Annotated in this window: 48 protein-coding genes and 1 riboswitch; of the genes, 45 read left to right on the plus strand and 3 right to left on the minus strand. The window is 45.6% G+C overall.

The features are described from left to right. The 5 genes from Tfer_RS16830 to Tfer_RS12640 form a co-directional block, all read left to right on the plus strand. On the plus strand, nt 1-273 hold a 273-nt coding region (locus tag Tfer_RS16830), incomplete at its 5' end, for a hypothetical protein (RefSeq protein ID WP_207642453.1). A gap of 161 nt (nt 274-434) precedes the next feature. Next, a complete protein-coding gene (locus Tfer_RS12625; RefSeq protein ID WP_052218701.1) occupies nt 435-620 on the plus strand; it encodes a hypothetical protein in 186 nt (61 codons plus the stop codon). A gap of 340 nt (nt 621-960) precedes the next feature. Next, nucleotides 961-1770: a DUF4352 domain-containing protein gene (locus tag Tfer_RS12630; RefSeq protein WP_052218702.1), complete on the plus strand. Its 810-nt coding sequence runs from the start codon at nt 961-963 to the stop codon at nt 1768-1770. Between the two features lie 131 nt (nt 1771-1901). Then, complete coding sequence (locus tag Tfer_RS12635; RefSeq protein ID WP_242843595.1) at nt 1902-2285, plus strand: 2-thiouracil desulfurase family protein; 384 nt, start codon at nt 1902-1904, stop codon at nt 2283-2285. 36 nt (nt 2286-2321) lie between these two features. Beyond that, nucleotides 2322-2780: a DUF4829 domain-containing protein gene (locus Tfer_RS12640; RefSeq protein ID WP_052218703.1), complete on the plus strand. Its 459-nt coding sequence runs from the start codon at nt 2322-2324 to the stop codon at nt 2778-2780. A 33-nt stretch (nt 2781-2813) separates the two neighbouring features. Here Tfer_RS12640 and typA read toward each other — a convergent pair whose 3' ends face one another. Then, nucleotides 2814-4655 carry a translational GTPase TypA gene (gene typA, locus Tfer_RS12645; RefSeq protein WP_052218704.1) on the minus strand — a complete coding sequence of 614 codons (1842 nt, stop codon included), beginning with the start codon at nt 4653-4655 and terminating at the stop codon, nt 2814-2816. Between the two features lie 281 nt (nt 4656-4936). Here typA and Tfer_RS12650 point away from each other — a divergent pair, with 281 nt between their 5' ends. The 6 genes from Tfer_RS12650 (at nt 4937) to Tfer_RS12680 (ending at nt 12227) form a co-directional block, all read left to right on the plus strand. Further along, the gene (locus tag Tfer_RS12650) at nt 4937-6100 is read left to right on the plus strand and encodes a cache domain-containing protein (RefSeq protein ID WP_242843596.1); all 1164 of its coding nucleotides are present in this window, start codon (nt 4937-4939) and stop codon (nt 6098-6100) included. Between the two features lie 565 nt (nt 6101-6665). Continuing rightward, complete coding sequence (gene fdnG / locus Tfer_RS12660) at nt 6666-9698, plus strand: formate dehydrogenase-N subunit alpha (RefSeq protein ID WP_152909053.1); 3033 nt, start codon at nt 6666-6668, stop codon at nt 9696-9698. Further along, nucleotides 9698-10516 (plus strand): 4Fe-4S dicluster domain-containing protein, encoded by an 819-nt coding sequence (locus Tfer_RS12665; protein ID WP_052218707.1) that lies wholly within the window; start codon nt 9698-9700, stop codon nt 10514-10516. Before fdnG ends, Tfer_RS12665 begins: the two co-directional genes overlap by 1 nt. Then, a complete protein-coding gene (locus Tfer_RS12670; RefSeq protein ID WP_013120679.1) occupies nt 10503-11171 on the plus strand; it encodes a formate dehydrogenase subunit gamma in 669 nt (222 codons plus the stop codon). Before Tfer_RS12665 ends, Tfer_RS12670 begins: the two co-directional genes overlap by 14 nt. A gap of 18 nt (nt 11172-11189) precedes the next feature. After that, nucleotides 11190-12020, plus strand: a complete 831-nt coding sequence (locus Tfer_RS12675; protein ID WP_052218708.1) for a formate dehydrogenase accessory protein FdhE — start codon at nt 11190-11192, stop codon at nt 12018-12020. 18 nt (nt 12021-12038) lie between these two features. Further along, entirely contained in the window at nt 12039-12227 is a 189-nt protein-coding gene (locus Tfer_RS12680) for a TatA/E family twin arginine-targeting protein translocase (protein WP_052218709.1), read from the plus strand. Nucleotides 12228-12272: 45 nt separating this feature from the next. On the opposite strand, the gene Tfer_RS12685 is transcribed toward Tfer_RS12680, so the two are convergent. After that, on the minus strand, nt 12273-14066 hold the full coding sequence (locus Tfer_RS12685; protein ID WP_052218710.1) for an Rqc2 family fibronectin-binding protein: 1794 nt from the start codon (nt 14064-14066) through the stop codon (nt 12273-12275). 217 nt (nt 14067-14283) lie between these two features. Here Tfer_RS12685 and dapF point away from each other — a divergent pair, with 217 nt between their 5' ends. From dapF to Tfer_RS12750, 12 genes are all read left to right on the plus strand, one after another. Further along, complete coding sequence (dapF, locus tag Tfer_RS12690; protein ID WP_052218711.1) at nt 14284-15117, plus strand: diaminopimelate epimerase; 834 nt, start codon at nt 14284-14286, stop codon at nt 15115-15117. Between the two features lie 92 nt (nt 15118-15209). Beyond that, the gene (locus tag Tfer_RS12695; protein ID WP_052218712.1) at nt 15210-16382 is read left to right on the plus strand and encodes an LL-diaminopimelate aminotransferase; all 1173 of its coding nucleotides are present in this window, start codon (nt 15210-15212) and stop codon (nt 16380-16382) included. Nucleotides 16383-16578: 196 nt separating this feature from the next. Next, a riboswitch (cyclic di-AMP (ydaO/yuaA leader) is annotated at nt 16579-16717 on the plus strand. 99 nt (nt 16718-16816) lie between these two features. Further along, nucleotides 16817-18163, plus strand: a complete 1347-nt coding sequence (gene eam / locus Tfer_RS12705; protein WP_152909054.1) for a glutamate 2,3-aminomutase — start codon at nt 16817-16819, stop codon at nt 18161-18163. A gap of 235 nt (nt 18164-18398) precedes the next feature. Beyond that, nucleotides 18399-19289 (plus strand): YicC/YloC family endoribonuclease, encoded by an 891-nt coding sequence (locus Tfer_RS12710; protein WP_345786544.1) that lies wholly within the window; start codon nt 18399-18401, stop codon nt 19287-19289. Nucleotides 19290-19420: 131 nt separating this feature from the next. Next, a complete protein-coding gene (gene remA / locus Tfer_RS12715; protein WP_052218715.1) occupies nt 19421-19693 on the plus strand; it encodes an extracellular matrix/biofilm regulator RemA in 273 nt (90 codons plus the stop codon). A gap of 26 nt (nt 19694-19719) precedes the next feature. Continuing rightward, entirely contained in the window at nt 19720-20361 is a 642-nt protein-coding gene (gene gmk / locus Tfer_RS12720) for a guanylate kinase (protein ID WP_052218716.1), read from the plus strand. 12 nt (nt 20362-20373) lie between these two features. Further along, the gene (gene rpoZ / locus Tfer_RS12725) at nt 20374-20580 is read left to right on the plus strand and encodes a DNA-directed RNA polymerase subunit omega (RefSeq protein WP_013120669.1); all 207 of its coding nucleotides are present in this window, start codon (nt 20374-20376) and stop codon (nt 20578-20580) included. A 19-nt stretch (nt 20581-20599) separates the two neighbouring features. Further along, nucleotides 20600-21790: a bifunctional phosphopantothenoylcysteine decarboxylase/phosphopantothenate--cysteine ligase CoaBC gene (gene coaBC / locus Tfer_RS12730; RefSeq protein ID WP_052218717.1), complete on the plus strand. Its 1191-nt coding sequence runs from the start codon at nt 20600-20602 to the stop codon at nt 21788-21790. Between the two features lie 36 nt (nt 21791-21826). Continuing rightward, nucleotides 21827-23014, plus strand: coding sequence for a methionine adenosyltransferase (gene metK / locus Tfer_RS12735; protein ID WP_052218718.1), 1188 nt, complete (start codon nt 21827-21829; stop codon nt 23012-23014). 102 nt (nt 23015-23116) lie between these two features. Continuing rightward, nucleotides 23117-24418, plus strand: a complete 1302-nt coding sequence (locus Tfer_RS12740) for an ArnT family glycosyltransferase (protein ID WP_052218720.1) — start codon at nt 23117-23119, stop codon at nt 24416-24418. A gap of 256 nt (nt 24419-24674) precedes the next feature. Further along, a complete protein-coding gene (locus tag Tfer_RS12745) occupies nt 24675-25631 on the plus strand; it encodes a LuxR C-terminal-related transcriptional regulator (protein WP_052218721.1) in 957 nt (318 codons plus the stop codon). 406 nt (nt 25632-26037) lie between these two features. Then, a complete protein-coding gene (locus tag Tfer_RS12750; RefSeq protein ID WP_052218722.1) occupies nt 26038-26820 on the plus strand; it encodes a hypothetical protein in 783 nt (260 codons plus the stop codon). Nucleotides 26821-26890: 70 nt separating this feature from the next. On the opposite strand, the gene Tfer_RS12755 is transcribed toward Tfer_RS12750, so the two are convergent. Continuing rightward, entirely contained in the window at nt 26891-27187 is a 297-nt protein-coding gene (locus tag Tfer_RS12755) for a hypothetical protein (RefSeq protein WP_152909055.1), read from the minus strand. A 375-nt stretch (nt 27188-27562) separates the two neighbouring features. Here Tfer_RS12755 and Tfer_RS12760 point away from each other — a divergent pair, with 375 nt between their 5' ends. The 22 genes from Tfer_RS12760 to rpe all read left to right on the plus strand — a co-directional run bounded on the left by Tfer_RS12760 (nt 27563) and on the right by rpe (nt 49918). Further along, the gene (locus Tfer_RS12760) at nt 27563-27976 is read left to right on the plus strand and encodes a hypothetical protein (protein WP_052218724.1); all 414 of its coding nucleotides are present in this window, start codon (nt 27563-27565) and stop codon (nt 27974-27976) included. Between the two features lie 150 nt (nt 27977-28126). Then, nucleotides 28127-28615 carry a SurA N-terminal domain-containing protein gene (locus Tfer_RS12765; protein ID WP_052218725.1) on the plus strand — a complete coding sequence of 163 codons (489 nt, stop codon included), beginning with the start codon at nt 28127-28129 and terminating at the stop codon, nt 28613-28615. Between the two features lie 126 nt (nt 28616-28741). Then, nucleotides 28742-30940 (plus strand): S-layer homology domain-containing protein, encoded by a 2199-nt coding sequence (locus tag Tfer_RS12770; RefSeq protein ID WP_052218726.1) that lies wholly within the window; start codon nt 28742-28744, stop codon nt 30938-30940. A gap of 87 nt (nt 30941-31027) precedes the next feature. Further along, nucleotides 31028-31240: a hypothetical protein gene (locus Tfer_RS12775; protein ID WP_052218727.1), complete on the plus strand. Its 213-nt coding sequence runs from the start codon at nt 31028-31030 to the stop codon at nt 31238-31240. A 114-nt stretch (nt 31241-31354) separates the two neighbouring features. Beyond that, nucleotides 31355-31960, plus strand: a complete 606-nt coding sequence (locus tag Tfer_RS12780; RefSeq protein ID WP_052218728.1) for a TetR/AcrR family transcriptional regulator — start codon at nt 31355-31357, stop codon at nt 31958-31960. Between the two features lie 97 nt (nt 31961-32057). Beyond that, nucleotides 32058-32417: a hypothetical protein gene (locus Tfer_RS16975; RefSeq protein WP_052218729.1), complete on the plus strand. Its 360-nt coding sequence runs from the start codon at nt 32058-32060 to the stop codon at nt 32415-32417. A gap of 171 nt (nt 32418-32588) precedes the next feature. Next, nucleotides 32589-32768, plus strand: a complete 180-nt coding sequence (locus tag Tfer_RS16980; RefSeq protein ID WP_242843597.1) for an efflux RND transporter permease subunit — start codon at nt 32589-32591, stop codon at nt 32766-32768. A gap of 219 nt (nt 32769-32987) precedes the next feature. Beyond that, a complete protein-coding gene (locus Tfer_RS12795) occupies nt 32988-34415 on the plus strand; it encodes a spermidine synthase (protein ID WP_160315564.1) in 1428 nt (475 codons plus the stop codon). A gap of 155 nt (nt 34416-34570) precedes the next feature. Further along, nucleotides 34571-37060 (plus strand): primosomal protein N', encoded by a 2490-nt coding sequence (gene priA / locus Tfer_RS12800; RefSeq protein ID WP_052218732.1) that lies wholly within the window; start codon nt 34571-34573, stop codon nt 37058-37060. Between the two features lie 12 nt (nt 37061-37072). Next, nucleotides 37073-37525 (plus strand): peptide deformylase, encoded by a 453-nt coding sequence (def, locus tag Tfer_RS12805; protein WP_052218733.1) that lies wholly within the window; start codon nt 37073-37075, stop codon nt 37523-37525. A 13-nt stretch (nt 37526-37538) separates the two neighbouring features. Further along, entirely contained in the window at nt 37539-38504 is a 966-nt protein-coding gene (fmt, locus tag Tfer_RS12810; RefSeq protein ID WP_052218734.1) for a methionyl-tRNA formyltransferase, read from the plus strand. A 25-nt stretch (nt 38505-38529) separates the two neighbouring features. Continuing rightward, the gene (locus Tfer_RS12815; protein ID WP_052218735.1) at nt 38530-39228 is read left to right on the plus strand and encodes a zinc metallopeptidase; all 699 of its coding nucleotides are present in this window, start codon (nt 38530-38532) and stop codon (nt 39226-39228) included. A 2-nt stretch (nt 39229-39230) separates the two neighbouring features. Continuing rightward, nucleotides 39231-40586, plus strand: coding sequence for a 16S rRNA (cytosine(967)-C(5))-methyltransferase RsmB (gene rsmB / locus Tfer_RS12820; RefSeq protein ID WP_052218736.1), 1356 nt, complete (start codon nt 39231-39233; stop codon nt 40584-40586). A 120-nt stretch (nt 40587-40706) separates the two neighbouring features. Beyond that, complete coding sequence (gene rlmN, locus Tfer_RS12825; RefSeq protein WP_052218737.1) at nt 40707-41777, plus strand: dual-specificity RNA methyltransferase RlmN; 1071 nt, start codon at nt 40707-40709, stop codon at nt 41775-41777. Then, nucleotides 41761-42567 (plus strand): FHA domain-containing protein, encoded by an 807-nt coding sequence (locus Tfer_RS12830; RefSeq protein ID WP_052218738.1) that lies wholly within the window; start codon nt 41761-41763, stop codon nt 42565-42567. Before rlmN ends, Tfer_RS12830 begins: the two co-directional genes overlap by 17 nt. Next, entirely contained in the window at nt 42567-43049 is a 483-nt protein-coding gene (locus Tfer_RS12835; RefSeq protein ID WP_052218739.1) for an FHA domain-containing protein, read from the plus strand. The genes Tfer_RS12830 and Tfer_RS12835 overlap by 1 nt, the downstream gene beginning before the upstream one ends. After that, nucleotides 43036-43755 carry a Stp1/IreP family PP2C-type Ser/Thr phosphatase gene (locus Tfer_RS12840; RefSeq protein ID WP_052218740.1) on the plus strand — a complete coding sequence of 240 codons (720 nt, stop codon included), beginning with the start codon at nt 43036-43038 and terminating at the stop codon, nt 43753-43755. Before Tfer_RS12835 ends, Tfer_RS12840 begins: the two co-directional genes overlap by 14 nt. Before the next feature lie 50 nt (nt 43756-43805). Next, nucleotides 43806-45086 carry an FtsW/RodA/SpoVE family cell cycle protein gene (locus Tfer_RS12845; protein WP_052218741.1) on the plus strand — a complete coding sequence of 427 codons (1281 nt, stop codon included), beginning with the start codon at nt 43806-43808 and terminating at the stop codon, nt 45084-45086. After that, nucleotides 45086-46480 carry a peptidoglycan D,D-transpeptidase FtsI family protein gene (locus Tfer_RS12850; protein WP_052218742.1) on the plus strand — a complete coding sequence of 465 codons (1395 nt, stop codon included), beginning with the start codon at nt 45086-45088 and terminating at the stop codon, nt 46478-46480. The genes Tfer_RS12845 and Tfer_RS12850 overlap by 1 nt, the downstream gene beginning before the upstream one ends. 5 nt (nt 46481-46485) lie before the next feature. Beyond that, a complete protein-coding gene (gene pknB, locus Tfer_RS12855) occupies nt 46486-48363 on the plus strand; it encodes a Stk1 family PASTA domain-containing Ser/Thr kinase (protein WP_052218743.1) in 1878 nt (625 codons plus the stop codon). A 9-nt stretch (nt 48364-48372) separates the two neighbouring features. Continuing rightward, entirely contained in the window at nt 48373-49248 is an 876-nt protein-coding gene (gene rsgA / locus Tfer_RS12860) for a ribosome small subunit-dependent GTPase A (protein WP_052218744.1), read from the plus strand. Nucleotide 49249: 1 nt separating this feature from the next. Beyond that, nucleotides 49250-49918 carry a ribulose-phosphate 3-epimerase gene (gene rpe, locus Tfer_RS12865; protein WP_052218745.1) on the plus strand — a complete coding sequence of 223 codons (669 nt, stop codon included), beginning with the start codon at nt 49250-49252 and terminating at the stop codon, nt 49916-49918. Nucleotides 49919-50132: the final 214 nt, after the last annotated feature.

Here is a 50132-nt window from a genome sequence, read left to right on the forward strand (position 1 = left end):
CCGACCGTCCGGGATCGCAGGGGGGCGTCAGGAAACGTGGCTTACTCAGAGAAGTGCGCGCGCCTGACTTCTATCCCGACAAAAACTGAGAAAAAATCAAACAAAAAAATTACTAAGAAACTAATCAAAATTTCATTGTTAGATAAGCTATATACTTTGCTTTTACCATTAATTCTCCGTGTCCTCTGTGGATTCTGCGGTTTAAATAATTACGTCCTCTGGATTGATGCGTCCGTACCGGAAACAGCGATTTCAAGCCCTCACTGTCGTTAACACTGTCTATCTGCCCTCCGCCAGGTCGCAACTCGTTGTTTTACCGGACAGCGGCCTCTTTCTCACCCTCACCCAGGGCAGGGTAGGCAGGGTTTTCCGCCTACCGTTTGGGAGCGACTGCGCCCGCAAAACCGCTGCCGGACAGGCAGAGGAGTTCCCGCATGTTTGAAGATGGCGAAGGCCGCCGGGAAGTCCGGCACTCAACTTATGTAGGGCGCCCCAGGATGTTGATAAGGGAGGTTAAATGTTTTCCGGAGCGGGGCTTAAATCGTCCATCGGTCCGCGAGCCGCGTGAGCGGGAGCGGTTATCCGATGGAGATTTCGCCCGGAGCGGAGGAATCATTTAACCTCCCCTTTTCCTATCTGCGGCACCCAACATATGCTGGGTGACCGGACGGGAGGTGGCCTGACTTATAAGAAATGCAACATGAGCCATCGAGTTCGGGAACGCTGCCTGAACGGCAAGGGTTTGCAGCACCAAGCTCCCAGGTAGCGGAGACACCCTCCTACCCTGCCGCCATTCCCCAGCACAAAGCTCCGGGGTAGCCGGGTCACCCCTCCCACCGTTCCGTTGTTGTACCGTTGCCTCCAGGAAAGCTATGGAGTGATTTTTGTTATTCGTTGTTAAGTTTAATGAGAGAAATTCCGATGTAATATATGAAAACAGGTACCAAGTGGGGGCGGTAAATGATGCGGAGGGTTGCAGTCCTTCTGTTTATCAGCTCAATACTGTTCCTTTCGGGTTGCTCAAATAATAAACCTCCGGAGAATTCTTTCGTTACTAACCTTCCCCGGGAAGAAACCGGTAGCCGGAATAAGCCGGCAGTTTCCGATGATGCTTATGCCAATGGTTTACGGGCTATGGTACACAAAGATTATTACAAAGCTATTGAGTTTTTTGAAAAAGTAGTGCCGGAGGATAAAAACTTTCAGGATGCCTGTAATCAATTAAAAGTGGCCAAAAAAGCGTTGGCCAAAGATTTGATAGATAAAGCGAGGGCCAATTTTGTTTCGGGCAACATAAAAGCGGCATTGGCGAATATAGAAGAAGCCTTCTCCCTTGATGGCAATATGCACGAAGCAAAAGAACTACGGCAGCAGATTAAGGCCGCTTACGAAGCTTCACTTAGGGCAGAGATGAAAAAGAAAATGGCAGTTTATGAGGGAGAGGGAGACGTGGTGATGGCTGTTAAAGATGTCCGTTTGCAACAGGCGTCGGATAATTACGTTTTTGTCCATGTTTTGATCAGTGTAAAAAATAAGGGTAACAAATTGGTACGGCTGATTCCTAACAACTTTACCCTATCGGCTCCTGACGGAGAATCAGCCGGTATCCATTATGATACTTATGATTTGCCTGATTACTTTGGACCTGTAGACCTGCAGAGAGGGGAAAGCGCCAGCGGCCGACTGATATTCCTCATCAGCAAGTCGCCTGTTTATACCCTGGAATATAACGGATTTGAAGATATGGCCGCCAAAAAAGTAGTACCGTAAAGGGCTCTCTAAATATGAGCCGGTTGAAGAAGAAAGGCTGTCGGAAAGGGAGGTTAAAACAAAAAAGGCATTAAGTCGGTAGTTGCAGCCAAGGGTTTGTAACTGGCGCGCAACTGTGTTACAATTATTTAATGGCCGAATTGGAAATAAATCCGGCTAACGCCGCAAGCGCTTTTGAATTAGGAACGCTGTATTTTGAAAAGAAAAAGTATACCAGGGCTTTAGCATTTCTGGACAAAATGTTTATGATTATTGTAAGCGCATGTTTGGCCGGCATTAAATGCAAGTATAGCGGAGGACATAATCTGGTAGAAAGCATTTATAAGCTGGTTCAGGATGGTCGAGCGGTTCCGGTGTGCCCTGAAGAATTGGGCGGGCTTCCTACTCCGCGCAATCCTGCGGAAATAATAGGAGGTACCGGGGCCGATGTTTTAAGCGAAAAAGCAAGAGTCGTGGACTGCGCCGGACAGGACGTCACGGAAGAGTTTATTATTGGGGCCCGTAAGTACTACTAATAAAACCCAAAAGAGCTTAGAAAAGGAGGGACAACAATGCGCAGGAAACTTAAATTATGGGCATACCTGGGTATAGTGTTGTTGTGCCTTAGCGGCTTAATAGGCTGTAGTACGAATAACAAGGCTTCCAGCGATGAAGCGCTGAAAGTACTGGAAAAGCATTTGCGTGCCATTGGCGAACATAATTTTAAAGCTTATCAGGAGACCCTCTCATCCAGACTGCAGAAAAGAGGGGAACCTGACTGGGGAAACATAGCTTCTGTGAAATTGCTTTCTGCTGATGAAAGTAAAGCAACAATGCAAAAAGAAGATTACCTGCAGCGGGTAGGCAGGTGGACTGACCCCAAAGACGTGAAAATATATTATGTTGTACAGGAAATAGAAAAATACCGGGAACACTTGGGGGCCGGGCAGACAGCGCAACCCAAATGGAATTATGTTTTAATCAGGGAAACCGATGACGGGCCGTGGGTAATCGACTACTGGGGAGAGTAGGGGACTGCTTCTTTTTAGACAGTCTTCCGTTTCCTACTGTGCCTTCATCATATTGACTTGCTTATTGTACTTGGCCCGTTCATTTTTATCCAATACCTTTTTGCGCATCCTGATGTGGTTTGGCGTTATTTCCACCAGTTCATCCTCATTAATAAATTCTATGGCTTCTTCTAGGGATAAAATCCGTGGTTCTTTCAACTTTACCGTTTCTTCGGCGGTACTGGCCCGCATGTTGGTCAGGTGCTTTTTCTTGCAGACGTTGACCTCCAGGTCTTTGTCCCGGTTATTCATTCCCACAATCATGCCTTCGTAAACCTTCATGCCCGGTTGGATAAAAAGTAATCCCCGTTCTTCGGCTTGCAGCATGCCATAAGTTGTTGCCTCGCCTGTTTCCCAGGCTATCAGCGCGCCGTTATAACGGTGCTGGATGTCGCCTTTATAGGGTTCATACCCGTTAAAGGTGTGGTTCATGATACCACGACCCCTGGTTTCTGTAAGGAAGTCGCCGCGGAAACCTATCAAACCACGGGCCGGAATATTAAATTCAATCCTCACCTGGCCGTTGCCGGTAGAAACCATGTTCAGCATTTCTGCTTTTCGGCGGCCCAGGTTTTCCATGACCGGCCCCATACAATCTTCGGGAATATCTATGACCAGGTGTTCCATCGGTTCCATTAGCTTACCGTCGATGGTTTTGTATATAACTTCCGGTTTGGAAACCTGCATTTCGTAACCTTCCCGCCGCATATTTTCGATCAGGATGGACAGGTGCAGTTCACCCCGACCCGATACTTGAAAAGCATCGGGGCTGTCCGTATCCTCAACCCGCAAACTGACGTTGGAGTCCAGTTCGCGGTATAACCTTTCCCTGAGTTTGCGGGAGGTGATAAATTCACCGTCCTGTCCCGCGAAGGGACTGTTGTTAACCATAAAGGTCATGGTCAGCGTAGGTTCGTCAACAGTAATCACGGGTAGTTGTTCGGGATGGTTGGCGTCAGCCAGGGTTTCACCGATATTTACTTCTGTAAGACCCGCTACGGCAATAATATCTCCGGCTTCTGCTCTGGTAACTTCTATCCTTTTCAAACCACTGTAAATAAAAAGCTTGGCCACTTTACCTTTTTCTACGGTGCCGTCATGCTTTATAACCGCAATGTTCTCACCCTGGGAAACGATACCGCGTTTAATTCTGCCCACGGCATATTTGCCCAGGTAATTGTCATATTCAAGGTTTGCCACCAACATTTGAAAGGGGCCATCTTGAATACAGGCCGGTGGTTGAATATGGTTGATGATAGCCTCAAAGAGCGGTTCCATATTTGTATTGGTGTCTTCTATTTCTTTGCGTGCCCACCCTTCGCGGGCGGAAGCATAGATAATAGGAAAATCTAACTGTTCGTCGCTGGCGCCGAGTTCCAGAAAAAGATCGAAGACCTCATCTATGACTTCATGGGGCCGGGCGTCTGCTCGGTCCGCCTTGTTTACCACCACGATTGGATGCAGGTTGGCTTCCAGGGCTTTACGCAGAACAAACTTTGTCTGGGGCATGGGGCCTTCGAAGGCATCTACCACTAGCAGCACGCCGTCAACCATACTAAGGGCCCGTTCCACTTCGCCGCCAAAATCGGCATGGCCAGGGGTGTCGACAATGTTAATCTTGATGTTTTTGTAACTGACGGCAGTATTCTTGGCCAATATGGTAATGCCCCGTTCCCGTTCCAGGTCATTCGAATCCATAACCCTTTCCTGGATAACTTCATTATCACGGAAAATACCGCTTTGCCGGAGCAGGCAGTCTACCAGGGTAGTTTTGCCGTGATCAACGTGCGCTATAATAGCTACATTTCTTATATTTTGATTGTAACTTACCTTCATTTTTATATATCCTCCTTGTAATATCCGGTAGTCTTACAGAAATTGGAGCTGCGTTATATTTCGAGGTTTCACGCCCTTCTGCACAGCCTCGGTCATATCGCCCATGGTCATTTTATGGAGTCTACACACAACATTAATAGTATAGCAGGAGAGAAGCAAAGTAACAAGAATTAAATGAAGAATTTATGCCTTGCCGAATACTGTAATATAAGTTACAATTATTAATTAGAGTCCCGGGCTGAAAAGTATGAATTAAGGTCATAGAAAAAGGTGGTTAGGATATGATGCGTTCATTAAAACAGCAGTTGTTGTTTTTGGTAATAGGACCATTAATCTTGCTTTCGATAATCGGGACTGTAATAACTGTAGCATATATGAAGGATAGAGCCATTCTGGCCACGGATACAAAAGCAAGATGCGACCTGGCCACAGCAGAAGAGATTTTGAATTTGATGTACCCGGGGTATTGGGAAGAGAGAAACGGAATTCTTTACAAAGGAGATACGAAAATAACCAATAATTTTGCGGTAGTGGACAGAATAGCTGAGTTAACCGGCGATACAGTGACCATATTTCTCGGCGATATACGGACCACGACCACCGTGCGGGAAAAGAATGGCCAGAGGGCTATAGGGACAAGGGTATCAAGTATTGTCAGTACAAAGGTTTTAAAAAACGGAGAACTTTACCTGGGTGAAGCCAATGTGGTCGGACAGATGTACCGCACTGCCTACAAACCCATCCGGGACGCTAATGGCAAAATCATAGGTATGCTTTATGTGGGAATTTCCAAGAAACTTTCTGATGAATTGCTGCATAAATCTCTGTTCACAATTGTGGGAATAACGGTAATTTTAACTGTGCTGGTTGCTTTGATTGCCTGGTATTTTACTCAGCGTGTTATAATAGGGCCTTTGCAGGAAATTACCAAAAGTACCAAAGAATTGGCTACCGGCCAGTTAAACCAAAAGGTAGAAATAGCAAGTAAAAATGAAATTGGGGAACTGGCAGCAGCATTTAACCAGATGGTTGAAGGTATGCAGAGTTTTGCCATGCATATTGCCAGGGTTGCCGGTACAGAGGTGAACACTGTCACCTTTCCTGTGCACCAATCATCGTCCGAGCCGAACTTGGTTCAGGTAAAACCCGTTGTTGAAATCAATTTGCCTGCAAGTGCAAAAAACGACCCAATTGGTTTGGATACCGGGTACCCATTACCGGTTGAACTGCCGAAAGGATTAAATGAAGCAACCTTGAAACAGATTTTGGCCTTTATTGAATCGGAAAACCGTCCCATGTCGGCCGAGGAAATCGGTGAAGGTGTGAACCTGACAAGGGTTACTGCCCGCCGGTATCTGGAATTTTTAGAACAAATCGGCAAGGTAGAAGTGGAACAGAAATACGGTACCGTGGGAAGGCCGGTAAAACTTTACAAATCAAAATAGCTTGTTGGTTAAAAAAAAGAGGACATATTATTCTTCCGCTCACGGACGAAATTTCCTCCGGCAGCCGCTCCCACTGCCTGGGTCGCGGGGCCGGAGGACGATTTAAGTCCCCGCTCCAGAATAATATGCCCTCCTGACACCGGAAAAAAGTGGGAAGATTTAAGCCCCGCTCCGGAAAACATTTAACTTCCCCTTTTCCTGCTTTGTCTACAATCTGAGAGGTCTGCGGACCTCTTTTCAGTTTGAAGACAAAGTTAAATTAGCACGATTGAAGGGAGCTTAAGCCAATCCATTAACGGAGTTTTTACACCGTCTCCGCCCATAACCTCGGAGCAACGGTTGTTTTACCTCCACAGCGGCAGTTTCTTTTTCGTAGCAGCGGCCCTCTGAATTTTGGTCATTTTGAACATTAAGTAAACAAAAAGGGTTTCTTTACTTTAGTTATTTACGTAAAATTGACCCTATGCATGGAACATAAGAAAATGTAAACGAGGCAATTTGCAGAAAGAGGGGAATTGTCGCAAAATTATGACAAAATTTATTAAAACAGGAAGGAGAGGAAAAAGTGGAAATTAGTAGAAGAGATTTTTTCAAAATCAGTGGAGCTTTTGCGGCAGTGTGCGCCCTCGGGTTCGACGTTTCTCCTGTCCATGCCCAGGTTCAGGAACTGAGAATCCGTTCGGCTAAAGCCACACCGACCATCTGTCCTTTTTGTAGCGTCGGATGCGGTTTGCTGGTTCATACCGATGCAGAAAAGGGACATGTGCTGTACACTGAAGGGGACCCTGACCATCCGGTGAATGAAGGGACTGCCTGCAGTAAAGGAGCTTCAGTATTCCAGTTAAATTCCATTGCGGTAGGCAAAATAAACCCCAACCGTTTGACTAAGCCCTTGTACCGGGCGCCATATAGCGATTCTTTTCAGGAAGTGGAATGGGATTGGGCCATTGAACAAATTGTCGGGAGAATCAAGGAAACCCGCGATAAGACTTTCGTTGCCCAAAAAGACGGAATTAACGTAATGAGGACCGAGGCTATCGCCAATCTTGGCGGGGCCGGCCTGGATAATGAAGAGTGCTATTTATTGCAAAAACTGGCCCGTGCTTTGGGCATAGTCTATCTCGAACACCAGGCCCGTATCTGACACAGTTCTACGGTTGCCGGTCTGGCACCATCATTTGGCCGTGGAGCTATGACAAATCACTGGATTGACCTGAGAAATACCGATTGTGCACTTATTCTGGGCAGTAATGCTGCGGAAAACCATCCGGTATCTTTCAAGTGGCTGACTCATGCCCGGGAAAACAGGGGCGCCAAAATTATTCACGTAGACCCCCGTTTTACCCGAACATCCGCCAAGGCTGACATTTATGCTCCTTTGCGCAGCGGTACGGATATTGCTTTCGTGGGCGGCATGATTAATTATATTTTGGAAAATGATCTATACTTCAAAGATTATGTGGTCAATTATACCAATGCCGCTTATATAGTAGACGACGGTTTCGATTTTAAAGACGGTTTATTTTCGGGCTATGACGCCGAAAAGAAAAAATACAACCAGGACACCTGGGTATATAAAACGGGTCCTGACGGAAAGCCTTTAAAAGATATGACACTGCAGCACCCGCGCTGTGTTTTCCAGTTACTGAAAAAGCACTATGCCAGGTACGATGTCGATACCGTAGTGAAAGTTACGGGTACACCAAAGGACAAATACCTGGAGATTTGCAAGACTTATGCCGCAACCGGCAGGCCCGATAAGGCCGGGACTATTATGTACGCCATGGGGACAACCCAGCATACTGTCGGTTCGCAGAATGTCCGCATTTACGCCATTTTGCAGTTATTGCTGGGCAACATTGGCATTCCGGGTGGCGGTGTGCAGGCCCTGCGGGGCGAATCCAACGTGCAGGGTTCTACGGACTATGGCTTGCTATTCCATATCCTGCCCGGATATATCGCAACTCCGAGCGCAAGCCCAGAGCATGCGACACTGAAGGCGTTCCTGGAAAAAGAAACACCTAAGGCCGGTTTTAAGGTTAATACACCTAAATGGGTTGTTAGTTACCTGAAAGCCATGTGGGGTCCGGCGGCTACCCCGGCCAATGAGTTTGCTTATCATTACCTGCCCAAGAGGGACCCTGACAAGAACTATTCCCATATAGCTCTTTTTGAAGCTATGTACAGGGGCGAGATAAAGGGAGCCATGCTGTGGGGGCAGAACCCAGTGGTAGGCGGGCCGAACAGTTCCAGAGAAAAAGAGGCTTTAAAGAGACTTGACTGGATGGTGGCCGTTGATTTATTCCCGACGGAAACCATGCATTTCTGGACCCGTGAAGCAGGAGAGGACCCTGCCGCTATTAAAACGGAAGTATTTGTTCTGCCTGCCTGCTCTTCTTACGAAAAAGAGGGCAGCATCGCCAGTTCCGGGCGCTGGATTCAGTGGCGCTGGAAGGCTACCGCGCCTGTTGGGGAAGCCAAGGCAGACCTGGAGATCATGCACCTGCTGGCAACCAAACTGAAAGAGGCATACGCCGGCAGCGCCAGGCCAGAGGACGCTCCCATTCGGGACTTATTCTGGGATTATGGCCATGGCGAGGAGATTGACATTGACAAAGTAGTGCGCGAAATCAACGGCTATGATGTCAAAACAAAGAAACAGGTTAACAATTTCCTTGATCTCAAGGATGATGGCACTACCTGCTGTGGTAACTGGATTATGAGCGGAGTCTATCCCGAAGAAGGCAACCTGGCCAAGCGCCGAAACACGGTGGATAAGACAGGTATTGGACAATTCCTGGAATGGGCCTGGGCCTGGCCGTTAAACCGCCGCATCCTGTACAACCGCGCTTCTGCCGATTTAACAGGTAAGCCCTGGTCCGCGGATAAAGCTGTTATTTGGTGGGATCCGACGGCTATTGATCCGAAAACAGGTAAACCGGGTAAATGGGTAGGTAAGGACGTTCCGGACTTTAAAGCAACCTGTCCGCCTACGGGCAGTGATTTCCCCTTTGTAGGCAACCAGCCCTTTATCATGCTTGATGACGGTGTCGCTGGATTATTTGCCAAGAAAGGAATGAAAGAAGGGCCTTTCCCCGAGCATTACGAACCATGGGAAAGCCCAGTCAGAAACATTATTAACCCTGTTCAGGTAAACCCTGTGGTGAAGGTCTGGAATCCCGACGAGCAGTCTGTTCCCGGCAGATTCCCGTACGTGGCGACCACTTACCGTGTATCGGAACATTGGCAAACGGGAGCCATGACAAGAAACCAGCCGTGGCAATGCGAGCTGGTGCCCGAAATGTTTGTGGAAATGAGTAAGGCGCTGGCTAACCAGTTAGGGATTGCCAATGGCGAATGGGTTATCGTAGAAAACATGAGAGGCCGAATTAAGGCAAAAGCCATGGTAACCGAAAGGTTCCAGCCGATTGAAATTAACGGTAAGAAAGTTCACCAGGTGGGCTTGCCCTGGCACTTCGGCTTTAAAGGATTTGCCAAGGGAGCAATTGCTAATGAACTGACGCCCCATATCGGCGACGGTAACACTATGATACCCGAATATAAAGCCTTTCTGGTCAACATAAGGAGGGCGAAATAATGGCAAATTTAAGTAAATTTATAGATACTTCCCGGTGTACTGCCTGCCGTGGTTGCCAGACGGCATGTAAAAACTGGAACCAATTGCCGGCAGAAATACTGGAATTTAAGGGTTACCTGCAGACCCACGAAGATACGTCGCCCCAGACCTTTACCTATGTGGTAATGAAGGAACGGTTGAAGCAGGAGAAGATGGACTGGTTGTTTTTAAAACGCCAGTGCATGCATTGCACAGAAGCGGCCTGTGAAAAGGTATGCCCGGAAAATGCCATATTCCACACTGCGGAAGGCGCTGTTGTGGTGGACCGGGAGAAGTGTATCGGCTGCGGATACTGTGCCCAGTACTGCCCCTTTGGTATACCCAAAATTAATGAAAAAGAAAAGAAAATGTATAAATGCCATTTATGTTCTGACCGGATAAGCAACAATTTACAACCGGCCTGCGCAACAACCTGCCCTCTGGGCGCGATTCGGTTCGGCGAGCGCAATAAACTGGTTGCGGAGGCAAAGAAACGGTTGGCTGAAGTGAAAAAACAGTATCCGAACGCCAATCTTTACGGTTTGGACGACCAGTTCTTGCAGGGTACCGGTGTATTTTACCTGCTGCTGGAGGAACCTGAATTTTATGGCTTGCCTGCTAAGCCGGCAATACCGGTCGTGGCCTCAATCTGGCAAGACGTTATTCAGCCTATCGGTAAAATGCTCCCCGTTGGAGTCCTGGGGGCCATTTTTGCCAGCGCCGTTTCCAACAGAATAATGAAAAACAACCACGGAGACCATCACGAAAGTGAAGGAGGGGAAGAGCATGGACAACAATAAGAAGACCTCCGGTGAAATGATTCTTCGTTTCGGTCGGGTAGCCATCTTTGCCCATTGGGCGCATACAGTGACTTTTTTCATGCTGGCATTGACGGGTATGATTATTTATATCAAATCTTTCAGTTTTCTGGCCGTACTGTTCGGCGGTTTTCAGGGCGTCAGGCTCGTGCACAGAATTATGGCGGTGGCTTTCATTATCTGCCCGCTGATATCCCTGGCTGCTAATTTCAAAGGTTTTCAAGAATGGATGAAAGACGTTACTACCTGGGGAAAAAACGAATTTTTGTTCCTGAAGATGTTTCCCAGGGAACTGTTTGGTTTACCCGTTGAATTCCCGCCGCAAAGCCAGTTTAATGCCGGGGAAAAGATTAATTCCCTGCTGCAGGTCTTTGGCTGTACCCTGTTGGCTTTATCGGGAATTGTCATCTGGTTTAAACAGTATTTTCCCGTAGTTTTGGTGCAGTGGGCCCTGCCGGTGCATGATTTAACCTTTATTCTGACTTTTTCCGCTGCTCTTGGGCATGCTTACATGGCCTGCGGGCTGCCGGCAACCAGACACGGTATCAATGGCATGTTATCGGGTTATGTTAAGGAAGAGTGGGCGAGGCACCATTATCCATTATGGGTGAAAAAGGTGAAAGGTGACCAAGCATAACGCAGGGAGTTGAGGAAGTTGCCGAAAGAACTGTTGGTACCGAAGGAAATTCTCGATTTTTATGGCGAACTTATAAGGGTACAAGATAAATTTTCCGGGGACCTTTTACCGGTAACCTTAACAGAGAAACAAAAGGATACCTTTATCAATGAAAAGGCCCCTCTGCTAAATTTTACCGGTTTTCATCCGGAAAAAGAGAAAGTTAAACAGGCTTTGCTGGAAGTATGCCGGGTTACGGCGGAATACCGGCCGCAGGTAGCCGGTAAACTAGCCGGAATACAGGCTTTGGCTGATCTTGAAGAAGAATTGCCAAAGGTTCTGGAAAGGTTTCTTTGGCAGGATAAAAGTTATATCAGCGAGTTAGTGGAACAACACCGTCTAGACGGCAACTTGACATCCTTTGTCTTCTTTAACGTGTTGAAACCCTTCGTTGCCAATTATGCCAGAAATCTGGAAGGCCAATACGACAAAAACCGGTGGTTTGAGAGATACTGCCCCGTCTGCGGTTGGAAACCTTCATTTGCTGTTATCTCGGCGGGAAGTCACCGTAGGTTGCTCCATTGTTCCCTGTGTGAAACGGAATGGCCCTTTGCCGGTCTGGAATGTCCGCATTGTTCGAATACAGACCATGATACCTTAAAGTATTTCACCGTGGAAGATGATGAAGTCTACAGGGTAAACGTTTGTGAACGGTGCAAAGGATATATCAAGACCATTGACGAGGAAAAAATTATCACCAGAGAAAATGCACTGATAACAGACATAAAAACCATACACCTGGACATACTGGCAGAAAGAGAAGGATATATAAAAGAGGTCGGTATTTCCGAAAACAAGAAAACAAACTGAGCAAAGCAGGTGGTTTCCTTGTTTAACCTGGGATTTCCCGAACTGATTCTCATTTTGGTAATTGCCCTGATAATTTTCGGGCCGGGCAAACTACCCGAAGTTGGCAGGGCCATCGGTAAGGCTATGCAGGAATTCAGAAGGGCATCCGCCGAGGTACAGTCAGAATTGCATAAAGAGTTGCAGGAAAAAGAAAAAGGAGACTCCTGACCGAAGGAGAGCATCTTATTCCGGAGCGGGGGCGAAAATCGCCCCCTATTCTATTATTTGCCGGACAGGTATTTCTGATAATTCCCTTGGCGGGGTCACATAAACTGTCCGCTGGTTTTCGTATATTACCATGCCCGGTTTGGCTCCGTTGGGTTTATGCACATACTTACGCAAGGTATAATCCACAGGGACTTTAGCTGAATTTCGGGCCTTGCTGAAGTAAGCCGCCAATAGCGCTGCTTGGATTAAGACTTTTTCCGGGATGTCGCCGTTTTCGGACCGGACGATTACGTGCGAACCGGGGCTGTCCTTCACATGCAGCCATATGTCGGAAGCTTTGGCTTTTTTGCAGGTTAACCAATCGTTCTGCTTATTATTTTTGCCCACCCAGATAATTGCTCCTTCTTCTGTGGAAAACTGCCAGGGCCTGCTTTCGGGAGCAGGTGTTTTTTTATTTTTGCCTGTAGACTTTTCCCGGATATAACCCTGTTCAGCCAGTTCTGTTTTAATCTCGGCCAGGTCTTCCAGGGAGGCGGCCTGGTCGATATTGGCGGAAACTGATTCCAGGTACGCCAGTTCCTGTTCGATCTCTCTTTGTAGTTCCCGGGCCGCTTTTTTACCGGCTTTGGCTTTGTTATATTTTTTAAAGTAGGCCTGGGCATTTTCTGACGGGGTTAAGGACGGGTCAAGGGCAATGGTTATTTCTTTTTGCCCGGGATCGTAAAAATCCGGTAATGTGACCGATTCCATATAAGGCTTCAGAAGATGCAGGTTCGCCATTAAAAGCTCGCCGGCTTTTCTGTATTCCTCCGCTGCTTTGGCAAGGGCAATGGTTTCTTCCTGAAAAGTCAGCTTTTTCCGGTTCCGGCTAATCTCGTTACTGACTGTTTTGTTTAACCGGTCCCTGAGCTGCCTGAACAGATTTTGTTCGTGTCTGGCCTGGTAGAAGCGGTCCGTTATTTCATTCATGGAGCCATGTAATTTCGGCAGTGGGCCGAACTGAACCAGGTCATGGGCGGAAAAAGCTACAGGTTGTTTGTTATTGTCCAGTACCAAAGTAGGACAAAAAGCTGCTTTTTTGGTTTTTTCCATCATGGAAGAAAAGGATTCCCACAACTTTTGCAATTCATGTTCACCGAAATTATCCAGAGTGATATCTTCGGCCAGGCCGCTCAGCAAAAACATTTCCCTGCAGGTTTGCGGGCTTAAGCCGGTAAAAGTTTGTAGCAGCCATTTGTCGGGAGATGCAGGGGCGCTTTCAGCACAGGTCAAGACCTTTTTCCAGAGAATAGATTTAAAATCATACTCCGAGATATGCAGGGGGTTAATTTTGCCCTGACCGGGTGGTGCAACGTAGGACCTGCCCGGTAAAACCTCCCGGTACCTGTTTACGGCGTGACTGAAACGGATAATTCCATCCAAAATCACATTATCCTCGCTGTTCAAGAGAATAATATTACTGTGTTTGCCCATGATTTCGCAAACCAGGATTTTTTCACTTAACCTGCCCAATTCATCGTAGCTTTCTATATGCAAGCGAATGATGCGTTCAAAGTCAGGTTGGCTGATACGGGTAAGCTTACCGCCTTCCAGGTGTTTCCTGAGTACCATGCAGAACATCGGCGGTGTCAGTGGATTTTCTCTGTTAAAACGGGTCAGGTGTACCCTGGCCATGCCGGGGTCGGCGGACATGAACAATCTCTGTTTACCGGCGGGTGTATGGAAAATAATTACGATATCGGTTTTACCCGGCTGATATATTTTTTCAATACGGGCGCCCAGGATAGTTTGGTTCAATTCGTTAATCAGAGCAGACAAAACTAAACTGTCGTATGCCATATTTCCTCCAAAACCTAATTATTTGATTATATATTGTATACAAGGGCGGAAACTGTTGCAAAAGGCCTATAAGTAGTATAAGATAAATTAGTAAGTAATTCTATTAAAATAGTACATTTTTGTACGAAAAATATGTGTTTTTTATCGGGGCCAAAACCGGCGAGGAAATTCCTCTTTTGTTTTGGCTTTTCCATGTCAAAGGAGGTGGCAGAATAGGTTGCAGTTCACTAAAATGCATGGACTTGGCAATGACTTTATTTTAATCGAAGATTTTGATAAAAACAACCTGGCGAACGGGGCTGAATTGGCAGTACGGCTGTGCAACCGGAAAACCGGTATAGGGGCTGACGGCTTAGTTTTTATATTACCCTCAGAAACGGCAGATATTCAGATGCGCATATTTAACCCTGACGGCAGTGAGCCGGAGATGTGCGGCAATGCAATCAGGTGTTTTGCCAGGTATTTATATGACCACGGTATTGTGAAAAAGCAAACCATCAGAGTTGAGACTCTGGCAGGCATAAGAATACCCAGGATTATAGAAAACCCTGCCGGAGAGGCGCTTGTCGAAGTAGATATGGGCGAGCCGGAACTGGAACGCGGGCGTATCCCGATGCTAGGGGAACCGGGGAAAGTTGTCGCTGAGCCTTTGCCGGTAAACGGTTCTACATATAATGTTACCTGTGTTTCTATGGGAAATCCTCATTGTGTGATTTTCGTGGACAACGCGGAAGATTATCCGGTAGCTGCAATTGGACCCCGGGTTGAAACGCATACCGCCTTTCCCAATAAAACCAACGTGGAGTTTGTCCAGGTTTTGAATGAAAATGAAGTTCGGATGCGAGTTTGGGAACGGGGAGCCGGGATAACCATGGCCTGTGGCACAGGAGCCTGTGCGTCGGCGGTGGCTGCCCACCTCAATGGATTTACGGGCCGCGAAGTCATTGTACACCTCGATGGAGGCGACCTCTTTATCCGGTGGGCTCAGGACAACCATGTCTATATGATGGGGCCGGCAGCTTATGTTTTCAAAGGTACAACCCTGGAATAGGTTGGCAACCACCCAATTTATACAGTGATTGACCGAAAACATTATTATATATTAAGCTATTTTACCACTAAAAACAAAGGAGGATTTGAAAGTTGGAAGAAGCACAGCGCATTAGGCAATTACCAGCTTACTTGTTTGCGAGAATTGAAAAAAAAATTGAAAAGGCCAAAGAAGAAGGAGTAGATGTAATCAGCCTGGGGATAGGCGACCCTGACCGCCCGACCCCGGACCACATAATTGAGAAGCTCTGCGAACAGGCCCATAACCCGGAAAACCACCGGTACCCCTCATCGGTAGGTATGCTGAGTTACCGTAAGGCAGTTGCGGAATACTACGGGAACAGGTTTAACGTTGAATTGGACCCCAGGACAGAAGTCGTTTCTCTGTTAGGCTCCAAAGAAGGCATTGCCCATATTTCTTTTTGTTATTTGGACCCGGGCGATGTGGCCTTAATTCCCGACCCCGGATACCCCGTATATGGTATAGGCGCACTTTTGGCCGGCGGGGATCCATACATTATGCCTCTGAAGCCGGAAAACGGATTTTTGCCTGATCTGGATGCCATACCTCCTGATATAGCTAAAAAGGCAAAGCTGATGTTTGTAAACTATCCCAATAACCCGACGGGGGCTATTGCTGATGACGCGTTCTATCACAAACTGATTGCTTTTGCCAAGGAATACGACATTATAGTTTGCCACGATGCTGCTTACCAGGAGATTGCTTTTGAAGGATACAGGCCGCCAAGTTTTTTGGAATATCCGGGGGCCAAGGATGTGGGTATCGAATTTGGGTCCTGCTCCAAGTCTTATAACATGACCGGCTGGCGAATTGGCTGGGCTGCCGGTAATGCCAGAGTTATAGAAGCTTTGGGCAGAATCAAGTCAAATATTGATTCCGGAGTATTTCAGGCTGTCCAGTACGCCGGTATTGCTGCATTAACAGGGCCGCAGGATTGTACAAAAGAAATGAGTGAAGTCTATCGTGAAAGAAGAGATATTGTTGTCGATGGGTTGAACAGCCTTGGTTGGAACCTGGAGAAACCCAAGGCTACGATCTATGTGTGGGCACCCGTGCCTAAGGGCTATACTTCAATTTCTTTTGCTGAATATGTTTTTGAAAAAACCGGTGTAGTTATTACGCCCGGCAATGGATACGGCGAATACGGCGAAGGTTTCTTCCGTATTGCTTTGACGGTGGAAAAAGAACGCATTCTTGAAGCTATTGAAAGAATAAAACAGAACGTAGGCAAAGTGGAATTTTAAAAGCGAGAAAAAGTCTCGCTTTTCTTTTTCGTCGAATTTGTGTAAGGAAAGTGAATTATGCGTGGAATGGGGCTAAAATCATCGGGTTATTTTAAAAATAATAAATAAAGCTTTGTTTTTTATGTACAAAAAAGGATTTTTATAGTATAATATATATAAGCAAATATATAATACACCTTTATTAATGGCTAGATGCTTACTTACAGCGCTGAATTCTTTGCTAAAAAGAAGCGGAGGAACCAACCTTTTGGGGTGAATCCCACAACCATTGTGGGTAGGGTCATCTGTCGACCCGAATCCGTCAGCTAACTTCGCAAGCGTGGACAGGAAGAAGTGTTTTAGCATTTTTTGGCTGTCCTCAAAATTAGCTGACTCTATACCCCCGGTTTGTTTCGGGGGTTTTGTGTTTTAACTTTGGAAAGGAGGACTTGGCCATGGTGATGAAAGAGGATTATATGCTGCATCAGGAAGTTGAAAACAGTAGCGCAAAAAACAATCAGGTACAGAGGATTATAACCCCGGAAGAGAAAAGGCAGGTAGCGCTGGAAAGAGCGGCTGAACTAAAATTGCGGATAGAGGATTATCTGGTGGCGAGAGACCATATCGAAACGGGTTTTGATCAATGGCCCCGGATTGAAAAGAGGAAGGCCAGGATTTTACAGGTTTTAAACGGTACGGAAGCAGACTGGAATGACTGGAAATGGCACATGAAAAACCGGATCAGAGATGTGGAAGTCCTTGCGCAGATCATCGACCTGACTGAGAAAGAAATCGAAGATATAAAGAAAGTGGGACAGAAGTTCAGATGGGCTATATCGCCTTATTATGCCAGCCTAATGAGTGAGCGCGATCCGAGCTGCCCTGTTCGCTTGCAGGCTATCCCCAGTATACTGGAGTTATTAGACCAATCAGGGAAAGACGACCCGATGGGAGAAGAGTTTACATCGCCCGCTCCGTGCATAACGAGAAGGTATCCGGACAGGTTGATAATAAACGTCACGAATCAGTGTGCCATGTATTGCAGGCACTGTCAACGCCGGAGAAATATCGGGGAAGTTGACCGCAACAAGCCCCGTTCGGAGATAAAAGCTGCCATTGAATATATCAGGGCGAATCCGGAAATCCGGGATGTCCTCATTACCGGGGGGGATGCGTTGCTGTTAAGTAATTCGGAATTAGATTGGATTTTAACCCAGTTGGATAGCATTCCGCATGTTGAAATCAAAAGAATCGGTACCAGGACTTTGGTTTCCATGCCGCAAAGAATTACCCCGCAATTATGTGAGATTCTTGAGAAACACCCGCCACTTTATATCAATACTCAGTTTAACCATCCCAAGGAAATTACCCCGGCTGTAGCCGAAGCATGCGACAAGTTGATCAAGGCAGGGGCTGTGTTGGGTAACCAGGCGGTTCTGCTGAACGGAATAAATAATAATGTCCATGTCATGAAAAAACTCAACCATGAACTTTTGAAGGTGCGCATTCGTCCATATTATATATTTCACGCTAAAACTGTTACAGGCACCAGTCATTTTATCACAAAGGTAGAAGAAGGAATCAAAATCATGGAAAAACTGCGGGGATACACTTCGGGGTTGGCCGTTCCCACTTATATAATTAATGCTCCGAAAGGGTACGGAAAAACGCCTATGCTTCCCGAATACCTGATTTCATCCGGCGAAGATGAGATAGTTATCCGAACATGGGAGAAAAAAGTAATGTCTTATCCCAATAAAAAGCATTTTAAAACCGATTTGAATCTGGTTAAATCTACTTGAGCTACCCGGGGTTAACACCTGGGCTTTTTTGTGAGCGTGTTTCCGGGGAATAGGTTGGGAATTCTCCTTAATTCTTAAAAATTCTCTTGATTTCTGGATTTTCAAAGAGGAATTTCTTTTTTTAAGTAGAACTATTAATTTTGTGTGTTAAAACCAGTAGTTCAAACTTTTTCTTTAAATCGAAACTTTTTAACTGGTTGTGGTAATAATAGGAATGTTGTCAAGAGATGAAGAGGTGGAAAGATTGATAAAGAGCATGACCGGTTATGGCCGGGGTGAATGTACCGGCGGTAATGTTGTATTTTCTGTAGAGATACGTTCTGTTAATTATCGTTTCCTGGAAACAGTTGTCCGGATGCCAAGGCTTTATGCAGCCTTGGAGGACCTGGTGAAAAAAAGTGTTGCCGAAAAAGTGGCCAGGGGGCGCGTTGATGTTTTCGTATCCGTTGAGACAGAAGACAGTAAAAATAAAACCATCAAAGTTGACAAAGATTTAGCCTTAGCGTATTATAATTCTTTGAAGGATTTAGGGGAGATTTTAGGCGCACCCGAACAGCAGATACAGTTGATTGATATTGCCCGTTTTCCTGATGTGGTGGTTCTGGAAGAAGGGGACCCCGACATGGAAGAAATGGCAAAAGCTTTACAGACTGCTACGGAAATGGCTCTCGAACAGTTAGTAAATATGCGCCGGGAAGAGGGGAAAAGGCTGCGCGCAGACCTGTACTCCCGTATTGAGAAACTGGAAGGTTGTTGGGTGCAGATAAACGACCGTGCTCCTAATGTGGTGGTGGAGTATAAAGAAAAGCTACATGCCCGGATAAAAGAACTGCTCGAAAGTGTAGAAGTTGACGAGAGCCGGCTAGCTGCTGAGGTGGCCTTTTTTGCCGACCGGAGCAATATTACTGAGGAACTGGTCAGGCTACAGAGTCATTTCGCTCAGTTTAAGGCTGCTTTGGACAGTGCGGAACCCATCGGTCGAAAAATGGACTTTTTGGTGCAGGAAATGAACCGGGAAGTGAATACCATTGGTGCCAAAGCCAATGATTTAACCATAAGCAACCTTGTAATTGTGGCCAAAAGTGAATTGGAAAAAATAAGGGAACAGGTACAGAATATAGAGTAAGTTAAAGGTAAAATAAGGAATTCCTAATAAAAGGAGGGTAGACTGGAAAATATATAGCTGTATACCGAATGGCGAGGTTTTTTAGTATTTTTAATATGTTTTGTTTTTAAAACAAAGGAGGGCTTTTATTTATGGAAATAAAATTGATTAATATTGGTTTTGGCAATATAGTTTCTGCAAACAGGATTATTGCCATTGTTAGCCCGGAATCGGCTCCTATTAAAAGGATAATTACAGAAGCCCGTGATAGAGGTATGTTGATAGACGCTACATACGGAAGAAGGACCAGAGCTGTTATTATCACAGACAGTGATCATGTGATACTGTCTGCGGTGCAACCGGAAACCGTGGCGCATAGACTGGCAACCAAAGATACAAACCATAGCGAAGACCCGGCTGATTAATTATTGCTGACCGGGGAGAGACAAAAATGAAGTTACCTGGTCTGTTGTTGGTTATTTCTGGGCCTTCAGGTACGGGCAAAGGCACGGTATGTCGGGCTTTAGTGGAAAAACACCCCTCTATTGTCTATTCTGTGTCGGCTACCACCAGGCCACCCAGAACAGGAGAAGTTGACGGGGTGAATTATTTCTTTTTGGGTGAAGAAGAATTCCTGCAAAAAGTAAAAGAAGGCGGTTTTGTTGAATGGGCTAAGGTTTACGGTAATTATTACGGTACCCCCAAGGACGCGCTTTTGGCGAACCTGGCAGCGGGCAAAGATATAATCCTTGAAATAGACATTCAGGGGGCCTTGCAGGTAAAAGAAAAGTTCCCCAAAGGGGTTTTCATTTTTATAATGCCGCCTTCGTTAAAAGAATTGCAAAAACGCATTTGCACCAGAGGGACGGATAGCGCCGAGGTAATTGCCGCACGTATGAATTCCGCTGCCGGAGAAATGAAAAGCTATTCTAATTACGACTATATTGTGGTCAATGAAAGGGTTGGGGAGGCGGTAGCGGCGATAGAGGCTATTATTTTTGCAGAAAAACACAGGGCCAGCCGCTATCAGTGTATTGAGTCACCAGACCAAGATAATGAAATATTATTTATAGCAGAGCAATATCAAAAATAGGAGGTAGATAGTTTGAAACAACCTTCTCTGGATGTGCTGTTGAAGTATGTTGACAGTAAATACACACTGGCTGTTGCTGCTGCCAAGAGAGCCCGCATGATTACTGAAGGAGCTCCTAAACTGGTAGAGTCTAATTCTTACAAACCTGTTACGGTAGCCTTGGAAGAAATAGCCCAGGATAAGGTAAAGTACCACCGCACCAAAACGGGTATTAAGTAAATTACAAGGGGGGAGGATGTTGTTACAGGGCAAATGTGTGGTCCTGGGAGTAACCGGTGGGATTGCCGCTTATAAGGCTGCTGATTTGGCCAGCCGTTTGATTAAACATGGTGCTGAGGTTCACGTTATTATGACCAAGGCAGCTTGCCGGTTTATCACTCCCCTTACTTTACAAACTATTTCCAGACAAAGGGTTATAACCGATATGTTTCAGGAGCCGGTCAGTTGCGAAGTACAGCATATAGCGCTGGCTGATAAGGCGGATTTAATGGCTGTGGTTCCGGCTACGGCCAATATCATAGGGAAAGTTGCCAACGGGATTGCCGACGATATGTTGTCCACGACCTTGATGGCTACCAAAGCACCTGTTGTGTTTGCTCCGGCCATGAATGTACATATGTACGAAAATCCCATTGTCCAGGGTAATATCAACAAACTCAAGCAGTTGGGGTATTATTTTATCGAACCGGCAACCGGACGCCTGGCCTGTGGATACGAAGGGAAGGGGCGGTTACCTGACGTTGAATATATAATGGATAAGCTCATCTATCTTTTAGTGGGCATAAAGGATTTTGCCGGCAAAAAGGTTCTGGTTACGGCCGGAGGGACCCGGGAAGCCATCGATCCGGTTCGTTTTATTTCTAACAGAAGTACCGGCAAAATGGGTTATGCTATTGCAGAAGCAGCCAGGGACCGTGGAGCGGAGGTTACGCTGATATCCGGACCAACGACATTGGATGCGCCAATGGATGTCCGCAAGATAGAAGTTGAATCGGCCGATGAAATGTTTGAAGCAGTAAAACAGGAATACCTTCAGGCTGATGTTGTCATTAAGGCCGCCGCGGTGGCGGACTACAGACCGGTTGCCGTGACCCGGCAAAAAATCAAAAAGGGACCGGACAGTATCTCGCTGGAACTTACGCGAAATCCCGATATACTTGAATTTCTGGGACAAAATAAAGGCGACCGGATTTTGGTGGGTTTTGCTGCTGAAACAGAAAGTCTGATGGAAAACGCACAGAAGAAACTGAAAAAGAAAAACCTGGATTTGATTGTGGCCAATGACCTTACGTTGGAAGGAGCCGGATTTGGCGTGGATACCAATGTGGTAAAGTTAGTATTTGCCGATGGCCGGGTTATACCGCTGGAAAAAATGCCGAAACGCCAGGTGGCAGACATTATATTGGACACAATTCTAACTTTAAAATAAATTGTGTAATATTTTAGTTCAAGGAGGGAACATTTCATGAGAAAACTTTTTACGTCTGAATCAGTTACGGAAGGCCATCCTGATAAAATTGCCGACCAAATATCGGATGCCGTCCTGGATGCCATTTTTGCTCAGGACCCCTATGCCCGGGTAGCGTGCGAAACGGCTGTTACAACCGGTCTGGTTTTAGTTATGGGGGAAATTACAACCAAGTGTTATGTGGATATTCCCAAGGTTGTCCGCGAAACTATCAGGGAAATCGGCTATACCCGCGCTAAATACGGGTTCGATTGTGATACCTGCGCAGTAATTACATCCATTGACGAACAGTCACCTGATATTGCTATGGGCGTTGATAAGGCGCTGGAGGCGAAAACAGGGGAAATGTCCGATGCCGAGATAGAAGCCATCGGCGCCGGCGACCAGGGGATGATGTTCGGTTATGCATCTAACGAAACGGAAGAGCTTATGCCGCTTCCCATATCCCTCGCCCATAAGCTGGTCAGAAAATTGACGGAAGTACGGAAGCAAGGTGTACTTGATTACCTGCGTCCTGACGGCAAGAGCCAGGTAACTGTTGAGTACGAAGATGATAAGCCTGTACGGGTTGACACCGTTGTCATATCCACTCAGCATGCGCCGGAGGTTTCTCTGGAGCGGATCAGGCAGGATATCATTGAAAAGGTCATTAAGCCTGTTATACCCGCCGAAATGTTGGATGACAAAACCAAGTATTTTGTTAACCCCACCGGTCGTTTCGTTATCGGTGGTCCGCAGGGCGACTCCGGTGTTACCGGCAGGAAGATTATCGTAGATACTTACGGTGGTATGGCCCGTCACGGCGGTGGCGCCTTCTCGGGTAAGGACCCTACAAAAGTTGACCGTTCAGCCGCTTACGCTGCCAGGTACGTGGCCAAAAATATTGTTGCCGCCGGCCTGGCCGACCGGTGCGAAGTGCAGTTGGCTTATGCCATCGGCGTAGCCCGGCCTGTATCTATAAGGATCGATACCTTTGGCACCGGCAAAGTGCCTGAAGATAAGCTGGTGGAACTGGTCCAGAAGCACTTTGACCTGCGTCCGGCGGGCATTATCAAAGAACTGGATTTGCGGCGCCCGATTTATAAGCAAACGGCTGCCTACGGCCATTTCGGGCGTACTGATATCGACCTGACCTGGGAGCGGACCGATAAGGCCGAACTCCTGAGGAAAGAAGCGGGACTCTAATAAAACACGGGAGAAAATTAAGAGGAACCTGATGCTGAAAAGCGCAGGTTCTTTCTGTACTACCGGAGACATTAAAGGTCGATATGGAAGTGAGGTACTTAAGTGACATTGAGCAGCGGAATATCCCGGACGAAAACGATTGTATTGATATTGGTCATCCTGGTATCGTTGTTTGTTCGGCTTGAATATGTTATACAGGTTAACACACAACCCATTTCGGATATGCAGGATTATGACAGGCGGGCAGTAACTTTACAGGAAAAAGGAACTTTTGCGACCAACGAGAAACATGGCGCTACCTACCGCCCGCCCGGCTATGTAGTGTTCCTGGCATTAATCTATAAAGTATTTGGACACAATTATCATGTCGTTTACATTTTGCAGTCCCTGATGAGCGTATCAGTTTTGCTGGCAATTTATCTGTTTGCCCGAAGAGTTTTCGACCAAAACACGGCTCTCATGGGACTGATTATAGCTGCATTGTATGTGCCTTTTATAGGTTATTCAGGAGTGCTGTTGACGGAAATCCTGTTTTTAACCCTCTTTTCTTATGCGCTGTATAGTTTTGTCCGGGGAACACAGGAAAACAAAGTTCATTGGTTCGTATTATCCGGGGTTCTTTTTGGCTTGGCTACCCTTACCCGGTCAATTTCCCTCCTTGTACCTTTAATATTACTTGGCTGGTATTGCCTGCGCAGTTATAAGGAAGTGCTAACCAAACGGCTGTGGTTCCCCTCAATTTTAATGATACTGTTTATGGCCTTGACAATTATGCCCTGGACAATACGGAACTATATGGAGCAAAAGGAGTTTGTCCTGGTGGATACCATTTCAGGGCTTAATCTGCTGACGGGGAACAATGACTACGCCACCGGGTATTATACCGATGAGGTTATGAAGCTGCCCGGATACCGGCGAGCAGTAACCGAAGGAAAAAATGACGCTCAGGTAGACCGGTTTATGAAACAGGAAGCTGTCAGGTGGATTGCCCAACATCCGGTTCTTTTTATTAAACTTGTAATTAGAAAACTATTAATTTCTGTCAGCGATACCAGGGACTGGATAGCTGATTTATACCACTTTGACAAAATTTTTTTATACTCAAAAAACTTTAACAAATATTATCACTGGACCCTGATGGCTTTGGGTGCAGTGGGTGCAGTAATGGTTTTGTTGTATAAGCGGGAAGCGCTGTTTGTAGTATTGACGGCTACCTATTTTCCGGCGGTGCTGTCGATCTTCTTTTTTCAATACCGGTACATTTTCCCGGCTATCATTTTAATCATTCCATTGGCGGCTTTTGCAGTACAACAGATTTACAGCAGAAAAAGCTACTTTGCTTTCATTTGTGCTGCCGTTCTTGTTTTTGTGTTAAAGTATACTGCTTACTACCTTATTGTTTAAAAAGTGAAAGGGCATTTGGTGAATACCTCCTTCATTGAGGGTTAGGGTGGGCTAATGGGTATTCTCTTTTCCTGCCACCCCAACATTTATTATAGAACCTTGATTTTCAAGGTTGTTTTCCACAAATATCCTTTACGATTAGTTTCGAAAATGTAAAAAAGATAAACAGACGACAAGAAACGACAAAAAATACATCCCATTTATGTTATAATTATCCAGGAAATGATTTTTTCAACAAAAGGAGTAAAGGGATGTAATGGAGGAAGTATTTAAAAAGTTTAAATACCTACAGTGCGACCCGAAATACCGTGTAAACAGGCGTAGCCTGGAGAAAGTTATCGCTAAAGCCAGAGAAAGCGGGCTGCTGGAAAACCAGCCCTGGCCAAAGGTTATCCTGGAAGGGGACGAACTCAGCGAACTTCTTTCCGGAAACGAGATGCTGATTTCCGTGTGCCGCCCCATTATGGCCAGGGTTTTTGATTCCCTTACCGATAAGAGCAAGCTTCTATTTTTATGTGATTCCAGGGGGTATATCATCGATCTCTACAGCAGCATGGAGGTAATGCAGTGGTGTTTCAACAGGGGGATAATGCCGGGTGCTTGTCTGGATTACTACAGTTTCGGGACTAATTCCATCAGTATGGCCATTTATGAGAACAGCCCAACAGTAATCATAGGAGATGAGCACTACTGCAGTGTGATGAAATCCTGGAGTTGCATTGCGGCGCCTATCAGGGTGGCCGGTGAGACGGTGGGTTATATTGATATTTCTGCCGGAGCCGACAGTGATTTAGTGCAGTTGACGGCCCTGGTGGAATTGATGGCAGAGTTGGCGGGCAGCTATATGGAAACGACGCAGGGAAGCTGCAGACCTAGGAGTTATAGTCATAATACTGAGGATGATAATCATAATACCAAGGGTAATAATCATAATACCAGGGGTGAGCATTATAATTCTTCCGGTGTGGCAGGAAAAAGCATAGATAAAGCCATGTTTTTCGGGAAAATTATCATTTCACGCCGGGATTTGACAGTCAGGGAAGTGGAGGTATTGTATGAGTTGTATTGTGGAAAAAACCAGGAGAGGGTTTCAGGTGAATTAAATATTTCAAAGAATACTATTAAGTGTCATTTAAAAAACATTTATCAAAAATTAGGTGTGGGAAACTTCGGGGATTGCATGGCTAAGGTGAAAGACATAGTATGGAATTAAACAACACAATTTCTGGGGAGCTTTCCCGCAGGTATGTTATTGGAGAACCCAGGCTGTTCCTATAGGCATAGGATTATGGGGAACAGCCTGGGTTTTTCTATTGGGGTTATAATTATAACCCTGATATTAGGGAGAGGGTTAAAAAAATACCCCAAAATTTCAGAAAAAGGGTGATGATTTTCGTCGAAATTTTGGTATATAATAGCAATTACAAGAAAGGTACGGATACAAACAAACGTATCAAAAATTAACAAGCTATTTTTTCTGTCAATATTTAGGGGTTTTATTTTACGCCTTTAATTATATAATTACGCTATAATTTTACAAAAAATTAAATCAAGAAAGGTGGGATGCTCAATAAGCATATTTAATTAAAAATGCTAAACACAGAAAGGAGCAAATTAAGATGAGGAAATTTATTTCATTGTTACTTATTACACTATTGGTATTTAGCTTGGTACCAGTTAGTTTGGCAGCCAATTCTCAAACATCAAAAACTATTTATCAAGCGGAAGAAATCACAGATATAAATGAATTATACAATCGTGCATTAAATGGCAAAACTGATAAAATTACTTATCCAAAAGCTAAACTAAAAAATAAAGAGGGAAAACCGTTAAATGTTAAAGTGTATTCGACCACTCAACTGTTGAAAATTGAGAAATTAAAAGATGGGAAGGAAAAAAAGAGTTATGTAACAACGACTTTTGCAGTAGTAGACGAAATTGAACTTTCTTCCGAAAAGAAATCCTCGAATAGTCGTGTAAAGAATAGATATTTTTTAAACGATTATAAGTATGTTGAAAAATGGGATCCATCAAAAGGTGTAAAAGCCTACCAAACAGTATATTGGACGGTTACATCTATCGGTGATGACGATTATTATGATATGTATAAAGTTAAAGGCGGTTGGACGGTTTCTTCGTCGTATTCCGTACAAAATTGTAAAGTTAACATTGGTCAAAATGGTTTTTATAATGGTGGCTATACTATATCTCAAGCCTTGACAAAGTACAATGTTCTTATAATATATGATTACAATGTACCTCCAGAATGGAAACCTATATCAAAAGGAATGGTAGGAGCTAATTCTTATGGCTCGGTTAGAAAAGGAACGTCATCAACAACATACGATTTATGGTTGGAAAATTTCATAATTAATGATTATAGTGTAGAATTTCCAAGATAAATCGGGAGTGTAAAAGAATTTGTACTTCTAACCTTTCCACCGATGAATCGATTAAAAGAGTAGGCCAGTTTTAATAACGGCCTACTCTTTTTGAAGTTAGTCTTATCGATTCTTTTTTACCTTCCCACTCAATACTAACGTCAAAGATTTCATTGTTGCTTGGCATTTTGGCCCCTGACGTACTAGTGCTTTCAATTTTAAAATCTTTACCTAGTGTAATTTCTCCGAAAGCAAAGGGCGGTAATATCTTATTATTAACAATTGAGCTAAATTGGAATTTGACTTTTGTTTTATCACTAATATTACTATTTTTGTAATTTAATGTATAAGTTTCGTAGGTCTCATTGCCGGACAGTTTATAACTCAAAGTAACTTCCCAATTCTCACTCTCGCCCTCAAAAGTGATTTCATTGGTTACTTTATCATTACATCCGGCAATAATTAACAAAAGGATTAATATCAGAGTATTCAAAGTATAATTAAATTTTATATTAACTCCCCCTTTTTTTAAATTATCTATATTATAACATTAAAGGAATTAAAATACAAAGATTAATAATCTTAAAGTCATGTTAATTTGTTGTAGGATATACTTATGAGCTCCTTTTCTAAAATGGTTTGAATGGATACCCGTACCCCGCACACAAATGGCGCTCTGGAATTATCAGTAACAGCAACAGCAAAGTCCGAACCGGCATTCTTCTTTGGAGTAAAAAACTTATGAAAAAACAGAGGTGACTACGTGAAACAACGGTGGTTATTTGGAATAATCATTTTTATGTCGCTTTCTTTTTTAATTGGCTGCATTGCAAATCAAGATGATGTCCAGGTTGCTAAAATATCACATAACAAAATTATAAAATTATCTGACAAAAGTTCCAGAGAAGCATTAACCATTCTAGAGAAAGCTATTAAAGATTTGAGTTTGACAAATGAAAAATATACATATAATGAAGTTATTCGGGGCGGTTACGAAGGTTTTATATATACTTACAGCAAGGCTAAAGAAATAAAAGTAAAGTCAAAAACTATTAAAGGGAATCTTTGGCTCTTAATTTTAGAAAAAAAACTCATAGTATTTAACGACGGGCAATTTGTAATTGCTTTAAAGGTAAAGGAATTCAATAAAGAAGAAATAAAAAATTTACTTAAGTAATAACTGATCTTTTTTTTGGCTGTTTGTTGTATGAGCATTTTGCATAATAATTAGCCTTAGTAAATTAAAGAAAAATAGAAGGGACTTTACCCCTATCGTGGAGAAGTTTTTAAGTGACGAACCAGAAAATACCGTTAGGAGAATATTATTATGAAAAGAATGCCCATTATTATTCTAGTTGTCATTTTTGTACTTATAGTGGCTACAGCAGCCTTTTCTATTTCAAAAGGTAAAAGTACGGCGGACTATATCAATGAGGCTAAGGGTATGCCTGATGCTAATAAAATTGTTCTTGTAGTAAACGGTAACGAAATAACAAAAGCAGAGTATATGATTACTCTAAAAATGCAGGAAGACCTTACTGCCAGTTTGAAGACAGAAAAAGAAAATATAGCATTGAATGCTCCTGAAGGTCCGGAAAAAGAAAAGGTCCTTGCCAATATCGATAAAAAACTGGTTGCCGGAGAAGAAAAAAGAGCATTATCTTATTTTTTGACGGAATACGCACTGTTTACAGAAGCAAAGAAACTCGGTATTGAGGTATCCGAACAAAAAGCAAAAGACTATGCTAAACAAACTAAAAATCACCCTCAATTTTACCGCCGGGGTGATGAATCTAATCGGCCTGATGTTATATAATTATAAGTATAGGTTTTAACATAGTTTACCGGCCGGTAGTTTCAGAAAATTGCAAAAAATACCGCGACGGTTGAAAGGGGGGAGACATTTAAGTTTTTACCAATACCAAACGGAGGTGTAAAGATTATGCCACGCAAGATAACCCGAAAATTAATATCACTTGCCATTCTTGGCGCAATGCTGATGACCTTTGTTCCCTCAGCCTGGGCGCAAGGGGAAGGGGCGAAAATAACACGGGAAGAAGCCATGAAAATCGCCCGGGATACTTTTGGCATACCCGAGGGTCTGAAAAACGTGGACATAAGCTACCGGGAAGAAAGCTATTTCGGTAACCGGAAGATATGGGAATTCAACTGGAATATGTCAATACTGAACCGGTACCGCCATATCAGTGTGTCGATAGATGCCGACACGGGAGAAATAATTCAGTACTCGGAAAATGAAGACTGGTCTAATGCCAAAAAACCGGCCAAGTATAAAACCAGGGAAGAATGCCGGCAAATAGCTGAGGCTATGCTGCAGCGCCTGGCGCCGGAAAAGTTCAAACAAAGCCGACCGGTGGAACAGCCTTACCCGGAATATGATTACTACGGCGGTTTTAGAACATACAGTTTTACTTACGTTCGCATGGTGAACGGGATTCCATTTTCGGATAATACCCTTACTGTGAACGTTAATGCCGGAACGGGCAAAGTAATCCACTATTACTCCAATTGGGATAACAGTGTGGAGTTTCCCAGACCGGACGGAGTTATTACGGCGGAGCAGGCAGAGCGGATATTCCGCGAACAGATCGGCTTAAGGCTTGCTTACGTACGGCCTTACGGGCCGTATCCTCCGGGCCCGGTAAATGCCGGGAAACCGGTGCAGTTATACTATACTGTTGAGGATTTCATGGGGGGCGGGAGCTATATTGATGCGTTCAGCGGCAAGTTAATAGACGGGTTCGGCAAAGAAGTCAAGGTGCCGGAAAAAGTGTACCTGCCTGTCAAAGAAGAACCGCCTGCCGCCAACCAACCGGGAAAAACCCTGACCTTGGAAGAAGCCAGGGCCAAAGCCGGGGAATATGTGGATATTCCCAGCGATTATACAGTGCAAAACAGCCGGTATGCAGAAGGCTGGTACCCCGGTTCCGCCAAAACCTGGGAGTTTCAGTTCGGTCCCAGTGATTACCGGGGCGGGGAGAACATCAGTGTAACAATAAATGCCCAAACAGGGGAATTGATAAATTATCACAGATGGGAAGAGATTTGGGGCGAACAGGAAGAAAAACCGGTCAATTATGATTATAACAGGTGCAAGCAGATTGCCCTGGCTTACCTGAAAAAAGTTGCCCCGCAAAAGGCCGAACAAGTTTATTTGCAGGAATTCCCCCGGCAGGACTATTATTACGTCAACGGTAAAGAAGTAAAATCTCCTGCCTACAGTTTTAACTTTGTTCGCGTGGTAAACGGCGTTCCATTTAATATGAACAATATTAGTATATCAGTAAATAACAATACAGGAAAAGTGCGGGCATACTGGTCCAACTGGGATGAAAATCAGACCTTTGCCTCCCGCGACGGGATAATTACTGAAAAAGAAGCCGTTGAGAGTTTACTGGCTTTAGAGAAGCCCACATTGAAATATACCCGCAAGGCATCGGAAGACGGCAGACCGGCAAAAGAGGTCATGTTAGTTTATACTTTATATAATCAGGTGCCCAAGATGGTTAACGCCAGGACAGGCGAAGTGGAAAATGTCTATAATTACGGTGTTCCTGTGGAATTAAAAGACATCGACGGCCATTGGGCGGAAAGAGAAATCCGGATTTTGGCCGCCTGGGGCGTGGTCAGCGGCAATAAAGAGAAGAAATTCAACCCGGACAGGACCATTACCAGAGCAGAATTCATCAGCATGCTGGCGGCGGCCAAGGGCCTGGAGCCCGGTAGTGAGGAGGCCCCGGTGTTTATTGATGTGCCCAAAACCGCCTGGTACTTTAACGCTGTGCAAGCTGCGGCCAGGGCCGGTCTGCTCAAAGGTTCCGGCAAGAAATTCAATCCCAATCAACCTATTTCCAGGCAGGAAATGGTAGTTATGTTAATGAACGCGGCCAACAGCGGCGGAACTTTCCTGCAGGAAGACCTAACCGATGTGTTGCAGGCGGAATTTAAGGATGCGGACAAAATTGCCGGGTGGGCCAAAAATGCTGTGGCTCAGGCCCTACAGATGGGTATATTGACAGGGCAAAACGGTTACATAAAACCAACTAATCCGGCTACCAGAGCGGAAGCGGCTGTGCTGCTGGCCCGGACCCTGCAGGTTAGCGCCGGTTTGGGATATTAACAGGAATTTTGATATTGATTTAAACCTTCACTGGGAAGAACCTGCTGCTGAAAAGCGCAGGTTCTTTTTGATGCTTTTTTAGCTGGAATGGCCAATGTTTTTGATTCCCTTACCGATAAGAGCAAGTTTTCTGCCGGAGCCAACAGTGATTTGGTGTGGTTGACGGCCCTGGTGGAAGGGGCGGCCCCTGAAGTTAATTTAGTTGGTGTTAAAGTGCTGGATATAGCGGCCTTAGGTAAGCTGATGTTCCATGCTCAAACCGACAAAAGTGAATTTTTTATTATTAACTCGATTTTGTAAAAAAATAAACTGATAGTTAATATTGCCAAAAAAACAAGTAACTGATATTATATAAGTAAGTAATCACTAACTGTCGCCTTTATAGGGTTAAGTTTTCCAAAAGGAGGGTGAATTATGTCGAAGCAGCCTACTGAAATTCGCAAGAAGCAGATTATCAAAGCGACTCTTGGGATTATAGCAGAAAAAGGCGTGAGCGGGCTGACTACGGCAGAAGTGGCCAGGCGGGTAGGCTTTTCTGAAGCTGCTCTGTTCCGGCATTTCCCCAATAAGCTACAAATAATCAAGGCTACTATGGTTGATGTTCATGAATCCCTTCTAAATGGCATCCAGACGATTATATCCCAAAATACCGGCCCATTAAACAAGCTTGAGGAAATTCTCAAGTTCCAATTGACCTTTATTGAGGAAAATAAGGGGTTGCCCAGGATTTTGTTTTCTGATGAGCTACACCTTGGAGATAGGGAACTCCGGCAAACGATAATGAAGCGTCATGAAAAATATTTGGAAACCATTATGTCTGTTATTGCCGAAGGCGTTGCACTGGGTATTTTCAGAGGTGACCTGGATATTAAGATGGGGGCCAAAACCTTTTTTGGATTAATTCAGACTTCTATATTTACATCATTCATGACAGATTTTGACGTAAGCCTGTTGCAACAGTTTGAACCCATGGCCAGGTTTTTACGGCAGTGTTTTATTGGGCGTAATTATTGTGCATAATTTTTTTTGCTCATCATGTTAGTGAGGACTTATTAACATAAAACACTTTTAAGACGGGAAATACCAATAGAAAATTTGTTTGGAGGTAGCGGTCCATATGAAAACAAGCATAAAAAAATATCTGGCAGCGAGTATTATTATCCTGGTTCTCCTGGGAATTTTTACGGGCATCAAAATTAAACAGTTAAAAAAAGTGCCTGAAGTACAGACTGATGCCGGTTACCCGGTAGAAACCATAACAGCCAAAACGGGAGCTATTTCTGAAGGGATTTCATATGTCGGAACGGTTGAGCCGGGGATGGAAGTTGACTTGGCTGACCAAGTCCAATCCCGGGTTAGCAGGGTTCCTGGAGCCGTTAACCTTTACAAAAGCTGGTCCTTGAACAGCCCGGAAATACATGTAAGAGTCAATGAAAAACGGGCAGCCGAGTTAGGGCTTGGACATTTAGCCATGTGACAGATGATATAAGTAATGAACTCGCCAGAATACCGGTACCTGACGGGTATTCAATAATTATAACCGGTGAACAGACAGACCTGCAGGAGTCTATGAGGGATTTGCTGTATTCTCTGGCCCTGGCCATTTTGGCTGTATACCTGCTTCTGGTTTCCCACACTGGCTACCGGTATGGCCTTGGGTTCGGAACGTTTTGCCCCTTTGGCTACGGCTGTGATCGGAGGGATTTTAACTGCTACGTTGTTAACTATGGTCATAGTACCTGTGGTCTATACCATTTTTGATGATGCTGCTTCTTTATTTGGAAAAGGCAGAGTTGACAGTAGTTTGGAGGGGATATTTCCATCCTGATAAAACAGAATTTAAAATTGCTTTGGTAAATAAAAGGAAAACATAGAAAAATGTCGAATTATACAATTTATTAAGACATAGTGTTGAATATTATAGGGTGATTTTTACAAAATGAGTGGAATTAAACACAAAAAGCGGGAAAAACAACAAAACATTTGGTGTAAAAATAAAGGGGGCTGGGTTTTATACATTACTTCTATAATATGCGGGGCAATCCTGATGTCACTGGAGATAATCGGTGGCCGGCTTTTGTCTCCTTTTTTTGGCGGTTCTGTTTATGTTTGGGGAAGTATTATTTCCGTTTTTCTAATTGCCCTGAGTACGGGATACTACCTGGGCGGTGTTGCAGCCGACAGGAAGCCCAGTATGGCTTTTTTATCGGGATACATAGCTGTATCAGGGTTGTTAATTCTTTTTATTCCCCTGCTGGTATTTCCCCTTGCGCAATTTGCTTTTTCGCTGGGGCTGGGTAATTTCGGGGCGCTGTTTGTCGGTATGCTGCTGTTTTTCCTGCCCAGTCTGGGTTTGGGGATGGTTTCGCCTTATATAATCAAGTTAGGTATGAAGGAGTCCAGCCGACTGGGCAACTTGGTCGGTAAGTTTTACGCCGTTTCCACTATTGGCAGTATTCTTGGGACCTTGGCTACCACCTTTGTGCTCATTCCCTGGTTTGGAATAAAACATATTGTTTTTTCTTTGGGTATAATTCTAGTTCTTTTGGCAGCGGCCATTTTAATACTTCAAAAATTAATTCCGCAGGGCATATTTGCCATTTGCCTGCTAGGGCTGTCTCTTTTTGGTATAGCGCTGGCTGACCCAATTGCCGCAGAAAGCTCCCAAAATGCCGGCTTAATATATGAAAAGGAGACAATGTATAACAATATTTCGGTGGAGGATTACGGAGAACGCAGGTACCTGATGTTTAACGATACTGAACAAAGTGTCATCAACAAATATAAGTTTGGTGAACATGTCTGGCCTTATACTAAACTTATGGATGCTGCCATGCAATATTACCGGCCCGATGCAAAGAAGGTGCTGGTTATTGGAGTTGGAGGAGGAACTGTAATCAATGGCATATTGGCGCAAAAAAAAGATATAGCTATAGATGCTGTTGACATTGACCCTGAGGTAATCAACGTGGCTCATAAATATTTCAATATGCCCTATACTCCCAGGCTCCGTACTGCGGCTGTCGATGGCAGATCTTTTTTGCGAGATAAAAGGAACCGGTACGACGTAATTATGGTGGATGCTTACAACCGTTCAAGTATTCCTTTTCATCTCACAACCAAGGAATTTTTCGATGAAGTGGCTGCTGCGCTGAAACCGGGCGGTATTGTGGTTTTTAACATTGTGAGCAGTATCAAGGGTGATTACAGTCCCTTTTTCAAGAGTTTGTTGCTGACTTCTAAGCAGGTTTTCCCTGAATTTCGCGTGTTTCAGGCAGAATTCGATGACCCGACGGAAATGGATAATTTAATTTTAGTGTCGTCACGGGATAAGTTGCCTTCTCCGGGGCAATTGGCGGGTCGTCCCGAGTACAAAGGTAATATTGATCTCAGTGAGGCGATATTGCTGACAGATGATTATGCCCCTGTAGAAACCCTGGCCTTAAAAATTATGTCGGATGTAACCGTAGACTGAAACAAAATGACAGTTGAAAAACAGTTTTAAAAGCTGCCTGATGTACAGGGCGGCTGTTCTTTTATATGGGGAAATTGGACAGCGCTTTATTAACTACCGGGTTTTTGTTATAATGTTAAATAAACTATCCTAAATGAAGGGAATGGGAACATAATTTGTATGCTGAGGTTGTTGTCAACCTTTTGAACCGGAAATTGGACAGGGTGTTTCATTATTCTATCCCTTCCGCCCTGGAAAAGCGTCTGCGGGAAGGCATGCAGGTACTGGTTCCTTTTGGCCCCCAGACTGTTGACGGATACGTGGTTGGTCTTACGGAAACAGCGGAGGTAGAAAAAACCAGAGATATTTTGGAAATTGTGGAAGAGGAACCTGTCTTCAGCCGGGAAATGCTGGCTTTAGTCCGTTGGATGTCTAAAACCTACCTTTGTACCATGGTTGATGCCCTGCATGTGGTTATGCCTCCCGGACTGAAACTGCGTAGCAAAAAATTTCTGTCCTTAAACAACCCTGACGCCGATTTGAAAAATCTAATATTTGCCCAAATAATGACCGGAGCCGATACTGAGTTGAAGGATAAGGTTGCCGCTGTTCTGGACCTTTTATCTGTCCGGGGCAAGGCAGAAATCAAATCACTGGAACAGCAATACGGTAAAAAGCCAGTGGAATACCTGGCAAGGATTTTAAAGGAAAATGGCTGGGGTGAGGTGCGGACTAAGTTTGCGGCAAAAGCCCGCAAAAAGAAGGTGAAACGGGTCTTACTGACTGAAAACAGCAGGGATGATACGGAAGAATTAATCCGTCATTTGGCAGTGAAAGCTCCAAAACAGGCCGAAGTTCTGACAATACTGGCTTCTGATTCGCCTGTTACCCTGCCGGAATTGAAGGATATGGGCTGTTCGCCTGCGGCTGTTCAGGCTCTTCTGGAAAAGGGGCTAATTAAGATAGAAGAAATAGAAGATATCCGTGACCCTTTTCAGGAATGCCGGCCTGTGGAATATGAACCGCCTAAACAACTGACTTCAGAGCAGGCGGAAGTATTAGCTGATATCAGTTGCAGTATTGAACGTGGGATCTCTGATGTTTTCCTGCTGCATGGAGCTACGGGCAGCGGTAAAACGGAAGTTTATCTGCAGGCCATTGACAAGGCGCTCACTATGGGCCAACAGGCAATCTTTCTTGTACCGGAGATAGCCCTTACCCCTCAAATGGTGCAGCGTGTGCGGGGAAGGTTTGGGGAAAAAGTGGCTGTTTTACACAGCGCTTTATCGTTGGGTGAGCGGTTTGACCAGTGGCGGCAGATTAAAGATGGCGTAATTCAGGTGGTGGTAGGCGCCCGTTCAGCCGTTTTTGCCCCGGTGCCAAAATTAGGCCTGATTATTGTAGACGAAGAACACGAAAGTACATATAAACAAGAAGAAAATCCCAAGTACCATGCCCGGGAGGTGGCCATTTACCGGTCCAGAATGGCCGGATGTCCGGTTATCCTGGGCAGCGCTACCCCTTCCGTTGAAAGTTATTATCTCGCCCGGGAAGGTAAATATAAATTAAAGACGATGCCTAACAGGATCGGCAACCGGCCGATGCCGGAAGTACATATAGTGGACTTGCGCCGGGAAATGGAACAGGGCAACAGGTCCATATTCAGCAGCCGGCTGCAGGAAGAGATTGCAACGGCACTACAAAAAGAGGAACAAATTATTCTATTTTTAAACCGGCGAGGATATTCAACCTTTGTTGTGTGCCGGGATTGCGGTTTTGTCGTTAAATGCAGGTACTGTAATATTTCTTTAACTTATCATGCCCATGGAGAAAAAATGATTTGTCATTACTGTGGTTACAAAGCCACAGTGCCACAGGTGTGCCCGGCCTGCCGCAGCAAGCACATCCGGTATTTTGGCCTGGGAACACAAAGGGTGGAGGATGAAATAAAAAAACTTTTTCCGCAAGCCCGTGTGCTGAGAATGGATGTGGATACTACTTCCCGGAAAGGAGCCCATGAAAAAATCCTGACGGGTTTTGCTTCGGGCAAAGCGGATATCTTAATTGGCACCCAGATGATTGCTAAAGGGCTTGATTTTCGCAATGTGACCCTGGTGGGCGTCATTAGCGCCGATACTTCTCTCAATCTGCCTGACTTTCGGGCAGCCGAGAGAACCTTCCAGTTGTTAACTCAGGTGGCCGGGCGTGCTGGGAGAGCTGGTGCCCCGGGGAAGGTAATTGTGCAGACCTATGCCCCTGCTCATTACAGTGTCCGGACAGCCCAAAAACATGATTTTCCCGGGTTTTATGGGATAGAGATAGAGACCAGGCGGGAAATGGAGTATCCTCCTTTCTCGCGATTGCTGCGCATAGTAATAAGTGGTTTTGATGAAAATAAAGTTATCCGGGCAGCCCATATATTGGCGGAAAATGTGCAAGCTCAGCTCCGCGGCGTGGAAGAAAGGCTGGAACAGCCTTTACTGGGTCCGGCGCCGGCGCCGTTGACAAAATTAAGAAACAAATACCGGTGGCAGTTATGCATAAAGGCCAAAAACCGTAAGGTGTTCGGCCCGTTGGTGGACAGTGCGCTTTACAAATCAGGGCTGCGTGAACAGTTTAATGATTTAAAATTTAATGTAGAGATAGATCCGCAAAGTTTACTTTAAGGAGGAAAAACAGTGGCTGTATACAAAATTGTGGAAATAGGGGACCCCATCTTAAAAGAGAAATGCAGGCCGGTGAATAAAATTACCCCTAATATTATTAAACTGCTGGATGACATGGCCGATACCATGTATGATGCCAACGGCGTCGGGTTGGCAGCTCCGCAGATCGGTGTAGGGAAAAGGGTGATTGTGGTTGATGTGGGAGACGGCCTGATAGAACTGATCAACCCGGAAATCGTACACAGAGAAGGCAGCGAAACCGACGTGGAAGGCTGTCTGAGTATTCCAGGCATACAGGGCCAGGTTCCCAGGTATGCTAAAGTTCGGGTAAGAGGCATGAACCGGGAAGGGGACAGGGTAGAATATGAAGCAGAAGGGCTTTTGGCCCGGGCTTTTCAGCATGAAATTGACCACCTGGAAGGAATTTTGTTTATCGACCGGGCCAAAGAAATTATTAAAAAGTAGGAGGGTTTTCCCCGTGAAAATAATTTTTATGGGCACACCTGATTTTGCCGTACCGTGCCTGAAAGAGCTGGTCAAGACAGGGCATGATGTGGTGCAGGTAATAACTCAGCCGGACCGGCCAAAAGGACGCGGCCGCAAACTTATGCCGCCACCGGTGAAAGTAACTGCACAGGAGCTGGGGCTCCAGGTGTATCAACCCGACAAAATCAAAGCGCCGGAAGCGGTGGAAAAAATCAGGGAGCTGGCACCCGATGCCATAGTTGTAGTAGCCTTTGGCCAACTGCTGTCCCGGGATATATTGGCTATACCCAGGTTTGGCTGTATTAATGTCCATGCCTCAATTCTACCGAAATACCGCGGAGCAGCTCCTATCCACTGGGCGGTAATTAACGGTGAAAAGGAATCGGGCGTCAGCATCATGTATATGGATGAGGGGTTGGATACAGGCGACGTGGTACTGGTGGAAAAGACGCCCATTGCTGAATCAGATACCACAGGTATACTTCATGATAAATTGGCTTTTCTGGGAGCTAGGGCGTTGCTGCGAGCATTGGACCTGATTGCCCGTGGTGAAGCCAGGAGGATACCGCAGGACGACAGTGCCGCCAGTTATGCACCTTTACTTGACAAAGGAGTGGAACTGATTGATTGGCATAAAACATCCAGGCAAATCAAAGATTTAGTAAGGGGATTAAACCCCTGGCCGGTAGCCTATACATATTTCGGGGAGAAGATTTTAAAAATCTGGACGGTGGATGTAGCTGGCCGAGAAACGGCAGCGGACGGGCCTTTTCGTCCGGGCCGGATCATTAAGGTTGTTCCTGAGGAGGGTATTTACGTGGCATCCGGCGATGGTGCAGTAATAATAAAAGAACTACAGTTACAGGGAAGTAAGAAGATGAGCGCAGAAGATTTTATCAGGGGTCGGCGTATTGAACCCGGCACAATACTGACAAACGAGCCGGCGGTGTTGAGTTGAACGGTTTTTACAGGGAGGGTTGCTTATGATTGGTTTTCCTTTTTGGGATCCTACGATTATCATTTTGATACCGGGTTTGCTGCTGTCATTATATGCCCAGTTTAAGATTCAGAGTACTTTTGCCCGCTACCTGCAGGTCAGGTCCGCGGCAGGTATTACAGGGGCCGAAGCTGCCAGAAGGCTTTTGGAAAGAGCAAGGATTTATGATGTGGCTGTGGAAATGACGCCGGGAACTTTGTCGGACCACTACGACCCCAGAAAAAAAGTTCTTCGCTTATCGCCCCAGGTTTACAACGGTACATCATTGGCCAGTTTAGGGGTGGCTGCCCACGAAGTAGGACACGCAATTCAGCATGATACAGGTTATATGCCTTTAAACATCAGGGCAGCTTTTGTACCCGTTGTAAACATTGGTTCAACCCTGGCCTTTCCGCTGTTGATACTGGGATTAATCCTGGCTATCAAACCATTGGTTTGGGTAGGTATTTATGCTTTTGCAGCCGTAGTTTTATTTCAGTTGGTGACCCTGCCGGTAGAATTGAATGCCAGCGCCCGGGCCATGGCTAATCTGGAAGGTTCCGGGTTAATTTCCGGGGCTGAGGTAGGGGCTACCAGGAAAGTACTTGATGCGGCCGCCTTGACTTACGTGGCAGCGGCAGTGGTTAGTATCTTGCAGTTAGTCAGGCTGCTCGCCATTGCCGGATTTTTTAGAAGGGATGACTAAATTTGAGATCTGCACGGAAACTGGCCCTGGAGGTCATCTATCAGGTTGACCGGGAAGGGGCCTATTCTAATATAGCTTTAAATAAAGTATTGGAAAAATACCAACCGGAAAAAAAAGACCGCGCCTTTATAACGGAACTGGTTTATGGGACTTTAAAACGTTTAAATACTCTGGACTGGATAGCGGGCCGGTTTGTTTCCAGACCCCTGGATTCACTGACACCCTGGATAAGAAACATTATCAGGATGGGTATTTACCAGATTTTCTTTATGGACAAAGTGCCTAATTCGGCTGCTTGCAACGAGTCAGTCAATTTGGCCCGTAAATTCGGCCACCAGGGGACTGTTAAATTTGTCAACGGGGTGCTGCGGAATGTAGTCAGGCATAAAGACCGGCTTAAATGGCCCGATAAAGACGCCGAACCGGTGGAATACCTCAGTATTCATTATTCCCATCCTACCTGGATGGTAAGTTTATGGTTAGAAGAATTCGGCTTTGAAGAGACTGAAAAGTTATGCCGAGCGAATAATGAAACGCCGCCCAATTCAATTCGTACCAATACATTAAAGATCAGCAGGGACGAACTCATTGGTGTGCTGGCCGGTGAAGGCGTTGAATGCCGGAAAGGAGAATTTGCGCCTGAAACAATTAATATCTCCGGGTTCAAATCTATTGCATCCCTAAAAAGCCATGCGCAGGGTCTGTATTTGGTGCAGGATGAAAGTTCCACCATGGTTGGCCATATAGTGGCGCCGAAGCCAGGCAGCAAAGTCATTGATGCCTGCAGTGCGCCGGGCGGTAAAACTACTCATTTGGCCCAGTTAATGAATAACCAGGGCCGGATCCTGGCCGGGGATATCCATCAGCATAAGATGGGGCTGATTAAAGAAAACTGCAGTCGATTAGGAATCAACATAATTGAGCCGGCGCTTGTTGATGCCAGAGAATTGCACAAGGAGTACAAAGAATGGGCTGATTTTGTGCTTGTAGATGCGCCTTGTTCCGGACTTGGCGTGCTGCGCCGGCGGCCTGAGTTAAGATGGCGAAAAACCGTTAACCGGTTTAATGAGCTGACTGCTTTACAGATGGCTATTCTCCGGAGTGCTGCTCAATGTGTAAAAGCCGGGGGAGTTTTGGTTTACTCTACCTGTACTGTCAACAGACGGGAAAACCTCGATCTGGTACGGTCTTTTTTGGAGAATGCTCCGGAGTTTCGCCTGGATAGTCTGTTACCTCTATTTCCGGACACATGTGACCGAACCAAATTTCCTACGGCGGCAGAAGGCTATATCCAGTTTTTGCCTCATGTTCACGGTACCGACGGCTTTTTTGCGGCCAGAATGGTGAAAGAAGGATAACAGAATCTTTTCCACAAAAGACTATAATGGTACGAAATGGATATAGTTTATTTGGCAGAATTTTTTACATCTCCTGTGCAGGTATTGATAAAATTTTGTAGAATTAAAGGGGTCTAGAGAATGAGTGCCTTGACGAATCTGAAAGACCTTTCTCTGGAAGAATTGACAGCATTTCTGATTGAGCTGGGAGAAAAGTCTTTCCGGGCCAAACAAATTGCAGACTGGGTTTTTAAAAAAGGGGTCGCGGAAATTGCCGATATGACCAATCTTCCTCTGAGTTTACGGGAAAGGTTGTCAAAAACTGCCTACATCGGCAGGTTGGAGATTATAAAAGAGCAGCAAGGCCGGGATGGCACAACCAAGTATCTGTTCGAGTTGGCTGATGGAAATACGGTAGAGACTGTTTTTTTAAAGCACAATTATGGTAACAGCGTATGTGTCTCAACCCAGGTGGGCTGCAAAATGGGCTGCCTTTTCTGTGCTTCTACTATTGGCGGATTTTATCGCAACCTTTCACCTGGAGAAATATACGACCAGGTTTTGCGTATTGAACAGAATAAAAAAAAGCGGATCAGCAGTGTTGTTATTATGGGCTCCGGTGAGCCCCTGGATAATTACGAGGCTGTTTTAAAGTTTATTCGTTTGATTACGGCTCCTTATGCACTTAACGTTGGAATGCGGCATATTACCTTGTCTACCTGTGGTTTAGTTCCCCAAATATATAAGCTGGCTGAAGAGAAGCTGGCCTTAACCCTTTCGGTATCACTACACGCTCCGAATAATGAATTGCGCAACAAGTTGATGCCGGTAAACAGAAAATACCCGTTAGAGGAATTAATTCCTGCCTGCCACGAATATATTAAAAAGACCGGCAGGAGAATTACTTTTGAGTATACCCTGATTAAAGACGTGAATGATTCCCAGGGCCATGCAGAGGAACTGGCCCGTTTGATAAAGGGTATGCTGTGTCATGTCAATCTGATTCCTGTTAACCCCGTGGCAGAAAGAAGATGGTACCGTCCGTCAACCGAAACTGTAAAAAGATTTCAGACTATATTGGAGAGAAATAGGGTGCCTGCCACAGTGCGCAGGGAAATGGGAACCGACATCGACGCAGCCTGCGGCCAGTTGCGAAGGAAATACAATCTTGCCCTGGAAACCGGAGGGAAAAAAGATGGGTTTTTGGACTAAAGTTGAGCAGTGGTCTGAAAAACATATAGAAGGTTTTTTTAAGCAAAAGTTTACCGGGTCAATCCAGCCGGCCGAGATAGCGAAAATGATTGCCCGGGAAATGCGGGACAAGAAGACAGTGAGTGTTTCCAAAATTTATATTCCTAACGAATATACTGTTTTTGTGGGTGACAAGGATTGGGAGCAGATTTCCTCCATGGTCGGCAGTCTGGCGAGGGAGCTGCAGGATTTTGTGGCCGCAAAGGCCAAGCAGCGTAATTACGCTATGGTCGGGCCCCCACAAATAAAATTTGAAAAAGACGAAAGGGTAATGCCGGGATTTGTTGAGGTAAAAAGCAGGTTTTCGGAGGCGCTGCCTGATGAAAAACCGGCTACCGACAACGGGCATAGCCCCTTTGAGCATACTATTGTGGTAAATAGGGAAGACATGTTTTCTTCTTTAGCAGGGACAACAAAAAACAGGGCTTTCGAAGATACCTTTGTTCAAGACAAATTCAAGATAATCGCCTCATTAACGGTGACAACTGCCGGGGGGCATCTGCAAAAATTCCCCCTCGGTACCAAACCGATTACCATTGGACGAAGGCGTACGTGTGACCTATCGCTTTTAGATGAAAACGTCTCCCGGTTACATGCCGACATAACGTACGCCGACGGGTATCACTTCATCGTTGACCATGGCAGTACCAACGGGGTATTCGTTAACGGCCAGCGTGTCATGAAGAAAAAATTGATGGATGGTGATACAATAAAACTCGGGAACACCATTATTGAATATAAGGTGGTCTGATGAACAGTCCTTGGATTTTTTTAGGAATGAAGTTTGTTGTCCTGTTTTTCATATACCTTTTCGTTTTTAAGGTAGTGGCAATGATTGCCCGGGATATTAAAGGCAAAACTTCTGGCGGCAGCCATGAGCAGAGTTTGGCCGATTATGCCGGACAGGAGGTATGTGAAGCATACGGATTGATGGCCATACAAAGCATTGTTGACGACATTAAAGTGGGAATGCAATATCCCGTGAAAAGATATATGCAGATTGGCCGTTCGGCTGAAAACTCCCTGCGTATTAATGATGCTTTTGTCTCTCATGAACATGCCAGGATTTACTACAGAGATGGCAGGTATTGGATAGAAGACTTAAACAGCCGAAATGGGACGCTGCTTGACGGGAAACGTATAGATAGGCCCGTTCCATTGGATGAAGGAGCTCTCCTTAGCATTGGTGGGGTCACCTTTAAAGTGGTGAGGTGGGAGAATGAGAGCGGTTAAAAAAAGTCATATAGGATTAAAGAGAAAAAATAATGAAGACAACTGCGGCATTTACGAAGACCTTAATTTGTTGGCTGTTGCCGATGGGATGGGCGGTCACATGGCCGGCGAGGTGGCGAGTAAAATGGCCCTCGATTTGGTCGAACAGTTTTTAAGGAGCGGCAAAGACAGGTTTTTTGCTACTCCGCAGAAAATGCTGAAAGAAGCTATTCTGCAGGCCAACAGGGAAATATACAATCAGGCCCAGGCTAATGAAAACCTGTATGGAATGGGCACTACCATTACTCTGGCTTATGTCACCGACAATTCAGCCATTATTGCTCATATCGGGGACAGCAGGGCTTATATTATAAGCGGTCCGGATATCCTTCTGCTTACGAGCGACCATTCCCTGGTTAACGAATTGCTGAAAAACGGCGGGATTACTTCGGAGGAAGCCAAAAGTCATCCGCAAAGAAATGTTCTCACCAGAGCTATGGGCGCTTCGGTCAAGTTGGAAGTGGATTTTTATGAAACTAAAGTTAAAAAGGGGGATTACCTCCTGCTCTGTACCGATGGTTTATCTAACCTGCTGGCACCCCACGAAATTGCTGAAGTTGTTATTAATTCCACTGATTTGGAAGCAGCGGCGGACGAACTGGTCAAGCAGGCCCTGGACAGGGGCGGCAACGATAATATTTCACTGGTTTTAGGTATGATCACCTGAATTTTATGTATAATTGGATTTAAGAGAGGCTTCTTCGGGAGGCGTTTTAAATGCTTGCAGTGCACAGGAAGGTAATGAGTCTTATTTTATGGGCAGCCCTGTTTTTTGGGGCCGGCCTATTGAATTTATGGTTTATTGACAACCAAAGGTGGCATACCGATATATTTACTTATGGCGGTATTCTGGTCGTATTGTTGCTTGCCATAAGTTTGTTGTTGGCCAGGTGGAAGATAATAGGCGATCCATATATCCTGCCGCTGATAGCGATGCTTAACTTCATTGGTATGCTGCTGTTGTTCAGGCTTTCGCCTGATGTGGCTGTTAAGCAGTTCTATTGGCAGGTAGTAGGTCTTCTTTCTTTTGTGTTTGTAATAAAATTTCTTGCCGACTACGTTAGGTTACAGGATTACAAATACGTATATATAATAGTCGGGATTTTGTTATTAGTTCTGACTATAATATTCGGAGTGGAAGTTGGCGGCGCCAAAAGCTGGTTGGCCTTGGGGCCCCTGCGTTTTCAGCCTTCGGAAATTGTAAAGATCATTTTGGTTGTTTTTTTGGCCAGTTTCCTGGAAGAAGAGCGGGATATCCTGGTTTCCGGCAGCAGGGAAATACTTGGTATTGGGCTGCCAAGCCTGAGATATATCGGACCGGTAATTATTATGTGCGGTCTGTCCTTAATGCTCCTGGTTTTTCAGAAGGACCTGGGAACGGCGCTGATTTTTTACGGTACTTTTTTGGCTATGGTATATATTGCTACCGGGCGGTGGCTGTATATAACTTCCGGCACCTTTTTATTTGCCCTTGGGGCTGTTATCTGTTACTTTTTGTTTTTCCATGTGCAGACCAGGGTTGCTATTTGGCTTAATCCCTGGCAGGATATTGACGGTAAAGGCTATCAGATAGTCCAGTCTCTGTTTGCTCTGGCGTCCGGGGGGTTAACAGGGACGGGGCTCGGTTTGGGTAATCCCGGGTATATACCGGCCGTTCATACAGACTTTGTTTTTTCCGCCTGGAGTGAGGAAACCGGGATGCTGGGTGCCGTAGCCTTGATACTCTTATACTTGCTGTTTGTATATAGGGGGATGGTTATAGCTGCCAAGTCTCGTACCAATTTCGGCATCCTTTTAGCCGGCGGCCTTTCGGCGCTATTTGCCATTCAGACCTTTGTCATTATGGCGGGAGTCATTAAGCTCTTGCCTTTGACAGGGGTAACACTGCCTTTTATAAGTTACGGAGGCAGTTCCCTGGTTTCCAGCTATGTACTGGCAGGCCTGTTAGTCGCCGTTTCCCACAGGGATAGTTCCATCTCAGAAGGAATGCTTGAGTGATGAGAAGAAATCTTAGGATATTGACATACCTGCTGATTTTTAATTTCTTAATAGTTATACTGGCAATAACTTATTGGCAAGTTATCAAGAGAGATGCCATATATACCCATCCCAGGAATAAAAGGCTTTATGCCTTGGAAGCCAAGACACTGCGCGGACAGATACTGGACCGTGAGGGAAAAGTCCTGGCTTACAGTAAAAAGGTTGACCATGGGTATATACGCGTTTTTCCTGAGGGCGAAGTCACAGCTCATCTTGTGGGATATAATTCCGCCAAATACGGCAAAGCAGGCCTGGAGTATTCTGCTAATGCGTATCTTTTAGGCCTTAATAGTGAAGAGACTGTTTTTCCGTTCCTGCCCGATCTCCAAAAAGAACGGTACGGGTATGACGTGTTTACCACCATTGACCTGCCGTTGCAGGAACTGGCCTACCGTTTATTGGGAGAGCGGAAAGGCGCGGTGGTGGCGCTCCGCCCCCAAACGGGAGAAGTGCTGGCCTTGGTCAGCAAACCTTCCTATAACCCTAACGAAGTTGAGAAAAACTGGCTTTTTCTCCAGAAAGAAGGTAACGGCAGCCCGCTGCTGAACAGGGCTACCCAGGGGATGTATCCTCCCGGTTCGACCCTTAAAGTTGTCACGGGGGCCGGGGCATTAAAGTTTAACCCCGCTAACTGGACCAGGATTTTTAATGCGCCCGGTTATGTTATTATTAGAGGAAATCGAATAGATGATTCCCATGTAGTGGGAAAGGTTGGTTTTGTTGAAGCTTTGCAGCGCTCCAGCAACTACGTGTTTGCCACCCTGGGGTTGGAGATGGGGGCGCAAAACTTTTACGACATAATGCAGGTTTTCGGGCTGACTGACAAGACGCCTTTCGAATTGCCCACGAAAAAAGGGATTGTAGCCGGACCGGGCGAACTGGTTCCCGAGGCCTTGGCGGAGACAGCCATTGGTCAGGGACGCACTCTGGTTACGCCGCTGCATATGGCTTTGGTGGCGGCGACAGTGGCCAATGGAGGCAACAAAGTGGCTCCCTATCTAATCAAAGAAGTGCGCAGACACGACGGAACAGTGATTTCGCAAACCACACCTGCTCAGGCGCAGCGGGTGGTCAGCCCGGACATCAACAGAAAGCTTGTAGAAGCCATGCGGGCTGTAGTGGAAAAAGGTACCGGACGGCCCGCAAGGTTGCCGGGGATTTCTGTTGCGGGTAAAACCGGTTCGGCTGAAAATCCCCACGGTGAAACCCATGCCTGGTTTATTGGGTTTGCCCCTGTGGAAAACCCGCAGGTGGCAATAGCTATAATAGTAGAAAACGGTGGCACCGGGGGTCAAGTAGCAGGTCCCATAGCCAGAGAACTGTTCAGGGCGGTTATAATAGACAAGAGGTGAAAAAGTTGAAGGTTGGACAATTTCTTGGTAATAATAGATATGAAATATTATCACAGCTTGGCGGCGGAGGGATGGCCCTGGTTTACAAAGCCAGGTGCACCCTGCTGCAAAGGATTGTTACCATTAAAGTGCTCAGGCCGGAGTTTACCAGTGACCCTGATTTCGTTGACCGTTTCAGGAACGAGGCCCAAGCTGTGGCTCGCTTGTCGCACCCGAATATTGTGGGTATTTACGATGTAGGTGAAGAAAACGGCATTCATTATATTGTTATGGAGTATATCGAAGGGAGGAACCTGAAAGAGGTTATTCATGAAAAAGGCGCCCTCCCTGTCAACGAGGCAGTAAATATCGCTAAGCAAATATGTGACGCACTGAGCCATGCCCATGAAAACGGCATCATTCACCGGGACATTAAGCCGCACAATATATTATTAGCTAACAATGGGCGGGTAAAAGTGACTGATTTTGGCATTGCCCGGGCCGTGACTGCCAGTACTATTACGCAGCACGGGACGATTCTCGGGTCTGTTCACTATATTTCCCCCGAACAGGCCAAGGGCCAGCCTGCTACCGCGCAGTCTGATCTTTATTCTGCGGGGGTTGTCCTGTATGAGATGCTCACAGGCAAAGTGCCTTTTGAGGCCGATACTCCTGTTTCTGTTGCTTTGAAACACATTCAGGAAAAACCGGCTATTCCTTCTACCGTTAACCCGCAGGTTACTCCCGAATTAGACAAAGTTATCTTGCGAGCCATGGAAAAGGACCCCGGTCTCAGGTACCAGACGGCTAAAAGCATGGCTGCCGACCTAAATACTGTATTATTGGGCCGCATTAGCGATGAGACCAAGGCCATAGATATGGATGAGTTTGCCACCAAGGTTATGCCGGTGGTTAGCGATACCGGCCAGGAAGGCGGAACAGGGGAATCCCGCAAAGAGCGGCGCCGGAAAAGAGTGCGGCCCATGGTCAAAGTATATGCCGCCGTTATTATCCTTGGTATTTTAATTGGACTTGCGTATGGTCTCAATGCTTTCATGTATGTGCCGGAAGTAGAAGTGCCAGATGTAACCAACATGCCCCTTGACACAGCTTTAAGAACCTTGGAAGCGATCGGATTAAAAGCTGAATTTACCAGGCAGAATCACCCGGAAGTGGAAGCCGGTAATGTAATTTCCCAGGAACCCGGGCCGGGGGAGAAAATTAAAAAGAACCGAACGGTTATGCTATATGTAAGCAGTGGTCCGAAAATGGTGGAAGTGCCCGACGTGGGGCAGAAGGATATTGAGGCGGCGAAAATTGATCTGGAAAATAAAGGTTTCAAATATAATATTAAAGAGTCTTACAGCGACGAAGTGGTGGAAGGGGCGGTCATATCCCAGCTACCGGAAGCGGGAGAGAAAGCGCCGGAAGGTTCCACGGTTACGCTGGAAGTAAGCAAGGGCAGAGAGCCGCGATATGTGATTGTGCCGAACCTCATTGGTTTGACGCTCAGTGAAGCCAAGAAGAAAATAGAAGCGGCCAACCTGATCTTGAGTCAGGATATCGGTCAGGAGGAAAGTACCGAATACGAAGCCGGAATTGTCATTAGGCAGGATCCTGTTTCCGGGGAAAGGCAGGTTCTGGAAGGCACTGAAGTAAAGGTTGTGCTTAGCCGGGGACCGGGACCGGAAGCAAAAACAGCGCGGGTGGAAATGAAGGTTCCCAATGACGGCAGTACTCATAATGTAAAAATTGTTGTTACTGATGTTACCGGTACCCGGGAAGCTTATAACAAGACCCTTAACCCCGGCGAACAGGTATCGGAAATTATAACCTATTACAAAGAAGCCAGAATAGAAGTATGGATGGATGGAACATTACTGGAGGAAAAAACCGTTAAATAAGGTGGTTATATGATTGAAGGAGTGGTCATTAAAGGATACAGCGGCCACTACTATGTCAAGTATAAAGGCAAAATCTGGGAATGTTCCCTCAGGGGAAGGTTTCGGCTGGAAAATAAACCGGCCCTGGCCGGCGACCGTGTCGTGGTCAGGGAAACGGGAAAAGGTAAGGGCGTAATTGAAGAGATTTTACCCCGGGTTTCTGAATTGGCACGGCCGCCCATTGCCAATGTGGAGATGGTGGTCATTGTAATGGCGGCCAAAGATCCGGCCATTAACAGGGAGCTGCTGGACCGGATGCTGGTCATGGCTGAATATGAAGGACTCGAAGCAGTTATTTGCATCAATAAGTGTGACCTTGTTGACCTGGGTTTTCCGCAATTGTTAAAAAACACCTACGGAAAAGCAGGTTACCGGGTTATTCTGACCAGTACAGTAACCGGCATGGGCATAGAAGATCTGCGCAGTTGGCTCGCGGGTAGGATTTCCGTTATTGCTGGGCCGTCAGGTGCCGGAAAATCTTCTTTGCTCAATGCGGTCCAGCCGGGTTTAATGTTGAAGACCGGGAAAGTTAGCGCAAAAATTGGCCGAGGCAAGCATACGACGAGGCATGTGGAACTGTTGGAACTGGAAGTGGAAGGCTTTGTTGCCGATACTCCCGGATTTAGCAGCCTGAATTTACCGGAGATGGAAACAGAAAGTCTGGCTACCTGTTTTCCGGAGTTTGCCTCTTATGAAGGAGCCTGTAAATTTAACGGTTGTCTGCATTTGGCTGAACCCCAGTGTGCTGTTAAGAATGCTGTGGCTCAGGGGTTAATTGATAAAAGCCGCTACCGAAGTTACGAGGCTTTTATGAAGGAACTTGAGGGCCGCAAGAGGAGGTACTAGTATGGTTAAAATAGCGCCGTCTATTTTGTCAGCCGATTTCGCCCGGCTGGGCGAACAAGTGGCTGTAGTTGAAAAAGCCGGCGTAGAATACTTGCATATAGATGTAATGGATGGCCATTTTGTGCCCAACATTACCATCGGTCCCTTGGTTGTAAAGGCGCTAAGGCCTCATAGCAAGCTGGTCTTTGATGTCCACCTGATGATTTCTGAACCCGATAGGTATGTTGAGGAATTTGCCCGGGCAGGAGCTGACATTATCGGCATCCATGCGGAAACATGCCTGCACCTGCACAGAAGCATTCAGAATATCAAAGCCTTGGGGAAAAAAGTTTGTGTAAGTTTAAATCCCGCTACGCCTTTGACAGCTATAGAATATGTTCTGCCCGATTTGGATATGGTCCTCTTGATGACGGTTAATCCTGGTTTTGGCGGGCAAAAATTCATTCCGGCGGTATTACCGAAAATAAGGGCTCTGCGTGAGATGATTAATGTTCTTGGCAAAAATATTGATATAGAAATTGACGGTGGTATAAATGCAGAAACGGCCCGCCAGGTTGTAGAAGTGGGCGCTAATGTACTGGTCGCGGGATCAGCTATTTTCGGGGCGGAAGATATTCCGGCCGCAGTGGCCGGCATCCGCAACGCTGTCAGAGGTGTCAAATTTAATTAAGGACAGGTAAAAATACTGGAACTTATAAAACTCACCTACAGGTGAGTTTCAGGCTGTCGACAAAGGTTATTTTAAAAAATTCGGGGAGGTTAAATGTTTTCCGGAGCGGGGTTCTGGCTTAATCCGCCAGTTTTTCATAGAGGGGTGGGTGGGGTTCTCAGGCTACCGTTAAGGAGCGACTGCGCCCGCAAAACCACAGACAAGAAGGCAGGGG

Source organism: Thermincola ferriacetica (assembly GCF_001263415.1).
In the GTDB taxonomy this organism is placed as follows: domain Bacteria; phylum Bacillota; class Thermincolia; order Thermincolales; family Thermincolaceae; genus Thermincola; species Thermincola ferriacetica.

Coding starts and splice junctions, on each gene's coding strand:
- metK (WP_052218718.1), top strand. CDS start 21,827: ATGAGAAAACTTTTTACGTCTGAATCAGTTACGGAAGGCCATCCTGAT.
- Tfer_RS12745 (WP_052218721.1), top strand. CDS start 24,675: ATGGAGGAAGTATTTAAAAAGTTTAAATACCTACAGTGCGACCCGAAA.
- gmk (WP_052218716.1), top strand. CDS start 19,720: ATGAAGTTACCTGGTCTGTTGTTGGTTATTTCTGGGCCTTCAGGTACG.
- Tfer_RS12770 (WP_052218726.1), top strand. CDS start 28,742: ATGCCACGCAAGATAACCCGAAAATTAATATCACTTGCCATTCTTGGC.
- Tfer_RS12635 (WP_242843595.1), top strand. CDS start 1,902: ATGGCCGAATTGGAAATAAATCCGGCTAACGCCGCAAGCGCTTTTGAA.
- Tfer_RS12840 (WP_052218740.1), top strand. CDS start 43,036: ATGAGAGCGGTTAAAAAAAGTCATATAGGATTAAAGAGAAAAAATAAT.
- Tfer_RS12640 (WP_052218703.1), top strand. CDS start 2,322: ATGCGCAGGAAACTTAAATTATGGGCATACCTGGGTATAGTGTTGTTG.
- Tfer_RS12795 (WP_160315564.1), top strand. CDS start 32,988: ATGTCACTGGAGATAATCGGTGGCCGGCTTTTGTCTCCTTTTTTTGGC.
- Tfer_RS12845 (WP_052218741.1), top strand. CDS start 43,806: ATGCTTGCAGTGCACAGGAAGGTAATGAGTCTTATTTTATGGGCAGCC.
- Tfer_RS12830 (WP_052218738.1), top strand. CDS start 41,761: ATGGGTTTTTGGACTAAAGTTGAGCAGTGGTCTGAAAAACATATAGAA.
- Tfer_RS12750 (WP_052218722.1), top strand. CDS start 26,038: ATGAGGAAATTTATTTCATTGTTACTTATTACACTATTGGTATTTAGC.
- rpe (WP_052218745.1), top strand. CDS start 49,250: ATGGTTAAAATAGCGCCGTCTATTTTGTCAGCCGATTTCGCCCGGCTG.
- remA (WP_052218715.1), top strand. CDS start 19,421: ATGGAAATAAAATTGATTAATATTGGTTTTGGCAATATAGTTTCTGCA.
- eam (WP_152909054.1), top strand. CDS start 16,817: ATGGTGATGAAAGAGGATTATATGCTGCATCAGGAAGTTGAAAACAGT.
- rsgA (WP_052218744.1), top strand. CDS start 48,373: ATGATTGAAGGAGTGGTCATTAAAGGATACAGCGGCCACTACTATGTC.
- Tfer_RS12835 (WP_052218739.1), top strand. CDS start 42,567: ATGAACAGTCCTTGGATTTTTTTAGGAATGAAGTTTGTTGTCCTGTTT.
- Tfer_RS12650 (WP_242843596.1), top strand. CDS start 4,937: ATGATGCGTTCATTAAAACAGCAGTTGTTGTTTTTGGTAATAGGACCA.
- Tfer_RS16975 (WP_052218729.1), top strand. CDS start 32,058: ATGAAAACAAGCATAAAAAAATATCTGGCAGCGAGTATTATTATCCTG.
- Tfer_RS12685 (WP_052218710.1), bottom strand. CDS start 14,066: ATGGCATACGACAGTTTAGTTTTGTCTGCTCTGATTAACGAATTGAAC.
- Tfer_RS12665 (WP_052218707.1), top strand. CDS start 9,698: ATGGCAAATTTAAGTAAATTTATAGATACTTCCCGGTGTACTGCCTGC.
- Tfer_RS12765 (WP_052218725.1), top strand. CDS start 28,127: ATGAAAAGAATGCCCATTATTATTCTAGTTGTCATTTTTGTACTTATA.
- Tfer_RS12780 (WP_052218728.1), top strand. CDS start 31,355: ATGTCGAAGCAGCCTACTGAAATTCGCAAGAAGCAGATTATCAAAGCG.
- typA (WP_052218704.1), bottom strand. CDS start 4,655: ATGAAGGTAAGTTACAATCAAAATATAAGAAATGTAGCTATTATAGCG.
- Tfer_RS12775 (WP_052218727.1), top strand. CDS start 31,028: ATGGCCAATGTTTTTGATTCCCTTACCGATAAGAGCAAGTTTTCTGCC.
- Tfer_RS16980 (WP_242843597.1), top strand. CDS start 32,589: ATGGCCTTGGGTTCGGAACGTTTTGCCCCTTTGGCTACGGCTGTGATC.
- rlmN (WP_052218737.1), top strand. CDS start 40,707: ATGAGTGCCTTGACGAATCTGAAAGACCTTTCTCTGGAAGAATTGACA.
- Tfer_RS12630 (WP_052218702.1), top strand. CDS start 961: ATGATGCGGAGGGTTGCAGTCCTTCTGTTTATCAGCTCAATACTGTTC.
- Tfer_RS12670 (WP_013120679.1), top strand. CDS start 10,503: ATGGACAACAATAAGAAGACCTCCGGTGAAATGATTCTTCGTTTCGGT.
- Tfer_RS12625 (WP_052218701.1), top strand. CDS start 435: ATGTTTGAAGATGGCGAAGGCCGCCGGGAAGTCCGGCACTCAACTTAT.
- Tfer_RS12850 (WP_052218742.1), top strand. CDS start 45,086: ATGAGAAGAAATCTTAGGATATTGACATACCTGCTGATTTTTAATTTC.
- Tfer_RS12815 (WP_052218735.1), top strand. CDS start 38,530: ATGATTGGTTTTCCTTTTTGGGATCCTACGATTATCATTTTGATACCG.